The 57,159-nt window shown below is 65.0% G+C and carries 49 protein-coding genes and 3 pseudogenes (2 of these 52 running past the window's edge); 25 read left to right on the plus strand and 27 right to left on the minus strand.

Features of this window, described 5'->3' with window-relative positions:
• From fliO to OU994_RS26500, 5 genes are all read left to right on the plus strand, one after another.
• Window positions 1-418: the 3' portion of a flagellar biosynthetic protein FliO gene (gene fliO, locus OU994_RS26480; protein WP_281608349.1), read on the plus strand. 233 nt of this gene lie to the left of the window's left edge; only the last 418 of its 651 coding nucleotides appear in the window; the start codon falls outside the window, past its left edge; it ends in the stop codon at window positions 416-418.
• The gene (gene fliP, locus OU994_RS26485; RefSeq protein ID WP_131144335.1) at window positions 408-1,175 is read left to right on the plus strand and encodes a flagellar type III secretion system pore protein FliP; all 768 of its coding nucleotides are present in this window, start codon (window positions 408-410) and stop codon (window positions 1,173-1,175) included. Before fliO ends, fliP begins: the two co-directional genes overlap by 11 nt.
• 22 nt (window positions 1,176-1,197) lie before the next feature.
• Window positions 1,198-1,467 (plus strand): flagellar biosynthesis protein FliQ, encoded by a 270-nt coding sequence (gene fliQ / locus OU994_RS26490; RefSeq protein ID WP_131144334.1) that lies wholly within the window; start codon window positions 1,198-1,200, stop codon window positions 1,465-1,467.
• A 28-nt stretch (window positions 1,468-1,495) separates the two neighbouring features.
• Complete coding sequence (gene fliR, locus OU994_RS26495) at window positions 1,496-2,320, plus strand: flagellar biosynthetic protein FliR (RefSeq protein ID WP_281608350.1); 825 nt, start codon at window positions 1,496-1,498, stop codon at window positions 2,318-2,320.
• 297 nt (window positions 2,321-2,617) lie between these two features.
• Complete coding sequence (locus tag OU994_RS26500; protein ID WP_281608351.1) at window positions 2,618-3,286, plus strand: transposase; 669 nt, start codon at window positions 2,618-2,620, stop codon at window positions 3,284-3,286.
• A gap of 117 nt (window positions 3,287-3,403) precedes the next feature.
• On the opposite strand, the gene flgL is transcribed toward OU994_RS26500, so the two are convergent.
• From flgL to flgB, 11 genes are all read right to left on the minus strand, one after another.
• The gene (gene flgL, locus OU994_RS26505) at window positions 3,404-4,642 is read right to left on the minus strand and encodes a flagellar hook-associated protein FlgL (protein ID WP_281608352.1); all 1,239 of its coding nucleotides are present in this window, start codon (window positions 4,640-4,642) and stop codon (window positions 3,404-3,406) included.
• A 14-nt stretch (window positions 4,643-4,656) separates the two neighbouring features.
• Window positions 4,657-6,537 (minus strand): flagellar hook-associated protein FlgK, encoded by a 1,881-nt coding sequence (gene flgK / locus OU994_RS26510; protein ID WP_281608353.1) that lies wholly within the window; start codon window positions 6,535-6,537, stop codon window positions 4,657-4,659.
• 125 nt (window positions 6,538-6,662) lie between these two features.
• Window positions 6,663-7,610 (minus strand): flagellar assembly peptidoglycan hydrolase FlgJ, encoded by a 948-nt coding sequence (gene flgJ / locus OU994_RS26515; RefSeq protein ID WP_281608354.1) that lies wholly within the window; start codon window positions 7,608-7,610, stop codon window positions 6,663-6,665.
• An 11-nt stretch (window positions 7,611-7,621) separates the two neighbouring features.
• A complete protein-coding gene (locus OU994_RS26520) occupies window positions 7,622-8,728 on the minus strand; it encodes a flagellar basal body P-ring protein FlgI (RefSeq protein ID WP_281608355.1) in 1,107 nt (368 codons plus the stop codon).
• A gap of 14 nt (window positions 8,729-8,742) precedes the next feature.
• Window positions 8,743-9,405, minus strand: a complete 663-nt coding sequence (locus tag OU994_RS26525) for a flagellar basal body L-ring protein FlgH (RefSeq protein WP_281608356.1) — start codon at window positions 9,403-9,405, stop codon at window positions 8,743-8,745.
• Between the two features lie 107 nt (window positions 9,406-9,512).
• Entirely contained in the window at window positions 9,513-10,295 is a 783-nt protein-coding gene (gene flgG / locus OU994_RS26530) for a flagellar basal-body rod protein FlgG (protein WP_131144327.1), read from the minus strand.
• 59 nt (window positions 10,296-10,354) lie between these two features.
• Window positions 10,355-11,101, minus strand: a complete 747-nt coding sequence (flgF, locus tag OU994_RS26535; protein ID WP_281608357.1) for a flagellar basal-body rod protein FlgF — start codon at window positions 11,099-11,101, stop codon at window positions 10,355-10,357.
• Between the two features lie 347 nt (window positions 11,102-11,448).
• On the minus strand, window positions 11,449-12,981 hold the full coding sequence (locus OU994_RS26540; RefSeq protein WP_281608358.1) for a flagellar hook protein FlgE: 1,533 nt from the start codon (window positions 12,979-12,981) through the stop codon (window positions 11,449-11,451).
• Between the two features lie 75 nt (window positions 12,982-13,056).
• Complete coding sequence (locus OU994_RS26545; RefSeq protein ID WP_281608359.1) at window positions 13,057-13,740, minus strand: flagellar hook assembly protein FlgD; 684 nt, start codon at window positions 13,738-13,740, stop codon at window positions 13,057-13,059.
• 14 nt (window positions 13,741-13,754) lie between these two features.
• Window positions 13,755-14,159 (minus strand): flagellar basal body rod protein FlgC, encoded by a 405-nt coding sequence (flgC, locus tag OU994_RS26550; RefSeq protein WP_281608360.1) that lies wholly within the window; start codon window positions 14,157-14,159, stop codon window positions 13,755-13,757.
• Window positions 14,160-14,183: 24 nt separating this feature from the next.
• Entirely contained in the window at window positions 14,184-14,600 is a 417-nt protein-coding gene (gene flgB / locus OU994_RS26555) for a flagellar basal body rod protein FlgB (RefSeq protein ID WP_281608361.1), read from the minus strand.
• A 149-nt stretch (window positions 14,601-14,749) separates the two neighbouring features.
• On the opposite strand from flgB, the gene flgA reads away from it, so the two are divergent.
• The 3 genes from flgA to OU994_RS26570 all read left to right on the plus strand — a co-directional run bounded on the left by flgA (window position 14,750) and on the right by OU994_RS26570 (window position 16,339).
• Complete coding sequence (gene flgA, locus OU994_RS26560) at window positions 14,750-15,439, plus strand: flagellar basal body P-ring formation chaperone FlgA (protein WP_281608362.1); 690 nt, start codon at window positions 14,750-14,752, stop codon at window positions 15,437-15,439.
• A 107-nt stretch (window positions 15,440-15,546) separates the two neighbouring features.
• Window positions 15,547-15,852 carry a flagellar biosynthesis anti-sigma factor FlgM gene (gene flgM / locus OU994_RS26565; RefSeq protein ID WP_281608363.1) on the plus strand — a complete coding sequence of 102 codons (306 nt, stop codon included), beginning with the start codon at window positions 15,547-15,549 and terminating at the stop codon, window positions 15,850-15,852.
• A gap of 19 nt (window positions 15,853-15,871) precedes the next feature.
• A complete protein-coding gene (locus OU994_RS26570) occupies window positions 15,872-16,339 on the plus strand; it encodes a flagella synthesis protein FlgN (protein ID WP_281608364.1) in 468 nt (155 codons plus the stop codon).
• Window positions 16,340-16,435: 96 nt separating this feature from the next.
• On the opposite strand, the gene motD is transcribed toward OU994_RS26570, so the two are convergent.
• The 7 genes and pseudogenes from motD to flhB form a co-directional block, all read right to left on the minus strand.
• On the minus strand, window positions 16,436-17,230 hold the full coding sequence (gene motD, locus OU994_RS26575) for a flagellar motor protein MotD (protein WP_281608365.1): 795 nt from the start codon (window positions 17,228-17,230) through the stop codon (window positions 16,436-16,438).
• A gap of 13 nt (window positions 17,231-17,243) precedes the next feature.
• Window positions 17,244-17,990, minus strand: coding sequence for a flagellar motor protein (locus tag OU994_RS26580; protein WP_131144317.1), 747 nt, complete (start codon window positions 17,988-17,990; stop codon window positions 17,244-17,246).
• Entirely contained in the window at window positions 17,972-18,703 is a 732-nt protein-coding gene (locus OU994_RS26585) for an RNA polymerase sigma factor FliA (RefSeq protein WP_131144316.1), read from the minus strand. Before OU994_RS26585 ends, OU994_RS26580 begins: the two co-directional genes overlap by 19 nt.
• Window positions 18,704-18,719: 16 nt before the next feature.
• Window positions 18,720-19,598, minus strand: coding sequence for an antiactivator of flagellar biosynthesis FleN protein (locus tag OU994_RS26590; protein WP_281608366.1), 879 nt, complete (start codon window positions 19,596-19,598; stop codon window positions 18,720-18,722).
• Between the two features lie 77 nt (window positions 19,599-19,675).
• Window positions 19,676-21,139 carry a flagellar biosynthesis protein FlhF gene (gene flhF, locus OU994_RS26595; RefSeq protein WP_281608367.1) on the minus strand — a complete coding sequence of 488 codons (1,464 nt, stop codon included), beginning with the start codon at window positions 21,137-21,139 and terminating at the stop codon, window positions 19,676-19,678.
• A 419-nt stretch (window positions 21,140-21,558) separates the two neighbouring features.
• A pseudogene (gene flhA / locus OU994_RS26600) lies at window positions 21,559-23,717 on the minus strand (flagellar biosynthesis protein FlhA).
• A 33-nt stretch (window positions 23,718-23,750) separates the two neighbouring features.
• Window positions 23,751-24,896 carry a flagellar biosynthesis protein FlhB gene (gene flhB / locus OU994_RS26605; protein WP_281608368.1) on the minus strand — a complete coding sequence of 382 codons (1,146 nt, stop codon included), beginning with the start codon at window positions 24,894-24,896 and terminating at the stop codon, window positions 23,751-23,753.
• A gap of 632 nt (window positions 24,897-25,528) precedes the next feature.
• On the opposite strand from flhB, the gene OU994_RS26610 reads away from it, so the two are divergent.
• Genes OU994_RS26610 through OU994_RS26645 form a run of 8 tightly spaced genes read left to right on the plus strand, consistent with a single transcriptional unit; the run spans window position 25,529 to window position 36,568 of the window.
• On the plus strand, window positions 25,529-26,149 hold the full coding sequence (locus OU994_RS26610) for a hypothetical protein (protein ID WP_281608369.1): 621 nt from the start codon (window positions 25,529-25,531) through the stop codon (window positions 26,147-26,149).
• The gene (locus OU994_RS26615; RefSeq protein ID WP_281608370.1) at window positions 26,086-27,546 is read left to right on the plus strand and encodes a glycosyltransferase family 2 protein; all 1,461 of its coding nucleotides are present in this window, start codon (window positions 26,086-26,088) and stop codon (window positions 27,544-27,546) included. The genes OU994_RS26610 and OU994_RS26615 overlap by 64 nt, the downstream gene beginning before the upstream one ends.
• A gap of 21 nt (window positions 27,547-27,567) precedes the next feature.
• A complete protein-coding gene (locus OU994_RS26620; RefSeq protein ID WP_281608371.1) occupies window positions 27,568-29,916 on the plus strand; it encodes a glycosyltransferase family 2 protein in 2,349 nt (782 codons plus the stop codon).
• A gap of 24 nt (window positions 29,917-29,940) precedes the next feature.
• Complete coding sequence (locus OU994_RS26625; RefSeq protein ID WP_281608372.1) at window positions 29,941-31,782, plus strand: glycosyltransferase family 4 protein; 1,842 nt, start codon at window positions 29,941-29,943, stop codon at window positions 31,780-31,782.
• Window positions 31,769-32,710, plus strand: coding sequence for a hypothetical protein (locus OU994_RS26630; protein WP_281608373.1), 942 nt, complete (start codon window positions 31,769-31,771; stop codon window positions 32,708-32,710). Before OU994_RS26625 ends, OU994_RS26630 begins: the two co-directional genes overlap by 14 nt.
• Window positions 32,707-34,731: a glycosyltransferase gene (locus OU994_RS26635; RefSeq protein ID WP_281608374.1), complete on the plus strand. Its 2,025-nt coding sequence runs from the start codon at window positions 32,707-32,709 to the stop codon at window positions 34,729-34,731. The genes OU994_RS26630 and OU994_RS26635 overlap by 4 nt, the downstream gene beginning before the upstream one ends.
• Window positions 34,728-35,765: a polysaccharide pyruvyl transferase family protein gene (locus OU994_RS26640; protein WP_281608375.1), complete on the plus strand. Its 1,038-nt coding sequence runs from the start codon at window positions 34,728-34,730 to the stop codon at window positions 35,763-35,765. The genes OU994_RS26635 and OU994_RS26640 overlap by 4 nt, the downstream gene beginning before the upstream one ends.
• An 8-nt stretch (window positions 35,766-35,773) precedes the next feature.
• On the plus strand, window positions 35,774-36,568 hold the full coding sequence (locus tag OU994_RS26645; protein ID WP_281608376.1) for a methyltransferase domain-containing protein: 795 nt from the start codon (window positions 35,774-35,776) through the stop codon (window positions 36,566-36,568).
• A gap of 21 nt (window positions 36,569-36,589) precedes the next feature.
• Here OU994_RS26645 and OU994_RS26650 read toward each other — a convergent pair whose 3' ends face one another.
• On the minus strand, window positions 36,590-37,303 hold the full coding sequence (locus OU994_RS26650; RefSeq protein WP_281608377.1) for a pseudouridine synthase: 714 nt from the start codon (window positions 37,301-37,303) through the stop codon (window positions 36,590-36,592).
• 183 nt (window positions 37,304-37,486) lie between these two features.
• Between OU994_RS26650 and OU994_RS26655 the strand changes: the two genes are divergently transcribed.
• Window positions 37,487-37,732, plus strand: a complete 246-nt coding sequence (locus OU994_RS26655; RefSeq protein ID WP_281608378.1) for a hypothetical protein — start codon at window positions 37,487-37,489, stop codon at window positions 37,730-37,732.
• A 388-nt stretch (window positions 37,733-38,120) separates the two neighbouring features.
• Here OU994_RS26655 and OU994_RS26660 read toward each other — a convergent pair whose 3' ends face one another.
• Genes OU994_RS26660 through rluC form a run of 4 tightly spaced genes read right to left on the minus strand, consistent with a single transcriptional unit; the run spans window position 38,121 to window position 41,248 of the window.
• Window positions 38,121-39,125 (minus strand): S49 family peptidase, encoded by a 1,005-nt coding sequence (locus tag OU994_RS26660; protein WP_131144303.1) that lies wholly within the window; start codon window positions 39,123-39,125, stop codon window positions 38,121-38,123.
• Window positions 39,122-39,502: a Rieske 2Fe-2S domain-containing protein gene (locus tag OU994_RS26665; protein WP_131144302.1), complete on the minus strand. Its 381-nt coding sequence runs from the start codon at window positions 39,500-39,502 to the stop codon at window positions 39,122-39,124. The genes OU994_RS26660 and OU994_RS26665 overlap by 4 nt, the downstream gene beginning before the upstream one ends.
• Window positions 39,503-39,524: 22 nt before the next feature.
• Window positions 39,525-40,187, minus strand: coding sequence for an HAD-IIIA family hydrolase (locus OU994_RS26670; RefSeq protein WP_281608379.1), 663 nt, complete (start codon window positions 40,185-40,187; stop codon window positions 39,525-39,527).
• A gap of 38 nt (window positions 40,188-40,225) precedes the next feature.
• Window positions 40,226-41,248, minus strand: coding sequence for a 23S rRNA pseudouridine(955/2504/2580) synthase RluC (gene rluC / locus OU994_RS26675; RefSeq protein ID WP_281611727.1), 1,023 nt, complete (start codon window positions 41,246-41,248; stop codon window positions 40,226-40,228).
• A gap of 591 nt (window positions 41,249-41,839) precedes the next feature.
• On the opposite strand from rluC, the gene OU994_RS26680 reads away from it, so the two are divergent.
• From OU994_RS26680 to OU994_RS26705, 6 genes and pseudogenes are all read left to right on the plus strand, one after another.
• Window positions 41,840-45,238, plus strand: a complete 3,399-nt coding sequence (locus tag OU994_RS26680; protein ID WP_281608380.1) for an Rne/Rng family ribonuclease — start codon at window positions 41,840-41,842, stop codon at window positions 45,236-45,238.
• Between the two features lie 47 nt (window positions 45,239-45,285).
• Window positions 45,286-46,621, plus strand: a pseudogene (gene chrA / locus OU994_RS26685) (chromate efflux transporter).
• Between the two features lie 56 nt (window positions 46,622-46,677).
• Window positions 46,678-47,790 carry a GTP 3',8-cyclase MoaA gene (gene moaA, locus OU994_RS26690; RefSeq protein WP_131144298.1) on the plus strand — a complete coding sequence of 371 codons (1,113 nt, stop codon included), beginning with the start codon at window positions 46,678-46,680 and terminating at the stop codon, window positions 47,788-47,790.
• Window positions 47,791-47,881: 91 nt separating this feature from the next.
• The gene (gene glp, locus OU994_RS26695; RefSeq protein ID WP_307731751.1) at window positions 47,882-49,756 is read left to right on the plus strand and encodes a gephyrin-like molybdotransferase Glp; all 1,875 of its coding nucleotides are present in this window, start codon (window positions 47,882-47,884) and stop codon (window positions 49,754-49,756) included.
• A 91-nt stretch (window positions 49,757-49,847) separates the two neighbouring features.
• Window positions 49,848-50,102, plus strand: a complete 255-nt coding sequence (locus OU994_RS26700; RefSeq protein ID WP_281608381.1) for a hypothetical protein — start codon at window positions 49,848-49,850, stop codon at window positions 50,100-50,102.
• An 11-nt stretch (window positions 50,103-50,113) separates the two neighbouring features.
• Window positions 50,114-50,674, plus strand: a complete 561-nt coding sequence (locus tag OU994_RS26705) for a hypothetical protein (protein ID WP_281608382.1) — start codon at window positions 50,114-50,116, stop codon at window positions 50,672-50,674.
• 51 nt (window positions 50,675-50,725) lie between these two features.
• Here OU994_RS26705 and OU994_RS26710 read toward each other — a convergent pair.
• The 3 genes and pseudogenes from OU994_RS26710 to OU994_RS26720 all read right to left on the minus strand — a co-directional run.
• A pseudogene (locus OU994_RS26710) lies at window positions 50,726-52,264 on the minus strand (acyl CoA:acetate/3-ketoacid CoA transferase); the annotation flags it as partial.
• Window positions 52,265-52,690: 426 nt separating this feature from the next.
• Entirely contained in the window at window positions 52,691-53,950 is a 1,260-nt protein-coding gene (locus OU994_RS26715; protein ID WP_281608383.1) for a DNA recombination protein RmuC, read from the minus strand.
• A 46-nt stretch (window positions 53,951-53,996) separates the two neighbouring features.
• Complete coding sequence (locus OU994_RS26720) at window positions 53,997-54,443, minus strand: group II truncated hemoglobin (RefSeq protein ID WP_281608384.1); 447 nt, start codon at window positions 54,441-54,443, stop codon at window positions 53,997-53,999.
• A 122-nt stretch (window positions 54,444-54,565) separates the two neighbouring features.
• Between OU994_RS26720 and OU994_RS26725 the strand changes: the two genes are divergently transcribed.
• Window positions 54,566-55,840: a sensor histidine kinase KdpD gene (locus tag OU994_RS26725; protein WP_281608385.1), complete on the plus strand. Its 1,275-nt coding sequence runs from the start codon at window positions 54,566-54,568 to the stop codon at window positions 55,838-55,840.
• Window positions 55,837-56,841, plus strand: coding sequence for a response regulator (locus OU994_RS26730; protein ID WP_281608386.1), 1,005 nt, complete (start codon window positions 55,837-55,839; stop codon window positions 56,839-56,841). Before OU994_RS26725 ends, OU994_RS26730 begins: the two co-directional genes overlap by 4 nt.
• A 106-nt stretch (window positions 56,842-56,947) precedes the next feature.
• Here OU994_RS26730 and OU994_RS26735 read toward each other — a convergent pair whose 3' ends face one another.
• Window positions 56,948-57,159: the final stretch of an ABC transporter permease gene (locus OU994_RS26735; RefSeq protein ID WP_281608387.1), read on the minus strand. The gene runs 2,320 nt beyond the window's last position; 212 of the gene's 2,532 nt are visible here — the last part of the coding sequence; the start codon falls outside the window, past its right edge; the stop codon is at window positions 56,948-56,950.

The following is a 57,159-nucleotide window of genomic DNA, read 5'->3' on the forward strand; positions in this document are numbered from 1 at the left end:
ACAGCAGGCCGCGCTGGCCGGTGCCCGCACCGCGCCGCCGGAACCCCTGCCCACGCCGCCGTCCGCGGCGGGCAGCCTGCTGCAGACGGTCGTCGCGCTGGCGTTCGTGCTGGCCATCCTGGTCGGGCTGGCCTGGGCGCTGAAGCGCTTCGGGCCGCGCAATGTCACGGGCGGCAGCACGGTGAAACTGGTCGGCGCGCTGTCGGTCGGCGCACGCGAGCGGATTCTCGTCGTCGAGGTCGGCGACCAGTGGATCGTCGTCGGCGCTTCGCCGGGGCGCATGAATGCGCTGGCCACGATGCCGCGGCAGGAAGGCAATGCCGGCGGCCAGGCCGACCTGGCGCGCCAGCAGGCGCTGCCGGCGACCAATTTCTCGGAATGGTTCAAGCAAACGATTGAAAAGCGCAATGGCAAGTAAGCCGCTCCATCGGCGCGTTCGCGCGCTGCGCCAGGCGGCCCTGGCGCTGCCACTCTTCCTTCCTTTGCTGGCGGTCGCCGAACCCACGATCCCCGCCTTCACCAGCACGCCGGCGGCCGGCGGCGGCACCCAGTACGGGCTGACGCTGCAGACGCTGATCCTGATGACGGCGCTGACGTTCCTGCCGGCCGTGCTGCTGATGATGACGGGCTTTACGCGGATCGTGATCGTGCTGTCGCTGCTGCGCCAGGCGATGGGCACGCAAACGGCGCCGCCGAACCAGGTGATGGTCGGGCTGGCGCTGTTCCTGACGTTCTTCGTGATGGGCCCCACGTTCGACCGCATCTATACCGAGGCATACCAGCCGCTGCAGGCCAACCAGATCACCATGCAGCAGGCCATCGAGCGCGGCGCGGCGCCCTTGAAAACCTTCATGCTCAAGCAGACCCGCCAGGCCGACCTGGCGCTGTTCGTGAAGATCTCGCGCAGCCCGGCGCTGCAGGGGCCGGAGGACGTGCCGATGCGCATCCTCGTGCCGGCCTTCATCACCAGCGAGCTGAAGACGGCCTTCCAGATCGGCTTCGCGATCTTCATTCCCTTCCTCATCATCGACATGGTGGTGGCTTCGGTGCTGATGTCGATGGGGATGATGATGATGTCGCCGGCGGTGATCTCGCTGCCGTTCAAGCTGATGCTGTTCGTGCTGGTCGATGGCTGGCAGTTGCTGCTGGGTTCACTGTCCCAGAGTTTTTATTAGCGCTTTTACAGGATAGCCAATCATGACCCCGGAAACCGTGATGACGATGGGCCGCCACGCGATGGAGATCACGCTGATGGTCGCCGCGCCGCTGCTGCTGGTCGCCCTCGGCATCGGCCTGATCGTGTCGATCTTCCAGGCCGCCACGCAGATCAACGAATCGACGCTGTCGTTCATCCCGAAACTGGTCGGCGTGTTCGTCGCGCTGGTGGTGGCCGGGCCGTGGATGATCAGCGTGATGACCGACTACATGCGCGAGATCCTGGGCGGCATTCCCGGCATGGTCAGCTGACGCGTTTTCCGCTCTTGCATCCATCCTCATGCTGGCCCTGACGCTTGCCGAGATCAACACCTGGATCGCCGGCTTCATCTGGCCGCTGACGCGGGTGCTCGGCCTGATCGCCGCGTCCCCCGTGTTCGGCAACGCGCGCGTGCCGCGCAGCACCCGGCTCGGCTTCGGTGTCGTGGTGGCGATCGCCATTGCACCGCTGGTGCCGGCCGTGCCGGCCACCGACCCCGCGTCGTGGGAAGGCATGCTGATCCTTGCGAAGGAATTGATTACCGGCGTCATGATGGGCTTTGCGATGCGGCTCGTGTTTGCCGCCGTGGAGATGGCCGGCGAGATCAGCAGCCTGACGATGGGCCTGGGCTTCGCCAGCTTCTTCGACCCCATGTCGCAGGGCCGGTCGTCGGCCATTTCCCAGTTCCTCACATGGATCGCCACGCTGACGCTCCTGGTCGCGAACGTGCACCTGTGGCTGCTCGAAGCGCTGGCCGAGAGCTTCTTCACCCTGCCCATCTCCGGCCGCATGTTCCACGGCGGCGGTTTCTGGGACCTGGCGCTGTGGGGCGCGAAGATCTTCTCCGCCGGCGTACAGCTGTCGCTGCCCATCGTCGCCGCGCTGCTGATCGCCAACGTCGCCCTCGGCGTGCTGACCCGCGCGGCGCCCCAGCTGAACCTGTTCGGCATCGGCTTCCCGATCACCTTGGGCGTCGGCTTCATCGTGCTGATGATCGCCCTGCCCTACCTCGCCAGCCCGCTGGTCAACCTGCTGGGCCAGGGCGCCGAAAAAGCCCAGATGATCCCGCGCGCACTGCAGGGCCAGGGCCAGTTCCCCGCCCGCCCGCCGCCGCAAAACCGGTGACCGCCACAAACCGGTGACAGGCTCCGATTTCGACAGGCTCCGATTTCGATTGCTTTCGATTTCAAAACCGGTGACAGGCTCCAATTTCGATCGAAACCGGTGACAGGCTCGGGTTTCGATCCGGTTTCGATTCCAAAACCCGTGACAGGCTCCGATTTCTCAGGCTCCGCTTCTTGAACGATTTCGGGTGCGATTTTCGTTGCCGCTGCCCCCTCGAAACGGCCGCGTTTGCGATGGCACAGGGGCACCGCCGCTCCTGGCCATCACCATTGGCGATCCCATCCATTGGAGGTGACCATGCCCCGTCGCGCCCGACTCGTTTTGCCCGGAGTTCCGCTTCATATCGTTCAACGCGGCCATAACCGGCAGCCATGCTTCCACAGCTTCTCCGACTATCTGGTGTACCTGGACAAAATGCGCGTGCACGCAACTACCGCCGGCTGTGCAATCCATGCCTATGTATTGATGACCAATCACGTGCACATCCTGACTTCGTTCGACGACGTGTCCGGACCGTCGAGGCTGATGTGCAAGCTGAGCCAGCAGTACAGCTCGTATCTCAACAAACGCCTGGGGAAAAGCGGCTCCACATGGGAGGGCCGCTACTGGTCGTGCCTGGTGCCGACGGAACGGTATCTGTTCATATGCCAGCGGTACATCGAACTCAATCCAGTCCGTGCCGGCCTGGTGGTCCGGCAAGACCAGTATCGATGGTCGAGTTATCGGGAAAATGCCGGGCTCGGCGACACCCACTCACTCCTGAGCCCGCATGAGCTGTATGGACGACTGGGCACCAGCGAAGGGCAACGCAAGGAAAGCTATCGAAAGCTGTTCGCAACAGATCTCACGGAAGCAGAACTCACGCAAATTCGTAGCGGCTTGCAGGACGAACTGCCTCTTGAGCACACGGCCGGACGGCCGGGCCGCCCGAAGAAAGAAAAAAAACCGGTGACAGGCTCCGATTAAGGAAACCTTTCAAACATAATCGGAGCCTGTCACCGGTTTCGTCACCGGTTTCGGAAAATAATCGGAGCCTGTCCCCGGTTTCGAAAACAATCGGAGCCTGTCCCCGGTTTTTGGCGGTCAGATGTAGTTGAACAACGACAGCTGCGTGGCGGCGCGGAAGGTTTGCTGGGCGGCGGTCAGGCTGGTGGTTTGCTGCTGGAACAGCGAGACGGCTTCGATCTGGCCGCGTGCGGTCAGGCCGACCAGGTTGGTGATCTGGTCGATGTACTGGATGTCCATGGCCGAGCCGGAGTTGTCCAGCGAGTCCAGTTCGTTCTGGCGGGCGCCGACCGATGCGAGCACGGACAGCACATTGTCCTGCGCGTTCTGCAGGTTCTGGTTGGCCGTGCTCAGCGCGTTCGTCAGCTGGGCTCCGGCGGTCGGGCCCGTGCCGGCATTGCGCAGGGCCGTGATCACGTCGCGGATCGTTGTGAAGACGGACTGGTTCTCGCTGGGCTCGACGGTGAAGATGTCGCCATCGGCCGGCGCGCCGGCGATATCGAAGGTGATGCCGTCGAACGTGATCGGCTCGCCCGCCTTGAAGTCGGTGGCCGGCACGGCTTCGGTGCCGTCCGTGGTATTGGTGACGGAGTACTGCACCAGCCCGGTCGTGGCATCCTTGGTGAAATTGATCGAGTAGTTGGCACCGGTCAGCGCGCTGGCGTCAATCACGCTGCCCGGCGAGATGATGCCGGTGCCGCCGCGCGCCGCGTTACCCGGGTCGGCCTGGGTCAGGAAGGTGCCGTTGCCCGTGATGTTCTGCTCGAAGATCTGGCTGCCGGAGGCGCTGATCGCCATTTGCCGGCCCGAGCCTACTTGCAGCTCGCGCTGGCCCTGGTCGCCGAAATACGTGGCGCCGGTGGACGTCAATGCGAAGGGCTGCGTATTCGTCTTGAAGCCGGAGAACAGGTAGCCGCCGGTGCCGTCCGCCGTGTTGGCCTGGCCCAGCAGGTCGTTCAGCTGCCCTTCCAGTGCCGTGGCGATCGCGTCGCGGTCCGACTGGCCCTGACCAGGATTACCGGCGCGCACGACTTCAGCCAGTGCCCCTTCCAGGATATCGCTCACCGTCTGCATCGCCGTGTCGACCTGCGTCAGCGAAGCGTTGGCGTTCTGCCGGTTCAGTTCATATTGGTCGTTGAGCTGCTGCGCCTGGGTCACTTCCAGCGCGCGCGCCGATGCCACCGGATCGTCCGCCGGCGTCAGCACGCGGCGGTCGGTGGACAGCTGCATCTGCGTGCGCAGCATATTGCCCTGCAAGTTCGCCAATTGCGATACGTTGCGGTCATACATCGTCTGGGTACTGATACGGATAGCCATGATCAACCTCGAAATTACTGTCCGATCGACAGCAGGGTGTCGAACAACGTGCCGGCCACCTGCATGACCTTGCCGGCGGCCTGGTAAGCCTGCTGGTAGCGCAGCAGGTTGGCCGCTTCCTCGTCCAGGTTGACCCCGGATACGCTCTGCTGCGCCGCGATCGCCTGGTCGACGGTGGTGTCGGCGGCGGCGCTGCCCACCTGCAGTTCACGCGTCTTGTTGCCGACGAAATTGACGGTGGCGGCATACGCCCCCTGGAACGTCGACGTGCCATTGTTCAGGATGTTCGACGTCTGCAGGCCGGCCAGCAGCACGCCGTTGCGGGCATCGCCGACACCGCTCGTGTTCGGCCCGACGATGAAGGTGTCGCCCTCGGCCGGCGTGCCGGAAATGGAAAACGAGATGCCGCCGAAGCTGAGGGTGGTGCCCTCTTCATAGGGCACCGTGCTGCCATCCGGGAAGCCGGTGATCTCGCCGCCCGTGAACGTCAGCGTTACCGGTGCCGCCAGCTGGTTGCCGATATAGTCTTCGTTGACCACGCCGGGGCTGATGGTGCCGTTGCCGGAGTTGGTGGTCGGCACGGACGTGGTCACCGGTGCCGCCAGCGCGATCTTGCGGTAGTCGGTGATCGCCACGTCGAAGTTGGCGGCGGCCGTGTACGTGGGGCGCACCTGCACCCGGTCGCCCGCCTGCGGGTCGCCCGTCAGCGTGTACGTCACGCCATCGATGGGCACGGACAGGTCGGTGAACACCTGGCCATCGGAGCGCGTGATCGAGTAGGCGGGCGGATCGCCGTCGAAGTTGAGCTCGTAGTCGAGGCCGGTCAGCGCCCTGGCATCGGTGATCGTCGCATCCACTTCCAGCGTGCTCAGCGGCGAGTTGCCCGCATCGTAGCCGACATAGCCCTTCAGGGGCGTGAAGAAGTCGCCGCCCAGGTCGCCGTTCAGGTCCTGGCCCAGCCGGTGCTGTTCATTGAACGCCTGCGTCAGGCCGGCGGCCACCTGGCCGATCTGGTTCTGCACGCGGTCCAGCGACTCGCGGCGGAAGTCCATCAAGCCGCCCAGCGCCCCGCCGGCAAAAGTGTCGTCGCCGATGATCGTGCTGCGGCCGGTCGACGGGTAGGACACCACGAGCCGGCCGGGATCGGTCGGCGACAGCACGGCACGCATTTCCAGGTGGCTGGTGCCCACCACCAGCGGCTGGCCGGAGCCGAACGTGATGTTCAGCATGTTGTTGTCCGATGGCAGCACGGTGACCTTGACCTGCTGGTTCAGTTCGCGCACCAGCTGGTCGCGCTGGTCCAGCAAGTCGTTCGGCGGGTTCAGCGGATCGGTCGTCAGCGTGGCGATCTGGTTGTTCAGGTTGGCGATCTGCGCGGCGTACGAATTGATGCCGTTGACCGTGTTCGTGATGTCGGTATTGACGCCCTCCTGCAACTCCTGCAGCCGGCCGGACACTTCATGGAAGCGCGCCGCCAGTGTCTCAGCCGAAGACAGCATCGACGTGCGCGACGATTGCAGGGAAGGATTGGAATTGGCCGTCTGGACGCCGCGGAAAAAATCCTGCAACGCCGGCGACAGCCCGATCGACGCGTCGGACAGCATGTTGTCGATCTGGGTCATCTGGGTCAGGTACGCGTCGACCGAGCCCTGTGTCGCCTGCGCGTTCATTACCTGCTTGTTCAGGAAATCGTCGTAGTAACGCTTGATCTGCGCAACCTGCGTACCCTGGCCAACATACCCCACACCCTGGTTCAGCGGCGGCAGCGTCGACTGCACGATGCCCTGGCGCGAATAGCCCGGGACGCTCGAGTTGGTGATGTTGTGGCCGGTGGTGGCGATGCCGGTCTGCGCCGCCAGCAAGCCGGTCCTGCCGATGCTGAGTAGATTGCTCATGCTGTGACTCTTTCCAGTTATGCCCAGTTTACGACAAAAGCCGGCGGAACTTGAGTTGCCGCAAAGCTAACGTGCAGGATTCGTACATCAAGCCCATGCATTACGCCCATGCATTACGCGGGCGCTCACACCAGGGTCTTGTTGATGACGGCGGCCAGTTTCGTCGCGTAATTGGGGTCGGTCGCATAACCGGCCTTTTGCAGGTTGCGGGCGAACGCGGCCGCATCGCCGGCGCTGGCCAGCACTTTTTCATAGCGCGGGTTGTCCGTGATGAGCCTTGCATAATCCTTGAAGCTGTCGGCATAGCTGTCGTAGGCGCGGAAGCGCTCGATCTTGCGCTGCGCCCGGCCGTTGACGTACTCGGTGGTGGCCACGTCCACCGTCTTGCCCTTCCAGTCGCTGCCGGCCTTGATGCCGAACAGGTTGTGGCTGCTGGCACCGTTGGCTCCCTTGATCTCCCGCTTGCCCCAGCCGCTCTCCAGGGCGGCCTGGCCCAGCATGAACTTGGCCGGGATGCCGGTGGCGCGGCTGGCTTCCTCGGCATGGCCGGCCAGCTTGTCGGCAAAGGCGCGTACATGCGCATGACGGGACTTGCTGGGCGCCACGGAAGTGGTCGCCGTATCCAGTTTATTCCCGCCGGCCGCATCGATCGAGCGCTGCAGTTTCGCCGCGTCCAGCATCGATTTCGTGAAGCCCCCTTCGGGAATGGCGGAATCGCCAGCATTTTCCATGCCGCTCAAGCCGGCGGTCTTCGACAATTGCCGCATCAGCACGTCGGCCAGCCCGACACCCTTCTTGGCGATATTCTGGCTGGTCTGCTGGTCCAGCATGGTGGTGAACATCTTGGACTGCGAGTTGTCCAGCAAGCCTTCCTGCGGCGTGGCGTCGCGCATGCTCTTCAACATCATGTTGACGAACATGGCTTCGAACTGCGTGGCCGCCCCTTTCAATGCCTCGGGCGAGCCCGCTTTCGCGCCCTGGCGCAGTTCCGACAGGCCCTTTGAGTCGAGCGCAAATTTGGACGAAAGGTCGGTAGCGGACAGGTCGGCCGGCGTGCTGGTCTGGCGAATCATGGGGCCTCCGGTCAGATGATCTCAAGTTCGGCGCGCAGCGCGCCGGATGCCTTCATGGCCTGCAGGATCGCCAGCAGGTCCTGGGGCGAAGCGCCGATCGCGTTCAGCGCCTTCACCACGTCGGCCAGCTGGGCGCCGGCCTGCAGCTGCAGCACCTTGCCCGGCGCCTGCTGGATGTCGACGGCACCCGGCTGCGTGACGGCGGTCTGCCCGCCGGACAGCGGCCCCGGCTGGCTCACCTGCGTATCGGGCGATACCGACACCTGCAGGTTGCCGTGCGAGATGGCGCAAGCCTGCAGCGTGACCGCCTGGTTCATCACCACCGAACCGGTGCGGGCATTCATGATCACCTTGGCCGCCAGCGTGGCCGGCTGTACATCCAGCTCTTCCAGCTGGCCGATGAAGGCCACGCGCTGGTCGGAGGCGGCCGGCGACGTCACGCGGATCACCCGGCCATCCAGCGCATATGCCACGCCGGCGCCGAAGCGGTTGTTGATGGCGGTGACGACGCGGCTGGTGGTGGCGAAATCGGCATTCTTCAGTTCCAGGCGGATCTGCCCGCCTTCGCCCAGCGCCGTCGGCACGGCACGCTCGACGGTGGCGCCATTGCTGATGCGCCCCACCGACAGGTGGTTGACGACGGTCGCGGCACCGCCGCCCGGCGCCTGGGCGCCCACGCCGCCCACCACCAGGTTGCCCTGTGCCATGCCGTACACCTGGCCATCGGCGCCTTTCAGCGGCGTCATCAGCAAGGTGCCGCCGCGCAGGCTGCGCGCATTGCCCAGCGACGAAACGGTCACGTCGAGCTGCTGGCCCGGCTGCGCGAAGGCCGGCAGCGAGGTCGTCACCATCACGGCGGCCACGTTGCGCAGCTGCAGCTGCGAGCCGGACGGCAGCGTCACGCCCAGTTGCTGCAGCATCGATGCCACGCTCTGCACCGTGAACGGGGTTTGCGTGGTCTGGTCGCCGCTGCCATCGAGGCCGACGACGAGGCCGTAGCCCATCAGCTGGTTTTCCCGGACGCCGGCCACGCTGGCCAGGTCTTTCAGGCGCTCGGCCTGGACGCCCGGGGCCAGAAGGGACAAGCCAAGCACCAGCGATGTGATCAGGTTTTTCATATCAGTCGGTCATGTCAGAACGGCAGCAGGCTCAAGAAGAACCGCGACGCCATCGATGTCAGCTCGGCGCGGTCCAGGTGGGTGTTGGTGCGGTACTCGACACGCGCATCGGCGATCGCCGTGGACGACACCGAATTGCCGGCGCCGATGGTGTCCGGGTTCACGGTGCCGGAAATGCGGATGAACTCGGTACCCTTGTCCATCGCGACCTGCTTCTCGCCGGCCACCACCAGGTTCCCGTTCGGCAGCACCTCGACCACCGTCACGCCCAGCGTGCCGGTAAACGCATTGCTGGCCGATTGCGCGGCCGAGTCGGCGTAGTTGTTGTCCGTCTCGGTGGCGACGCGCGCGCCGAGCCGGCCCTGCAGCGGGCCCGGAATGCCGATGCCCACGCCGCCGGTGCGGGTCGCCGAGCTGGTGCCGTTCTTGTTGGCGGTGGTGCGCTCGGTGATGATGACGTTGATGATGTCGCCCACCATGCGGCCGCGGCGGTCTTCGAACACGGGCCGGAAGGTCTGCGCCTGGTAGATCGCGCCATTGGCCGGCAGGGTCACCGGCGGGGTCGGGATCGGCCGCGCGGAGGTGGGACCGGCCACGATCGAGGTCGGTTCGCTGGCGCAGCCCGCCAGCAGGGTGGCAACGGCGGCAATGACGATGGCGGAGACGGAGCACTTCATGATGGATCCCTCGAGCTGCACTGGAACTGAACCAGGGCTGAACTTGCGCTGAACGGCGCTGAACAAAAACTGCACTAAAGCTGGACCGAAGCCGGCCCGGGGCCGGCTTAGAGTTGCGACAGGCGCTGCAGCATCTGGTCGGAGGTGGTGATGGCCTTCGAGTTGATCTCGTACGCGCGCTGCGTCTGGATCATGTTGACCATTTCCTCGACCACGTTGACGTTCGACACTTCCACGTAGCCCTGCAGGATCTGTCCGATGCCGTTGGTGCCCGGCGCGTTGGCTTGCGGCGCGCCGGAGGCGCCGGTTTCCAGGTACAGGTTCTCGCCGATCGATTCCAGCCCCGTGGGGTTGATGAACGATGCCAGCTGCAGGTTGCCGATCTGCTGGGCGGCGGCCTGGCCGGGCAGCTGCACGGTCACCGTGCCATCCTTGGCCACGTTGATTTCATCGGCGTCGATGGGGATCGTGATGGGCGGCTGCAGCGCGTAGCCACTGGAAGTGACCATCTGGCCGTTGGAATCGCGCTGGAACGAACCGTCGCGCGTGTAGCCGGTGGTCCCGTCGGGCAGCAGCACGGTGAAGAAGCCGTTCCCGTTGATCATCAGGTCCTTGTCGTTGCCGGTGGCCTGGGGATTGCCCTGCGTATGGATGCGCTCGATCGCCACGGGGCGCACACCGGTACCCTGTTGCAGGCCGGAGGGCAGCTGGGTTTGCTGCGACGAACTGGCGCCGGGCTGGCGCACGTTCTGGTACAGCAAGTCTTCAAAGACCGCGCGCGATTTCTTGAAGCCGTTGGTGCTGACGTTGGCGAGGTTGTTCGCCACCGTATCCATCTGCGTCTGTTGCGCTTCCATGCCGGTCTTGGCAATCCAGAGCGAACGTATCATGTGCTTTCTCCCTGCCCCGCGGGGCTTTCATCCACGAAAGCATTATGCGACGGCGGGGATCAGTTCAAAGCCAGGATCTGGGCGGCTTTCGCGGCGTTATTCTCGGCGTTCTTCAGGAGGCTCATTTGCGTCTCGAACGACCGGGCCAGCGTGATCATGTTGACCATCGCATCGACCGGGTTCACGTTGCTCAGCTCCAGGCAGCCATCGGCCACGCGCACCGCCGGGTCGGCGGCGGCAGGTTCGCCGGACTGCTGGCGGAACAGGCCATCGTCGCCGCGCACCAGGCCGGCCACGTCGGGATTGACCAGCTTCAGCCGGCCGATGATGTTGGTGGGCCCGGCCTGCACCTGGCTGGCATCGATGCCGCTGACGGTGCCATCGGCGGAGATCGAGATTTCCGTGTTCGGCGGCACCGCGATCGGACCGCCGCCCTCGCTCTGCAGCGTCAGGCCGCCGGAAGTTTGCAGCAGGCCGTTTTCACTGACCTTGAAGCTGCCATTGCGGGTGTACGCTTCGGAGCCGTCGGGCGACTGCACCGCGAACCAGCCTTCGCCGCGGATCGCCACGTCCATCGGCCGGCCGGTGGTTTCCAGCGGCCCCGGGCGGAAGTCCGCGCCCACCGTGTTGTCGACCACGAAGGCCCGGGTCGGCATGCCTTCGGACACCACGGGCACGGCGCGGAAGGCGTCGATCTGGGCGCGAAAGCCCACCGTGGTGGCGTTGGCCAGGTTGTTCGACGTGGTGGCCTGCTGGTCCAGGATGTGCCTGGCGCCGGTCATTGCGGTGTAGATCAGGCGGTCCATGATGGTTCCTCTTGCTTGAACTGCGAAAAATGAAGGACGGGCCCTGATGTCGTGAAGTTAAGGACTAGCCGACACATTGAAAGCGCATGCATTCACCCCAACAGCGAAGGGCTGGGGTCAGGAAGGAGTCCTGGCATGCATGCCAGGACCGTTACGCAGGCGCGAAGCATGCTTCGCGAAACCCCTGCTTCACCCCGGCGGGGCGTAGTCGGGGTTTCAAGGAGCATCGCTCCTTGCCGACGTAGCGATACTGGCCTGCAAGCCAGTATTCCTCTCTGACCCCGGAATTTGCATTTGGGGTTTGCTAATCTAGACGGCATTAGTGACGGCCCAGCCCTGTCTCCCTATCAGCGCAGGTTGATCAGCGTCTGCAACACCGAATCCTCGGTCTTGATGGTCTGCGCATTGGCCTGGTACACGCGCTGGGCAGTGATCATGTCCACCAGCTGCTCGGTCAGGTCCACGTTCGACGATTCCACCGACGAGGCGCGCAGCTGCCCCATGCCGCCGGCATTCGGCACGCCGAGCTGCGGCACGCCGGAGCCGGCGCTCTCGGACCAGGCGTTGTTACCCAGCGGGACGAGGTTGTCGACGCTGGCGAAATCGGCCAGCACCACCTGCCCCAGCGCGCGCGACTTGCCGTTGCTGTACTGGCCCATGATGATGCCGTTCTCGTCGGCCGCGAAGCGCTGCAGGCTGCCCGACGAATAGCCATCCTGGGTGGAGTTCTTTTCGCTGGTCGCGGTGCCGTATTGCGTGCTGCCGTCGAAGGTGACGGCGATGGGGATTTCCAGGAACGAGCCGTTGTCCGGGAACACCGGCAGCACGATGTTGAACGGCAGCGTGGAACCGGCGGCCTGCATCGCGGCCGAGTCGATCAGGCCGTTCTTCGTGAAGATCAGCGTGCCTGCCCTGGTGGCCGGCACGTTGACGGCGGCGCCGAACGCGGCATCGATGGTGTCCGGCGTGTTGCTGGCCACGTTGCCGACACTGGTGGCCGGCGCGTACAGCGCGGCGATCTGGGCCAGCACGGCCTCGTTGGCGCCCGCCGCGGTGGCAAGGGCCGTGACGGTGGTACCGACGGCGTCGGCGTAGGCTACCCGCGCCGCGGTGATGGCGGCGGGGTCGCCACCGGTCACTGCCGTCGCATAGGCGGCCCGGGCATCGACGACGGCCTGGGTGGTCACGGCGGCGCGCATCACTTCCTGCGAATTGATCTGAACGCCATCGTTGGCCACGTAGACGTCCCAGGTGCTGCCGCCGGTGCGCACGTAGTACATGCCCATCGTGTGCTCGTTGCCCAGCGAATCGTAGACGGGGATCACGGTCTGCTTGTTGTACGTGCGCGGATCGCTGGCGTCGAACGGCTGCACGGTCGGCGTGGTGGAGTTCGACGACAGGTTGATCTGGAAGTTGGCCTCGGTGGTCTGCACCGGGGCCAGGTCGGCCGCGTCGATCTGCAGCGGTACCGGCGCGCCCTGCAGGATGATGCCATCCACGTTGGCCAGGTAGCCGGTCAGCGCGGCGCCCTGCGCATTCACGATGGTGCCCGTGTTATCGAGCAGGAACTGGCCGTTGCGGGTGTACTGGATCGCGCCATCCTGCACGGTGCGGAAGAAGCCGGCGCCGTTGATCGACATGTCCATCGGGTTGTTGGTGGTCTCGATATTACCTTGCGAGAATTGCTGCGCGAGGCGGGCAACCGTCACGCCGATGCCGGGATTGCGGCCGGAAATGCCGTTCAGCGAATTCGCGTACATGTCCGCGAACTGCGCTTCGGTGCTTTTGAAGCCGACCGTGCTGGCATTGGCGACGTTGTTGCCGATGACGTCGAGCTGCGTGGAGGCGGCGTTCAGGCCGCTGAGACCTTGCTGGAACATGGTGTCCTCTGAATGGAAATCTGTGTATCGGTGTTATCGGTACTGCGCTCGGGTGTTGCCAGGTTCGGGTGTTGCTCAGAGCACCTGCTTGATGTCGTCCATGGTCAGCTGCCCCATGCCCGGAACGTTCAGCTTGGCGCCGCCTGGTCCCGTCGACACACTGGCCACGGTGCCGAATGCAAGCGCCTGCGCATCGGTCAGCGCCTTGTCGCTGGTGGTCGCGGTCAGCGCCAGCGTGTAGGTGCCATCGGGTGCCGTGGTGCCGTCTTCCAGCTTGCCGTCCCATGCCAGCGGCAGCACGCCGGCCTCGACGTTGTTCATCTTCAGCGAATGCACCACCTTGCCGCTGCTGTTCTTGATGTCGAGCTGCACCGTGTCGGCATACGAGCCCAGCTCGATACCGAAGATGCCCTTGCCTTCCGCCACCTGCATGGACTTGCCGGGGGCAAGCACGCCGTGGTTGATCATGTTGACCGCCTGCGCCGACTGCGAGGCGGCCAGGTCGGTCTTCAGCGTTTCCAGCGTGTCGTTCAGCTTGTTGATGCCGGTGACCGTGTTCAGCTGGGCCAGCTGGCTGGTGACCTGGGCGTTGTCGAGCGGGTTGAGCGGATCCTGGTTCTTCAGCTGCGTGATCAGCAGCGTCATGAACTTGTCCTGCTCGGCCGAGATCTCGTTGCCGGTGCTGGCCTTCGTGTTCATCGAGTCCATCAGGGACTGCGACACGGCACTGGTGGAAGTGGGGGTGGCAATGACGGCCATGGTGATCTTTCCGGTTATTGACCGATGGTCAGGGTTTTCAGCAGCATGCTTTTCGCCGCGTTCATCGTTTCGACGTTGTTCTGGTACGAGCGCGATGCCGACAGCATGTTGACCATCTCGTCGACCACGTTCACGTTCGGCATCGTCACGTAGCCGTTGTCGTCGGCCAGCGGGCTTTTCGGGTCGTACACCTGCTTCATCGGCGACGGGTCTTCGATCACCTGCTGCACCTTGACGCCGGTGGAGGCGTTGTTGGCCGACGGGGTGGCTTCGAACACCACCTGCTTGGCGCGGTAGGCCTCGCCGGTCGCGCTGGTGGCGCTGTCGGCGTTGGCCAGGTTGCTGGCGACCACGTTCAGGCGCTGCGACTGCGCGCTCATGGCCGAACCGGAAACATTGAATATGCTGAACAGTGACATGGCGTTTCTCCTCGTTGGCCCGCTTTACTGGCCCTGGATGGCCGTCATCAGGCCCTTGATCTGGCTGTTGATGAAGGTAACCCCCGCTTCATAGCGCAGCGCGTTGTCGGCGAACTGGTTGCGTTCGACGTCCATGTCGACCGTATTTCCGTCGACGGCGCCCTGCACCACGCCCCGGTACAGCAGCGGCATGCCGTCGGCCAGCGTGCTGCCGTCCGGCGCAGGGGTGGGGAAATGGCGCGGTTTGGTGGTGTTCAGCGTGCCCGTCTGCGCAGTATTGGCCAGCGCATTCTGCAGCGCGCTGGTGAAGTCGATGTCGCGCGCCTTGTAGTTCGGCGTATCGGCATTGGCGATGTTCGATGCCAGCACGCTCTGGCGCGTCGAGCGCAGGCTCAGGGCCAGTTCGTTGAAGCGCAGGTGATTGTCGAGTTTTCCCAGCATGACGGCATCCTTCCATCGGTGACAGGTGCCATCTTACGGATGCTCCACGGCAAATGATCGGGCGATAAGCACGGACTTTGCCGCGCTGTTCGCCGCTTTCGCCGCGGCGCGCGCGCGTAAGATGGCGGCATTCACAGTACATGCCCATCATGAAACCGCCCATCTACGCCCTTGCCGCACTTCTCCTGGCCGCCGCCTCCGCGCAGGCGGCCACGGCGATGGACCCGGCCGCGCTGCGCCGCACCGTCGACGCCTTCCTGCAGGTGCAGAGCGCCGGCCTGCCGGGCAAGGTCACGGTCACGGTCGGCAATATCGATACGCGCATGACGCTGGCCGACTGCCCCGCTCCGGAAGCCTTCCTGATGCCCGGCAGTAAGGCATGGGGCAAGACCACGGTGGGCGTCCGCTGTGCGGCTCCGTCCCGGTGGACGGTGTATATTCAGGCGAACGTGTCTGTGCTGGGCAACTACATCGCCGCGGCCACGCCGCTGCCGCAGGGCCAGGCCATCACGGAAACGCAACTGGTGACGATGCAGGGCGACCTGACCACGCTGCCGGCCAGCATCGCGACCGACAAGGCGCAGGTGGTGGGCCGCAGCAGCAATGTTTCTATTTCGGCAGGCACGCCGCTGCGCCTGGATACGCTGCGCAGCCAGCCGGTCGTACTGAATGGACAGATGGTCAGGCTGGTCACCGCGGGCAGCGGCTTCCGCATCACGGCCGAGGGCAAGGCCATCGCCAATGCGGCGGAAGGCCAGGTGGTGCAGGTGCGCACGCAGGGTGGCCGCAGCGTCAGCGGCATCGCCCGGGCGGGCGGCCAGGTCGAGGTTGCGTTCTGAAAAGATATTCGGTTCATGCCGCTAAAGTTTGCAGTGGCGTGGCCGTTAAGGAACTCGTACATGGAGTAAAAATCGCGAAGTAAGCTCCCAACAACGAGGAAGATGCTGTGAAAATCAACGATTCAGTGAAAAATGCGGGTTTGCCGGCGACCAATGCGTCGACCACGAGCAATGCCCGCAACGCCGAGAAAACGGCAGCCGCCACTTCCACGCAAACGAATTCGGAAAACGTCAAGCTGTCGGCCCAGGGCCAGGCCATGGCGACCAGCAGCAACAGCGCCGTGTTCGACACGAAGAAAGTGGAACGTATCAAGCTGGCCATCGCCGATGGCCAGTTCCAGGTCAATTCTGAAAAAGTGGCGGACGGGCTGCTGGACACGGTCAAGGACCTCCTGCATTCCCGCCAACGCTGACACCTATTGAGGTCATCCCATGCATGACGGCGCCCCGATATCGATGCTGCGCGAAGAGCAGCAGCTGATCACCGAACTGCTGCAGATCCTGAAGGACGAGCAGCAATCGCTGGTGGCCGCCGATATCGACAGGCTCGCCGCGCTGACGCCCCGCAAGTCCGAGGTGTTGATGCGCATGGGTGCCCTGGCCGCCGCGCGCCATGCCGCGCTGGGCGAAGCCGGCTTCGAAGCGCGCGAGGCGGGAATGGAAATGTGGCTGTGCACCCACGGTACGCCGGACGACAAGGCGCTGTGGAACGACGTGCTGGCGCATACCCGCGAAGCCAAGGAATTGAACCGCCTGAACGGCATGCTGATCAACAAGCAACTGTCGCACACCCAGGGTGCCCTGCAAGCCCTGCGCCCGCAGAACCCTGCCGGCAACGTCTACGGCCCGACCGGGCTCACCGCCACCACCACCACTTCGCGCGGCTTCCTGGCCGGCTGAAGTTGCGCCAAAAATGGGGACGTACCCCATTTTCCGGGCAATATTTCTTCAAAAATAGGGTCCGTCCCTATTTTTTCGTCTCGTTTTTTCGTCTTGTCATTGCGCCGGCGGTACTGCCTGCGGCGCCGGATCGGTGGGGATTTCGGTTTCCGGGTCCGGCACGGCCGACAGGATCGTCACCGCCACGCGCCGGTTCCGGGCGCGGCCGACCGGGTCGTCGTTCGCGGCCACCGGGTGGTTCGATGCGTGCCCGACCGCCGTCAGCCGCTCGGGAGCGACGCCCGATTCGATGAACAGCCGCACCACGGTGGCGGCGCGCATCGACGACAGTTCCCAGTTCGATGGATAGATGTTGCGCACCGGCTGGTCGTCGGTGTGGCCTTCGACCTGGATCGCATGGCGGTCGGTGACCAGCAGCGCGGCCACGGCGGTCAGCGCCTCGCGCGATTCGGCCGTGAGGTTCACGTCGGCCGGATCGAACAGCACGCTGGCGTTGATTTCCACCGACACGCCGCGGCTGTTCTGCGTGACCCGCACCTTGCCTTCCTTGACCAGCGGCGCCATCGTCGATTGCAGGTCCTGCGCCAGCTTGGTCATCGATGCGCGCTCCTGCCGCATCATTTCCTGGCGCTTCTTCAGGTTCGGATTCGGGATCGGCTGGTTCAGCACTTCGGTATTGGGCTTGACGTTGGCGCCCTGCCCGCCCAGCGCGTCGCCGAGCGCATCGGAAAATATCCGGTACTTGCCGATGTTGACCGACGAGATCGCATACATCACCACGAAGAATGCGAACAGCAGCGTGATGAAGTCGGAATACGAGATCAGCCAGCGCTCGTGGTTTTCCGGTTCCTCGTCGAATGGCCGGCGCGCGCGGCGGTACTGGAAGCTCATCGTGGTTTCCTGGCTAGTAGTCCTGCATCAGCGTGGCGATGCGCTCGTCCATGATGCGCGAGAAGTCGCCGCTGGCGATGTCGTGGAACACGGCGGCGGCGATTTCCTGCTGGTGCACCTGGGCGATGACGATGTTCTTGAGCTTGTTGGCGATCGGGTAGAAGAACAGGTTCGCCATCCCCACGCCGTAGATCGTGGACACGAACGCCACCGCGATGCCGGGCCCCAGGCGGGAAGGATCGGTGAGGTTTTCCATCACGTGGATCAGGCCCAGCACGGCGCCCAGGATACCGATGGTGGGCGCATAGCCGGCGGCCGATTCCCAGATGCGCACCGCCTGCCGCTCCGCCGTCTCGAACGCGGTGATCTCGGTATCGAGCAGCTGGCGCAGTTTATCGGGCTGGATGCCGTCGATCACCATGCGCAAGCCCTTGGCGAGGAACACGTTGCGCGCGCCGTTCATGTGGCGCTCCAGCGCCAGCGGGCCTTCCCGGCGGATGGTCTGGTTCCACGCCTGGATATCGCGCGCCAGCAGGATGCGGCTGTCGGCCGGCGGCCGGAACACCCACTGCAGCATGAGGATGCCGCGCCGCAGCGTGGCGGGCCGGGTCTGCAGCAGCACGGCGCCGAAGGTGCCGACCACCACGATGGCGAACGCGGCGGGCTGCACCAGCGACGACGGATCGCCGCCTTCCAGTGCCATGCCCACGATCAGGCCGGCCAGCGCCAGCAGCAGCCCCGCTACGCTGGACCAGTCCATGCCTGCTCCCGCAACGTGGCGCGCAGCCGCGACACCGCCTGGGTATGCAGCTGCGACACGCGTGATTCGGAGACGCCCATCACGGCGCCGATTTCCTTCAGGTTCAACTCTTCTTCGTAGTACAGGCCCATCAGCAGTTTTTCACGGGGCGGCAAGGCGTCGATCGCATCGATCACGGCCTGGCGGAAACCGGTGTCCATCAGCGAACGCAGCGGATCGGCTTCGTCGTCCTGGGCATAGCGGTCGAGGAAGCTGTCGCTGCCGTCCTCGTTCTTGAAGTCTTCGTAATACAGCAGCTGGTGGCCGCCGCCTTCGCCCAGCATTTCCTGGTAGGCCTCGAGCGACAGCTTCAGCGACGCGGCCACCTCGGATTCGGCCGGCGGGCGGCCCAGCTTTTGCTGCAGCACCGACATGGCGTTCTCGATCTTGCGCATGTCTTGCCGCAAGGTGCGCGGCATCCAGTCGCTGCTGCGCAATTCATCGAGCATGGCGCCGCGGATGCGCATCACCGCATAGGTTTCAAACTGGGCACCGTGCGTTTCTTCGTAGCGGTTGATCGCGTCGAGCAGGCCGATCATGCCCGCCTGTACCAGGTCATCCACTTCCACGCTGGGCGGCAATTTTGCCTTCATATGGTGGGCAAGGCGCTTCACCAGGGGCATGTGCTCCGTCAGCAGCGAATCCTTGTTCACCTTCCCTTTGACCGTGTACATAAATCTCTATTCTTGTTCAGTGCTGCATATGGTGGCCGCTCCCTGCATGATGCGACGCCAGCGTCGATAACGCCGATGGCGCTGCCAGCGACATTGACGACGATGGCGACGGCGCGGCCAGCGCAAACCGCCCCGCCAGCTGACGAAACGCGACCGAGGCACCGGCCAGCGGGAACGCATCCACCACGGCACGGCCCAGGCGCGCCGCGCGGTGCAGGTATTCATCGGCCGGCACCGAACCCATCGAGATCAGATTCACTGCCAGGTAACGGCTTGCCGCCTGTGCCATATTATCGTAAACGACCCTGGCCTCCCGCTCGGACGCACCGGTGACGACGATGCCGAACGGCCGCCGGCCCAGCTCGTGGTTGAGCCGCTTGATCATCATGTAGGCATTCGTGATCGAGGTGGCGCTGTTCGAGACCTGCACCACGATTTCCGAGCTGGCCATCACCGGCACGGGAAATGCTTCGCCGTCGAACTCGCCATCGACGAGCACGATGCCGGCCTGCGCGGCCAGCACATCGAACGCCTTGGCCCGCCGGCGCGCTTCCGGCGGGCAGTTGCGCGCGTCGGCGCGCGTCATCGACACCACGTTGAAGCCTTGCGGCACTTCATGGATGACCTGGTTCAGCGCGCATTCCTGGCGCGCCACGCTGAGCAGGCTGGCGCCATTGTCGACGCCCAGCCGCGAGGCCACCCCATGCGCGCTGGCGCAGGCGTCCACCAGCACCACGTCGTTGCCGGCACGGGCCAGCGAGGCGCCCAGGTTGACCAGCATGGCCCCTTTGTCATCCTGCGGCGTGGCCGACAGGAACGTGACGATGCGGGGCCGCGGCGGCCCGGCCAGCATGCGCCGCAGTCCTTCCGCCTGATCGAAATTGAAGTTAGCCAAGATGCACCTCGCGCATGTCGATGTGGTTCGATGCTGCATGTCCGGCGCAGTCATTCCTGGACAATTCGAAATTGAAGTCAGCCAAGGTGCACCTCGCGCATCCCATCGTTGCCGGTGGCCGCCATCAGCATCGGCAGTTCGCCATCCGTAAATTCGGAAACATCCTTCTTCAGGCGGAACGCGCGCTCGACGAGCTCGGCCGGCTGGGCCAGGTGCAGGTCTTCCGGCACGCGCTGGCCATTCGATACGTAGAACAGTTGCAGCTTCTGGCGGATCACCACATCGAGCACGTTGCCCAGCGAGGCGGCCTCGTCCAGCTTGGTGACGATGCAGCCGGCCAGGCCGCTGCCCTGGTAGGCGCGCACGACCTCGGTCAGCGTTTCCTGGGTGGACGTGGCGTTCAGGCACAGCAGCCGCTTCACGTCGACATCGGTACCCTGCAGCATGGCCACCTGCTCGGTGACCATCTGGTCGCGCTGGCTGACACCGACCGTATCGATCAGCACCGTGTGCTTGTTGCGCAGCTCTTTCAGGGCGATCCGCAAGTCGGCCTCATCCTTCACGGAATGTACCATCACGCCGAGGATCTTGCCGTAAATGCGCAACTGTTCGTGCGCGCCGATGCGGTAGGCATCGGTGGTGATCAGCGCCAGCTTTTCAGGACCATGGCGCATCACGCAGCGGGCCGCCAGCTTGGCCGTGCTGGTGGTCTTGCCGACACCGGTCGGCCCGACCAGCGCGAACACGCCGCCGCGCTCGATCAGCGCATCCTCGTTGGCGATCGCGGCGATGTTCCGCGCCAGCACGGTACGGATCCAGCGCAGCGCTTCATCGGCGCCGCGGCCCGCCGGCAGCTTCTCGAGCAGGCGGCGGGCCAGCGTGGTGGAAAAGCCGGCGGCCAGCAATTCGCGCAGCACGGCCGCCTTGTGCGGCTCGCGCTGCTGCGTGCTGCCCCACGACAGTTCGGCCAGTTGCGTCTCCATCATGCCGCGCATGGCGCGCAGCTCGCTCATCATGCCGTGCATCTCGGCGGCCGCGTTGGCCTTGGCCGAGTTGACCGCCTCGGCCACCAGTGCGGTGATGCCGGCCATGTCCAGCGCGGGCTGCGGCATCGCTTGCTGCATCGGCTGGTGCATCGGCTGCTGCATGGGTTGGTGCGCCGGTGGCGGCATCGACGGCGCGAACGGCGCGCGCGGCATCGGTGCCGGTGCCGTCGCCATGGCGGGGCGCGCGGCCATCATGGGCTCCGGCGCGGCCGGGCGGCTCATCGGCTGCATTGGCTGCATCGGCGGGCGCTGGGCCTGCGGGCGTGGCGCCGGCGCGGCGGCATAGCCGTCGTCCAGGTCCAGGTGCGGCGCGCCGGGTGGCGCGTCGTCGACCGGGCTGGCCAGCGAAGCGGCATCGTCGTTGGCCAGCGCCAGGATCTCGACCACGCCATCCATCGGGCGATTCGACAGGATCACCGCATCCGGCCCCAGCGCCTCGCGCACCTTCCGCAGCGCCTCACGCGACGTGGGCGCGGTAAATTTCTTGACGTTCATTGCTGCTCCTGTTCGCCGTGCACAGAGTTTTTCTCGATGGTGAAATTATTGACGATGCCGTGGAGTAAGCATCGGGCGAACAGGTGGGGAAAAGGGGGGTATTTCGGTGCGCGGGGCAGTGGGGGGCATAGCGGGTGGGTGTCGAACACTAATGCCGGCACGTCAAGTCCACCCCGAATGCAAACCCCGGAGTCAGAGAGGAATACTGGCTTGCAGGCCAGTATCGCTACGTCGGCAAGGAGCGATGCTCCTTGAAACCCCGACTACGCCCCGGCGGGGTGAAGCAGGGGTTTCGCGAAGCATGCTTCGCGCCTGCGTAACGGTCCTGGCATGCATGCCAGGACTCCTTCCTGACCCCAGCCTCTGCCGTTGGGGTAAGTAAGCGATATCAGACCAGTCCTTCTAAGCCATCAGCGGCTTCAGGTATTCCCCACCAGCGCCGTCACCCGGATCGTCTTCGATTCCGGGATTTCGGCATGCGACAGCACCTTCAGCTGGGGCAGCGCGCGCCGCAGGAAGCGCGACAGCAGCGGCCGCAGCGGGCCGGGCACGAGCAGCACGGGATTGACGCCCAGCGCTTCCTGCTGCGCGGCGGCCTGCGCGGCCTGGTGGGCGATCGTGTCCGCCAGGCCGGGCTCGATGCCGGCGCCATCGGCGCCGCCCTGGGCCAGCGCCTGCATCAGCAAGCGTTCCAGGCGGTTATCGAGCGTCATCACGGACAGTTCGCCATTGCCCGGGAACAGCTGCTGCACGATGGCACGGCCCAGCGCGATCCGCACCAGGGCGGTCAGTTCGTTCGGGTCCTGCGTATGCGCGGTGTGTTCGGCCAGCGCTTCGATGATGGAACGCATGTCGCGGATGTGCACGCCCTCGGACAGCAGGTTCTGCAGCACCTTCTGGAGAGCCGACAGCGAAATCGTCTTCGGCACCAGGTCTTCGGTCAGCTTCGGCGCTTCCTTGCCCAGGTGATCGAGCAGGGCCTGCACTTCGCCGCGGCCCAGCAGTTCGGAAGCGTGCGACGTGATCAGGTGGTTCAGGTGCGTGGCGACCACGGTGCCGGCATCGACCACCGTGTAACCCATGCCCTGCGCCTGGTCGCGCAGGCTGGCGTCGATCCACACGGCGGGCAGGCCGAAGGCGGGATCGGTGGTCGCCAGGCCCGGCAGCGCGCCGCTCGCCATGCCCGGGTTGATCGCCAGGTACTGGCCGTTGAAGGCTTCGCCGGTGCCCACTTCCACGCCCTTGAGCGTGATGCGGTAGGCGGACGGCTTCAGTTCCAGGTTGTCGCGGATGTGCACCGGCGGCGCCAGGAAGCCCACTTCCTGGGCGAACTTCTTGCGGATACCCTTGATACGCTTGAGCAGCTCGCCGCTCTGCGCCTTGTCCACCAGCGGAATCAGGCGGTAGCCCACCTCCAGCCCGAGGGTATCGACGGCCATCACGTCGCTCCAGGTGGCCTCCTCGTTCTCGGCCGCCGCGCCGCCCTGCCCGCCTGCGGCCGCGCCCCCGCCGCCGCACCGGTACCTGCCGCTGCACCACCGCCACCACCGGCCGAGCCGGCCGCTACGCCACCCGGGCCGGCTTCCTTGTCCCGCTTGGCCAGCAGGTAGCCGCCACCGGCCAGCGCGCCGCCCAGCAGCAGGAACACCAGGTTCGGCATGCCGGGAATCAGGCCCAGGCCGCCGATGATGGCGGCGGTAATGTACATGACCTGGGGCTTGGCGAACAGCTGGCCGACCAGCTGCGAGCCGATATCCTTTTCCGATGCCACGCGCGACACGACGGCACCGGCCGCCAGCGAGATGATCAGCGACGGGATCTGCGCCACCAGGCCATCGCCGATGGCCAGCAGCGTGTAGGTGCGCACCGCGTCGCCGAATGCCATGTCGTGCATGATCAGGCCCACCAGCAGCCCGCCGACGATGTTGATGACGGTGACCAGGATGCCGGCGACCGCATCGCCCCGCACATACTTCGACGCACCGTCCATCGCGCCGTAGAATTCCGCTTCCATCGACACTTCGGCGCGGCGCTGCTTGGCATCCGCCTCGCCGATCAGGCCGGCGTTCAGGTCGGCGTCGATCGCCATCTGCTTGCCGGGCATGGCATCGAGGGCGAAGCGGGCGCCCACCTCGGCGATCCGGCCGGCACCCTTGGTGACCACGACGAAGTTGATGATGGTCAGGATGATGAACACCACGATACCGACGGTGTAGTTCCCGCCGATCAGGAAGTGGCCGAACGCCTCGACCACCTTGCCGGCGGCGTCCGGCCCGGTATGGCCTTCGGTCAGCACGATACGGGTCGACGCCACGTTCAGCGCCAGGCGCAGCATGGTGGTCAGCAGCAGCACGATCGGGAAGGCCATGAAGTCGAGCGGCTTGACCGTGTACAGCGCGGTCAGCAGCACGATCACGGAAATGGCGATGTTGAAGCTGAAGAACAGGTCGAGGATGAACGCCGGCAGCGGCAGGATCATCATGGCCAGCAGCATGATGATCAGGACCGGCGCGGCCAGCGTCTGCGGCTTGCCACCAGTGATGGTGTTGGTCCAGGCGGGCATCTTGAGCGCTTGCATCGGGTTCTTCCTCGATTGTTGCAGTTTGGAGAATTACGGTTTCGGTGGCGCGGTATTCGGATCCATGTCCGCCGGCACGTCGAGCTTGGTAGGGCGGTCCGGATAGCGGCCGCCCGGCCGGTAGGCGCGCAGCTGGTACACGTAAGCCAGCACTTCGGCCACGGCGGCATACAGCCGCTGGGGAATCTCGTCGCCGATCTCGGTGTGCTTGTGCAGCGCACGGGCCAGCGCCGGCGCTTCCAGGATCGCCACCTTGTGTTCCCTGGCCAGTTCGCGGATCTTCGCGGCCACCGCGTCGGCGCCCTTCGCCACCACCTTCGGTGCGCCCTTCGAGCCGTCGGCGTATTTCAGCGCCACCGCGTAGTGGGTCGGGTTGGTGACCACCACGTCGGCGGTCGGCACATCCTGCATCATGCGGCGCCGCGCCATCTCGCGCTGCATCTGGCGGATCTTGCCCTTGATCTGCGGGTTGCCGTCCGATTCCTTCGATTCCTGGATCATTTCCTGCCGCGTCATCTTCATCTTGTTCGCGTAATGCCACATCTGGTACGGCGCGTCGATCATGGCGATGAAGCCCAGCGAGCCGACCAGGATCAGGAAGCTCATCGCCAGCATGTCGAGCATGTGGGCATAGCCCTCGTTGGCCGGCTCGGCCGGCAGGCCAAAGATGGCATCCTTGTAGCGCATCACGACCATGTAGGCCACGGCCCCGACGATGATGGTCTTGATGATGGCCTTGACCAGTTCCACCAGCGCGTTCTTCGACACCATGTTGGTGATGCCGTTGATGGGATTGAGCTTGCTGAACTTGGGCATGAAGCCCTTGGCGGTGAACAGCCAGCCGCCCACCAGCACCGGCGAGGCGATCGCCACCAGCATCACGGCCAGGCCCAGCGGCAGGAACGTGATCAGCACCTGCACCACGTCGGCCAGGATGCGGTGGCCCAGCACGTCCATGTCGAACGCCTGTTCGCGCGTCAGCCGCAGGCCCGAGGCCAGCGTGGCCGACAGCTGGCGCGCCATCGTCGAACCGAAGATGTACAGGCCGGCACCGCCCGCCATCAGCACGGTAAACGTCGCCACTTCGCGCGAGCGGGGTACGTCGCCTTCTTCACGCGCCTTCTGGAGGCGCCTCTCTGACGCGGGTTCTGTCTTCTCGGCGTCGCTGTCTTCTGCCATGTCTTCTGCCTAAACTTTGCTTAATCTTTGCCTGAGCTTGCGCCTGGTCCTGCTGCCTGATCGTGTGCCGCGGCCCCTGCTCGACTGTGCCGGGTTTCCGAGCTTGCATTGTCGGGCATGGCGCCGCCGGTCGAAGGGGCGAACAGCGGGGGTTTTGAAGGGCAATTCGCCGCCGCCGGCCAGCTGGTTGACTGCTCGACAATGGCCAGCGGGGGGCTGGTTCGGCTTGAATCTTGGCAATTAGTAGCGAATTTGCAACATCCTGCTCATCAGGCGAGGCAATCGTCCCTACCCGACAGTTGAAACTATGGCACGCTGGAGGTTCGCGGCTGGTGGCGAGACCGGACGCGAGCGCAGTTGGACACCGGTGTGCGAACACCGAATCGACCCGCATCGTGCCGGCTGCGCGAGCGGGTCGTTCCTGCCGCTGATTTTCAGGAAATCAGCGGCGACATCAGCCGCATAATGTCATCGCGACGTCAGCCAGGGAAATGAGCCTTGATGGTGCAGTGTTCGGATGTACACTCGAATGACGATTTTCAGATGATCGTTCCCGTGAATGCTTGCACCACGAGGTCGACAAAGCGCCGCGCGCCGGCCCTGGCCCTGGCCCGCCCGGATACTGCTCAGCCATGCCGCCCATGACGAGCGGCGTCGACGGCCCGGCCCTGGCCCATTCGGCTTTGGCCCATTGCCTGCCCCGCCTGCGGTCCGATGCCCTGCTGGGCCGCGCCCTGGAGGCGTTCGCCAAGGGCAACCATGCCGACGCCCTGGTGGCCGCGGAGTATGTCTGCCGGCGCATGCCTGGCAAGAGCATTCCCGCCATCCTGCGCGCGAAAGTCCTGCAGACCGCCTATCCCTTCATGGCCGCGCGCGCCTGGCACGCGGCCTGGAAGGCGGACGCCTGCAATCCCATGCTCCAGGATGCGATGCTGCAGAGCTGGCTGCAGGATGGCGGCCAGGCCGACATCGCCAGCCTGGGGCCGGCCTTCCTGCCCGCGCGCTGCCGCACTGGCCGGCATGCCAGCCTGCTGGCGCTGCTGCGCAAGGCCGGCGTTGCTCACACGGGAGCCTGCTGGCGCGAGGGCGATGCGATCGAAGGCATGGTGTTCTTCAGCGTGCCGGCGGGCGCCCCGCGCCGCGTGCCACCCTGCTGCTGTCGGATGAAACCCGGCAGTTCCAGTTCGACGTGCCCGCCGATGGCAGCCGCTTCCGGCTGGCCTGCCCCGCGCCCGGCGCTGTCTGGTCCGTGACGCTCGTGCAGCCCGACGGCAAACGGCAACTGCTGCCGGGCTCGCCGTTGGCGTTCTACGCGGCGCCGGCCATCCAGGCCCGTGCTCCGGCCGATGCCACCAAACAGCCCCGCCCCGTATCGATCGTGATTCCCGTGTACCGCGAACTGGCGCTGGTGCAGGCCTGCCTGAACAGCGTGCTGGCCAGCCTGAAGGAGAACGCCACCCCTGCCCGCGTGGTGGTGGTGGACGACGCCAGCCCCGAGCCGGCAGTGTCGGCATGGCTCGACAAGCAGGCCGCCGCCGGCCGCATCACGCTGCTGCGCAATGCCTGCAACCTGGGGTTCATCGAAACGACCAACCGTGGCATGCGCGAATTCCCCGATCACGACGTGCTGCTGCTGAATGCGGACACGCAGGTGCATGGCGACTGGATCGACCGCCTGTCGCGCGCCCTGTACGCCCAGCCCGGCATCGCCGCGGTGACGCCCTGGACCAACAACGGCGAGATCAGCAGCTTCCCCGCGATGAGCCAGGCCGCACCGGCGCCGGACCAGCGCGAACTGGCTGCGCTGGACGATGCCGCCGCCGCCACCGTCGCGGCCGATGTCGAACTGCCATCCTGCTGCGGCTTCACGATGCTGATCCGGCGCACCGTGCTGGACACCGTCGGCATGCTCGATGGCACGGCGCTGGTGCGCGGCTATGGCGAAGAAGTGGACTGGTGCATGCGCGCCCGCGCGGCCGGCTGGCGCCACCTGCACGTGCCCCGCGTGTTCGTGGCGCATGCGGGGACGGTATCGTTCCGTGCCGAGAAAACCTTGCGGGTGGCGCAGAACCGCAGCGTGGTGGAAGCGCGCTACCCCACCTACTATGCGGAGCACACGGCGTTCCGGCGCGACGATCCGCTGGCCGCGGCACGCGCGGCGCTGCGCGCGGCGCTGGCCACATCGCGTGCGGCCGGATGGCTGCGCAAGGCGGAAGGGGCGGAACCGGGTGCCGCGCTGCCGGACATCGTCGCCAGGCGGCCCTTGCCAGCGGTGCTGCCGGCGCTTCGCGCCTCCTGCCGCCGGGTCGCGGTGTGGCGGCACGACATGACCGGCAAGGGCGCGCATCGCGTGCTGGCGCTGGCCCGCGCCATCGCCAGCCGGCCACGAAACTCGCTGCGCCTGCTCGTCATCGGCGATGGCAGCGAGGCGCTGTGGCGCACCGGGGTAGTGGATCACGTGCCCTCGGGCGAAGGCGATGCGCTGCGGCTGCTCGACGACCTGCGCGTGATCCAGATCGCCGGTTGCCGCGCCGTGCTGACCGACGACCCGGCCGGGTTGCCACCGAAGATGCGTGCCGTGCTGCTCGATGAGCATTTCGATCCCGTTGCCTGGCTGGCGGCGCTGGACGCCGCACCGCAAGCCGCCTGACTGAGCAGATACGGAACATTGATGAACGCCGACTTCCTTTCCCCCGAGCAGATTCCCGCCGTCTCCGGCAATGAGCGCTGGCATGGCGCGATCGAAGGCCTGCATGAACGCTTGCTGTTCGGCTGGGCGTTCGACCGGGAGCGCCCGGATTCCCGGGTGGTCGTCGAGATTTGCCTGGATGGCATGCCTTGCGCGTTCGCCGCGGCCGATGCCGCCCGCCCCGACCTGGCGGACATGCTGGGCGTTCCGGACGGGCACGTCGACGTCTGCCATGGCTTCGTCGCCGACCTGGGCGAACTGCCATCCGGCGCGCGTGGCGTACTCACTGCGCGAATCGCGAATACCGATGCCGTGCTGGCCGGTGCCCTGCCACTGGATAACACGCGGTCGGCGCCGGTCACCGCGCTGAGTTCCGTTGTCTATGATGGCGGGCTGCGCCTGTCCGGCTGGGCAATCGATCCCGCCGATCCGCGCCGCGCCGTCACCGTGCGTGCCCTGGACGGGCACAACGTGGTCGCGCAAGCCGTCGCCGACATCGTGCTCCCATCGATGCGTGGACATGTCGAGGGGCCGCATGGCTTCGAGCTCGCACTGCCCCTGTCGCTGGCCGACGGCAAGACGCGTGAAATCCGTGTGGTGAATGACAGCGGGCAAGCGCTGAACGGCAGCCCGGCATTCGTCTGCTGCGTGCCCGGCGGCATGGCGGCCCTGCTGCCGGCCGGCAGCGACAAGCTGATGCTGGAAGTGGCCACCATGTATGAACGGCTGGTGCCACGCAGCGTGCCGCTGCGGGCGTGGCCGGAATGGTCGACCCACTTCGATGGTGCAACGGCCGGGCTCGATCCACGCCCTCCTGTCTCGCTCAAGGCCGCCATCCTGATCACTGGAACGGCGGATGAAGGTGTCATCGCCCGCACCGCGGCCAGCCTGCAAGGCCAGGGCGTGATCGTCCAGGCCTTCTCGTCCCAACCTTTTTCCGCCTTGCTCGCCAGCGCCATGGCTGCCGGCTGCGACGTCATCGGCTGCGTGCGCGCCGGCGATACGCTGCCTGCCCAGGCAATCGTCCATGCGCTGGAAGGCTTCGCGCTCGGGGATGCTCAACTGGTCTATACGGACAGCGAACAGGACAGCCGCCCATGGTTCAAGCCGGCGTGGAATGCCGACTATGCACTGGCGACCGATTACCCGCTGGAGTTGCTGCTGGTCCGCGGCGCGCTCCTGTCACACCTGGAACCACCAAACGATCCAGCCGAATTCGCCTGGTCGGCGCTGGCCGCCGCCGGGGCCCTGGGTGAACTGGCAATCGTGCATGTGCCACGCGTGCTGTACCGCATGAACAGCCCGTTGACGGACGAGGAACGTGGCCAGCGGGCGCGGGCCGCCGAACGGGCGGCGCGGATGCTCGAACCGGGCTTGCAGCTCAAGCCGCTCGACCGCGTGCCGGCGGGCCTGGCCCATGCCGCCCGCCGCGTGCAGGCAAGCTTGCCGGCCGGATGGCACGACCTGACGGTCAGCCTGGTGATTCCAACGCGCGACCGCGCCGATTTGCTGAAGCGCTGCATCGACAGCATCCGGCGCTTCACCGCATGGCCGAAACTGGACATCGTCGTCATCGACAATGGCTCCGCGGAAGCCGCGACGCTTGCCCTGTTTGCCGAGCTGGCAGCGGAAGGGGTACGGATCCTGCCGATGCCGGGACCGTTCAATTACGCGGACCTGAACAACCGGGCGGTCGCGCTGGCGCGTGGCGATATCGTCGGCCTGATCAACAACGATATCGAGGCGCTGCATGATGGATGGCTGGACGAGATCGTTGCGCAATTGTGCCGCCCGGGCATCGGCGCGGTGGGCGCCAAGCTGCTGTGGCCCAACGGCATGGTCCAGCACGGCGGCGTGCTGCTGGGCATCGGCAACGTGGCGGGGCACTTCGGCAACCTGCTGGCCGATGGCGACTGGGGCGACCACGGCCGCAACCAGTTGCCGCTGCGGGTGAGCGCGTGCACCGCTGCCTGCCTGTTCCTGCGCCGGCAGGACTACCTCGACGTGGGCGGCATGGATGCGCAGGCTTTCCCGGTAGCGTTCAACGATGTGGACCTGTGCCTCAAGCTGCGGGCGAAGGGCAAGGCCATCGTCTGGACACCGTTCGCGAAGTTGCTGCATGCCGAATCGGCTAGCCGCGGCCATGAGGACACGCCGCAGAAGAAGGCGCGCGCGCAGCGCGAGGTCAACGAGTTCCGGCGCAGGTGGGGCCATGTCATCGTGCGGGATCCGGCCTACCACCCTGCCCTCAACCTCGACGCCAACAGCCATGCTTTCGGGGGACTGGCAATCCCGCCGAGACAGCGGCTGCCACGTACCGGATCGCTCTGACCTGGATTCCACCGACCGACATCCATGACAGCCAACAGCAGGCTTGCGCGCGAGCGGGAAATCATCCGGCACCTGAACAGGGTGGTCCTGGAACGCGTTGCGGGAAACGCGGGGCGGTCGTCGCTGGCCGCGTATTTCCAGCCGATCGATGCCTTGTCCCATGGGTTGCCGGTGCCGATCTTTGGCGCGATGCTGCTGGTCTGGCAGATCCGCGATCGCGACCTGCAGGCGCTGTATCCGCTCGATACACTGGCGAACCGGATCGATTTCCTGTCCTGGTGCGCCTGCCATGGCCTGAAGGAATACGCGCTGCTGAAGGAATGCGCCCCGTTCCGCGATGCGCTCGACAAGCCGGCATTCCCTCCGGGGAAATTGCCCGGGCTCGATGCCGGCAACGCGCTCTCCTGGCTGATGGTGCTCACGGCATTGCGCCGTACCGACCTCAAGGTCGACATCGCCCGGCCGGCGGACCGGGCAAGGCTGCTGGTCTGGTACCTGGAGCACGGGTTCTCGTCCGCGGCGATCGAACCCCGCGTGGCCGCCTGGCAAACAGATTTCCTGCTGCGCGTGCTCCCCTCCGGCATGACGGCGCACCAGGCCATCCTGCATCAGGCGCGGCAGGACCTGCAGCAGGAGTTTCCCCTTCCATCGAAGGCGGCCGGCTACAGTGAATGGTATGCCCGCTCGGCGGAGTATCGCCGCCTGGCTCCGGCAAGCGCCGTGCCGCCGGAAGAAAACCCCAAGGCAGGTGAACCGTTCGGCGTGAATGTCATCGGCCACCTGTCGGGGGTTTCCGGCATTGCCGAGGATTCGCGCATGGCGCTGGCGTCCCTGGGCAGGACAACCATTCCCGCCGCGCCTGTCGATTATGTCGATGGCGCTCAGGCGGCGGGCGGCCCGGAGCACCGTTACGCCGTCAACCTCTTCTGCTTCCCGGCGCTGGAACATGCGCGCTACGTTGCCGAGCGCGGTGGCAACGGTATCGCGGGCCGCTACAACATCGCCTGCTGGCCATGGGAGATCTCCCATTGGCCGGAACAATGGCACCACCTGTTCGCGCTGGCCGATGAAATCTGGGCACCGAGCCGTTACATCCAGGAGGCCATCGAACCAGCTTCGCCGGTGCCGGTGCTGCATATGCCGATGGCTGTCGAGACGCCCCCGGCCAGCCGGCTGGGCCGGCGCGACTTTGCCCTGCCGGAAAACGCCTTCCTGTTCTACTTTTCGTACGACCTCAGGTCGGCATCGCTGCGCAAGAATCCGGAAGCGTGTATCGAAGCCTTCCTGGCCGCCTTCCCTGGCGGCGAGAAGGTTGGCCTAGTGATCAAGGCCTTGCGGCCGGAAAGCGACGGTACCGCGTGGCAGCGCCTCCAGGACACCGCCCGCCGTGACGGAAGAATCCACCTGATCGACAGGACACTCGACCGGGGCGACCTGGCCGCCTTGTATTCGGCCTGCGACTGCTTCATTTCGCTGCACCGTGCCGAAGGCTTCGGCAGGAATATCGCGGAGGCCATGAGCCTGGGAAAACCGGTCATCACCACCGGCTATTCGGGCAATCGGGATTTCACCAATGCGGCCAACAGCGTATTGATCGCCTGCACACCCAGGGAAATTCAGGAAGGAGATTATCCCTATGTCACGGGCGGAACCTGGGTCGATCCGGATATCCAGGACGCCGCAGCAGCCATGCGGCGCGTGGCTGGCGATGCCGCACTTGCGACCGGCCTGCAAGCCGCCGGCCGCAGGACGATGCTGCGCCACTCCACGTTCCAGGTCGCGCGCACCTACATGGACCGCTTGAAGCACATCAGAAAAAACCTGCCGAAACCAGACCGAAGAGACGACGACAATGAACTGGTATAAGAAAGATACACGGCCCAGCCTGCTCATAGCGCATGCCGATGAAGAGGGCCTGGCATTTGCCCAACTGCTGCATCATGCATTGCCGAGCAATGACTATGCGATCAGCCTGATGCCCGCGAGCGGTGCCGGCGCATTTCAGCCGACACATGAGCAGCGGGTCATTTGCAGCGATGTCAGGTCGACGATCGATTTCGCGCACCTCCGCGGCAATGTGCATGTTTTCGCGCAGTCGCCTTACGCCGCCATCGAGCAAGGCGGCATGTCCCAGGTCGAGAAGCAACAGCTTTACCTGGCGGTGCACAACAGCTTGAGCAAGGGACGGCGCGTACTGGCGCTGAGCGAACATTGCCGGATGGATGTGCAACAATTCCATTCGATGCATGTCTTCCTGGCCCACCTGCCCTCCACCTACAGCGATGTGGTGTCGTCGCTGGACATGGATGGCGTGGCGATCATCGTCAACGACGACGAGCTGGCCATGTGGACCGGCGTGCTGGAAAAGCTCGACCAGTTTTCACCGACCGTGTACCTCAACAGCCGCTCCGAACAGACTCCGGTCAGCACCATCGGGATGAGGATGCCGCATTCCGGCTTCATTCCAACCCGCCCCGCCGTCCAGATTTACCTGGGCAAGGACAGGTCCTATTGCACGCCGCTGCGCATCATCGACGCGTCGGCCACGGGCTCGGCCGTGGTGCAGGTCACCTACGACGGACTCCTGCGAGGGAATGGCAGGCTGATGCCGGCCGACTGTATCGGCTATTTCAGCCTGGACCGGCAAGTAGCGGACCCGTCCGAGCTCATGGCGTTCGTCGCGCATCTGCTGAGCAACCGGATGTTCCATGATTCCATCCTCACGGCACAGCGGCGCTACCTGCCGAATTTCCAGTCCAACCGCGTCGACTTTTTCGAATTGCTGACCAAATGAAAAGAATAGCCTGGTGCACGCCATTCTCCGCGGCCTCGTCGATCAGCGAGTTTTCCCACACGCTCATCGAGAGCTACAACAGCGATCCGGAACTCAAGGCTCGCGCGCAAATCGATGTGCTGGTCAATGAAAACGGCCGCCGCTACCGATCGACCAGCAAGTGCCTGAGCATCCGGCAGATCCTGGGTTCGCAGGACTCCATCAGCCTGTTCACTGACCATTACGACGATATCTTCTACAACCTGGGCAACAACAAGGAAAACCACCAGGACATCTTCGATCTGGCGGCCACGGCGCCCGGCATCGCGATCCTGCATGATTATGTCTACCAGCATTATCTTGCTGCGCGCATCTTCACCGACAGCAATGCGCCGAAGGTCTATGCCTACCTGATGGGCCGTCACTATGGTGCATCCGGCCTGGCCAGCGTCCATGCGTCGCAGATCCTCAGGCCGCGCGAATCGCGGATCGGACTCTGGGATACCGACCTCACCAGCAGGTACCCGCTGATCGAAGCAATCGTCGCCAACCCGCGCTACAAAGGCATCGTGGTGCATTCGGACATGGTGCGGCGGGCCGTGGCGGAAACCTTCAGTGGACCGATTCTCCAGTTGCGCCTGCCGGGCGATGAAAAGGAATCGCCATCGGCGGAGACGATCGCGCGCTGGCGCGAGGATACGGGAAAGCGCAGCAGGGTCACCGTGGCTGTTATCGGCCACATCCAGCGCGGCAAGCAGATCCACCGGCTGCTCGACGCGATATTCTCCGCGCCGGGTATCGCCGATCTCCTGCAAACGGTGATCATCGCCGGCAAGCCGGCCGACAGCGAGTATGTCGAGCACCTCAGGAAAATGATACTCGACCATCCGCTTGGCGCACTGGTGCGCCTCGAACTCAATGTCAGCCATGAACGGTTGCAGGAGATCAAGGAGGCGGCGGACTTCTTCGTGAATGTGCGCCACCCCAACACCGAGGGGGGATCCGGCTCGCTGATCGAGCAGCTGGCGTGCAACAAGCCCGTCATTGTATTGAACAGCGGAATTTTCGCCGAGGTGAAGGGCGGCGTCATTAAGATCGAAAACCTCCATGACCATGCGGAAATGCAGCGCGCCATCCACAAGCTGGCTTCATCGGCGGAATACCGCGTGCAACTGGGCGACGAGGCGAGACAATACGCGATGTCATTCCTGTCCAGGGATTACATGCGCGAAGCACTGGATTTCAGCGAGTCCCTGAAGAAGGAAAACCGGCTGCCTACCCAGCTCGATTTCAACGAAATCCTGCTCCACGACTCGGAAACGCGGGGGCCGGAACCCTTGTTCCAGTGGGGTGATGCGGCATTCGCCGAGTTCGCGAAAATCATTTTCCAGCCATATTTTTCGCAGGAATTCCTCGATTATCTGGCCAGCACCGCGCAGCAGGACAAAATCAACGCCTACAAGCGATACTCCTTTGCCAGGGTATTGCTGTCATTTTTCGATCATGCGGCAAAGGGCGAGGAATGCAAATACTGGCTGTTGCCGGCCCACCTGAATTTCGCCGACTGCTATGTGCTGGCCTGCCTGAAGGAGCAGCATTACCACACCTTCGCCAGCCTTCTGTCGGGAGTAGGGGTTGTGCAGATCAAGCAGTGGTCGATTGTCGCACAACGTTTTTCAACAGCCACTATCGTTGAGAGATTTGCACTCTTGCTGGCCCTTTGGAAAGACCAGAATGCCCCCGTATCCCAGGCAGAGTTCGGCGATTTCTGTGATATCATAAAAGCCACTGTTTCTGCAAAATTCATCGAAGTCATCCGATTGGTAGCAACATTGCCGGAGGAAGATTTCAGCCGTCTCATGCTGGGTGAATGGCGCAATTTCATCGACACCAGGCAATACCGCAGTTCCTATCTCGATTTGCATGAAGGAATCCATGGGGACCATGAGACGCTCGTCAAGCATTACGAAGCACATGGCAAGAACGAAGGCCGGGTCGCAAGGGTGTCGCTGCAACGATTGCTTTCAGCCACAAAAAAATGACTAATGCCAATTTCAATACGGCGGTGTTGGGATATTTTGGATACCAGAATGCCGGCGATGACGCGTTCCATGATTTCTGGTCGCGCACCATGGGTGTTCCGGATGCCTCGCTGCTGAAGAATTTGCGGAGCCTGAATGTCAAGTCGCCAGTCCTGGGCGGCGGCGCGATCGTCAACGAATATTTCATTTCACGGCTGCCGGAAAGCTTCGATCGGCTCAGCCTGTACGGTTGCTCGTTTCCCTATGGCCCGGATGATATCCAGCTGCTCGCACCATTCGCTGGCCGCATCGGCGACATTCATTTGCGGAGCAGGCGCGATGCCGAGGCGGCAAGGGAACTGTTCCCATCGACCCGGTATGTACCGGATCTGGTCTTCGGCCATGACTTCGCCGACCGGACCATCGCCATCGAAGAAATCGTTGGCCAGTGCGAAGTCCCGCCGATCGAGTTCGATTTCCAGCGCAAGAACCTGTTCCTCCTGCTGTCCGACCATTATCGCCCGGGAGAGCTGAGCAGGCATTTTCTCGTTGAATCGTTCAAGTACAGGATCGCCGAATCGCTCGATTATCTTTCGGAGTTCTACAACATCATCTGCCTGCCAATGAGCATGTGGCATGACAGCCGGGATAACATTTTCGCGGCCGACGTCGTCAGCAGGATGAGAATGCGCGAGAAGGTCGCGGCGATCGACAGGTATCTCGGACCGGACTATATATTCCAGGCCATCAAATCCCAGGCGTCGCTGGTCGTTTCGATGAAATACCACGGCATTGTTTTTGCAATGTGCGCGGGAGTGCCATTCATCAATGTCGGCGACACGCGGAAGAACCAGGACCTGCTGGTGGATTCCGGACTGGGCGCGCTCGAAAGCAGCATGGGCGATTTTGACAGGGACCGTTTTCTCGCGGCGGTGAAAGTCGCCGAATCCGCCGATACGCGCGAGATCATTCTCGACACGGCAGCGAGGAACCGCGAGGAAGTTCAGGCGGCAATGAAAGCCATCGGCAAGAATCTAGATTTTTCACCAGTATAGGGCCAGTCATGCGCGATATCGACCCCGACGACATGCATCCGGATTTCCTGAAGGCGATCGAGAGATTATGCGGTAACAGCGATTATGTGCGCGGGCATCTGCCGCGTTATATGCATACGCTGAGGCATATGCCGACGCCCAGCCAGTTCAAGGATGAGCAAACACGCGTGCTGGAGATCGGCACGTCTTTCATCTTCCCGCCGATTCTGCTGGACTTGTTCAAATACAGCAAGGTCGACGTAACGCATTTCCTGCCTGGAGATAAACGGGTGGAATTGCAGATCCCCGTGCCGAACGATGGAAGGCTGCTGACCGCCTACAATATCAATCTCGAGGAAGAGGCCCTGCCTGTCCCGGACGGGCAATATGACATGGTCCTGTTCATGGAAGTGATCGAACACATGGAACGCGATCCCATGCATATCATGTGCGAAATCAACCGGGTCTTGAAGGACGACGGATTCATCTACATCACCACTCCCAACAGCACGTCGGGAAGAAATGTCGTGAAAATCCTCAATGGCTTCGCCCCGCATTTCTTCATGCAGTATTCCAAGACCAAGAGCTTGTACCGCCACAATATCGAATACGATCCCCGGCAGGTCAAGGCCATGCTGGAAGCGGCGGGATTCCGCATGCTCAGGTTCTGGACTGCCGATAATTTCGAGCCCAAGGTGCCTGAAATCCTCGAGAAACTGGAGAGCTGGGGGTATTCAACGGCGAACCGTGGCGACAATATCCTGGGGATTGCCCAGAAAGTAGGTCCGCCCAAGGAGCGCTTCCCGCGCGAGATCTACTTCTGACGGCGTTGGGGAGCTGGCCGCTCAGCCCGCCAGCAACCCCAGCTGCTCCGCCTCCAGGTAACACCACTCCCCTTCTTTCAAGCCCAGGTCGGCCAGCCGCAAGCCACCGATGGCCGACCGGTGCAGCGCGCTGCAATGGTTGCCCGCGGCGGCCAGCATGCGCTTGACCTGGTGGTACTTGCCCTGCTCCAGCACGATTTCCAGCTGGTGCTCGCCTTTCGGTTCGCACACCAGGGCGGCCAGCGGCGCCGGTTCGTCATGCAGCTGCACGCCGGACAGCATCTGCGCGACCAGCGCATCCGTCACCGGCTCGGCGGTCGTGGCCTGGTACACCTTCGGCACATGGCGTTTTGGCGAAGACTGGGCGTGGATGAACGGGCCGTCGTCGGAGATCAGCAGCAGCCCCGTGGTGTCATGGTCGAGGCGGCCCACCGGCTGCACTTCGCGCCAGGTGAATTGTTCGGGCAGCAAGGTCAGCACGCCGGGATGGTGGCTGGGCTTGCGCGAGCATTCGTAGCCGGACGGCTTGTACAGCGCGATATACACATGCTCGCGGTAACGCCACTCTTCCTCGAAGACGGTCAGCACGAGCCCGTCCGTTTCAATGGCGGTCTTGTAGTTGTCGACGATGGCGCCGTTGACGGCCACTTCGCCGTCTTCGATCAGCGCGCGGCAGTATTTACGGGTGCCGAAACCCTGGGATTGGAGGATGCGATCCAGCGATAATTTGCTCATGGGAAGCATTCTACCGGATTGCAAGGAACAATCGCTTTGCCGTTGAGGAATGTCAAGTTGTACACCGTCGCCGTTGATACACTGAAACGCATGTAGGAATTTGCTGAACAGCAGCCTTTCTTCCTACCCTATTGTTAAGAAAGTATCCGAGATCCCGATACGATCGATTTCCAGGAGGCCGTAATGATCACTGTTGAATGCCGCTCCGACCTCGCCCGCGACGCCGCCGGACGGTTCGCCACCGAACTGTTGATCACGCGTTGCCGCACGGGCGCCGAACAGGCATTGATGCCGCAGCATCGCTGGTTCGCGGCCACCACGCAAGGCTTGCACGACTGGCTGCGCGAAGGCGGCTTCCAGAGCGAGATCGCGGCGGTGCGGCGGCCAGCGTCGGTTGGCGGTCAAGGGAACGAGCACAGCCGGCGCTGAGTATCTGGCGCAGGCATTGGCGCACGCAAAGTCCCTGGCAGGGGCGATGAGGCTGGCGCTGAGGCCTGCGACGATGTGGCAACGATGTTGCAACGATGTTGCCCGCGATGTTGCCCACGATGTTGCCTGCATACGAAAACAGCGGCACGAGGCCGCTGTTTTCCAGCCCCCGGAAAGGGACCAGTGAGGAATTTAATTCTCTCAATTCGCTGATGCGATCGATAGTTCACTACGCGACGCGATACGGATGACAACCGCGCGATCGAATGTTGAGTGCTTTTAAGATTGCGCCCTCCGTTCAATAACTACAGGACTACTATAACCTATCTGCAGTCGTTTTCAAGCCCGCGATCGCCATCATGTGAAAAGTCATTTCATCGGCGCCGTTTTACTTGATGACCGGCACGCCGGCGGCGACCGCGGCCTTCACCGCGCCACTGCCCACCGCCGCACCGAATTTCTTCAGCACCCGCTCCGGCAAGCCTTCGTGTTGCGTGTAGTCGATGATGTCCTCGGCCTTGACGACGTCGCGCGCCACGCTGTCCACGCTGCCCAGCTCGTCCACCAGGCCCATGTCGATGGCACGCGCGCCGGTCCAGAACGAACCGGAGAAGGTCTCGGGTGTTTCCTGCAGGCGCTTGCCGCGGCCGGCGCGCACGGTTTCGATGAATTGCTGGTGGATTTCGTTCAGCATCGCCTGGGCGTGCTGTTTCTGCTTGTCCGACTGCGGGCTGAACGGATCCATGAACCCCTTGTTGGCGCCGGCCGTGAGCAGGCGCCGCTCGATGCCCAGCTTTTCCATGGTACCGGTGAAGCCGAAGCCATCCATCAACACGCCGATCGAGCCGATGATGCTGGCCTTGTTCACGTAGATCCTGTCGGCGGCGGACGCGATGTAATAGCCGCCCGAGGCGCAGATTTCATCGACCACCACGTACAGCGGCTTTTCCGGATAGCCCTCGCGCAGGCGGCGGATTTCGTCGACGATCATGCCGGCCTGCACGGGGCTGCCGCCGGGGCTGTTGATGTGCAGGACCACAGCAACCGAGCCGTCGTCCGAAAACGCCTTGTTGAGCGCGGGGATCACGACCGCTGCCGCGCCGCTGCCCTGCGCTTCGATATCGCCCTCGATCTCGATCAGCGCCGTGTGCCGCCCGACATCGCCTTCGCCGCCGAACACGTTGACTTCGAAGTAGCTGGCGATCGCAAAGAAGACGAGCAGCAGCAGCGCCACCTTGTAGAAGATGCTCCAGCGGCGATTGGCGCGCTGTTCCTTGATGGTGGCGAACACGAGTTTTTCCAGCACCTCGCGTTCCCACTTGATGGGCGGTGTGTCCGAACGGGCAGGATCTGGCGGCAGGGCACCAGGCGTATCTGGGGTGTCGTTGCTCATGTCGGGGTCGTCGGGGGACGGATGTAATCGTCCGGTTGCCAATACAGGTTGCCATCGCGTTCGGCCAGCGCCACCGGCCGCAGGCGGCCGCCGCGGCACGGACCGCCGGCGCACTGGCCGCTGCTGGGAATATACACGGCGCCGTGCGTGGAGCACATCAGGTACAAGCCGCTGGATTCAAAGAAATCGCCTTCGTTCCAGTCCAGCTCGATCGGCACGTGGGCGCACCGGTTCAGGTAGGCATAAGCCTTGCCGCCATGCCGGATCACGAAGCCCGTGGCCGGCTGGCCGCCGGCCAGTACGGGAAAGCGCACGCCCTTGCCGTTGTCGAGCACGGCGTCGGCGGCGCAGATTAGGATGTCGGTGTTCACGGCCAGGCTGCGTTCCGGTGAATGCCCATCAGGCGTTGGCGTTCAGCCACTGGTGCAATTCCGGCACGTTCTTTGCCGAAAAGACCGGGCGGCAGGCGGTCAGCTGATCAACCGGGTGGGCGCCATACTCGACGGCGATGCCGGCCGCCCCGGCGTTCTGCGCCATCATCAGGTCGTGCGAGGTGTCGCCGATCATCACGGTGCGGCGCATGTCCTGGCCCAGTTCACGGGTCAGTTCCTGCAGCATGGCCGGGTGCGGCTTGGAAAACGTTTCATCGGCACAGCGCGTGGCGTGGAACGTGGTCAGCAGCTTTGCCGCGTTCAGCGCGCGGTTCAGGCCCACGCGGCTCTTGCCGGTGGCCACGGCCAGGAAATAGCCCTGCTGCGACAGTTCGGTGAGCAATTCCGGCACGCCGTCGAACAGCGTCAGTTCATGGTCCTTGGTCAGGTAGTGGTAACGGTAGCGTTCGACCATGCGCGGGTAATACTTCGGGTCTACTTCCGGACCCAGCACTTTCTGCATGGCTTCCGAAAGGCCCAGGCCGATCACGTGGGATGCCGCCTCCCGCGAAGGAATCGGCAGGCCCAGGTCCCTGGCCGCGGACTGGATGCTTTTCACGATGGTGGCCGTGCTGTCCATCAGCGTGCCATCCCAGTCGAAGACGATCAGGTCAAATTGCTTTCTTGCCATGTGCTCCGGCGAGGCCGGCTCCATTCTTGTTGCCCACTTTATTGCAGAGCAGAGTTATCAGGTTGGCCCAAGCTTACCAAGAATTTTTCGCATTCGGGGGCGAGCGGCGCGTTCAAGGTCATGATTTTCCCGCTCTCGGGATGGCGGAACGTGATCTGGTGCGCATGCAGGAACATGCGCTTGAGCGGCACCGTGCGTTTTTGCAGCGCCTTGTTCAAGGCAAAGTCGCCGTACTTGTCGTCGCCAGCGATCGGGAAACCGGTTGACTGCAGGTGCACGCGGATCTGGTGCGTGCGCCCGGTTTTCAGTTCCGCCTCGAGCAGCGCGAATTCGCGGTACTTCCTCAGCAGCGAAAACACCGTGTGCGACGGCATGCCCGTTTCCATCACGGCCACGCGGCGCTCGCCATCGCCGGTGGTGTACTTGTGCAGCGGCGCCTTGACGTGCTGGCGCTTGTTTTTCCAGTCGCCGGTGGCCAGCGCCAGGTAACGCTTGTCCGTCTCGCCGTCGCGCATCTGCTCGTGCAGGCTGGTCAGCGCCGAACGCTTTTTCGCCAGCAGCAGCAGGCCGGACGTTTCACGGTCCAGCCGGTGCACCAGTTCCAGGAATTTCGCATCCGGCCGGGAGGCGCGCAGCTGCTCGATCACGCCGAACGAGACGCCGGAGCCGCCGTGCACGGCCACGCCGGCCGGCTTGTCGATGACGAGCAGGTGCGCGTCTTCATAAATGACGGGAAATTCCGCGGCGGGCGCGGCATTGTCCGGCTTCTCCGCGATACGCACGGGTGGAATGCGCACCACGTCGCCCGCCACCAGGCGGTACAACTGGTCGATCCTGCCCTTGTTCACACGCACTTCACCGGAGCGCAGGATGCGGTAGACGTGGCTCTTCGGTACGCCTTTGCAAATACGCAACAAGTAGTTATCGATACGCTGTCCGGCCTCTTCTTCGCCGATCGTCACGAATTGTGCTTGTGGCAGGACTGTCTGGGGGGAAGACTGGGCCTCGCTTTGGCGGGGCTTTTGGGTTGTCTTCCCAGAAAATCTCTCTAAGTCCTTCATTTTGAATATATAATCAATTCGCCGTGGCAATGCAGCACTTAACTAAGTGTTTGCCCTGCTGTTGCTGTGTGTAAGAAGAAAACCACGATTTTACACAGGGGCGCATCCGCTGGCCTCGCTTAATTGCGCATTCAGCGGAAATAAACGTATACGCACATACGGGCACGGATCAGGGTGGCAACCAATGTTGTCATCGGGTTGGGTGAACGGATGTTGGAATTAGATTGGCTGGATCGTTTGGATAACTCCGGCAAGCAAGCCCAGAGTCGTTGCTTGCCGGTTGATGAAGCTGATAACGCTTGCCGTTTTCGCCCGGCACCACACAAGATGCCAGGCTCGACCAATTGCGCACGCCCGCATTCTCCGCGGCCCACCTCATGGGGCTGGACAGGATGAGTTGCAGGTGGTGCGAACTCGGCATGACGATCAGCTTCATGCGCCCACTGTGGCAGCTGCGCCTGCGCGCTGCCGCACGACGAGGCATTTCCCCGCAGCCTCCTTAATTCCGCGTATATCCTCGTACGATTGCCGCTCGCGTTCCTGGAACCTGGGCGGCGCATTTGGCCGAAGGGTCGCGGAGTCAAATAAAAAATGAAACGCATGTTGTTCAACGCTACGCAGCAGGAAGAGCTGCGCGTAGCCATTGTCGATGGTCAGAAACTGATCGACATCGACATCGAAACCGCCGGACGCGAGCAGCGCAAGTCCAATATCTACAAAGGCGTGATCACCCGCATCGAGCCGTCGCTGGAAGCCTGCTTCGTCAGCTATGGTGAAGACCGCCACGGTTTCCTCCCGTTCAAGGAAGTGGCACGCAGCTATTTCCGCGAAGGTATCGACGTGCGCAACGCCACCATCAAGGATGCGCTGCGCGAAGGCCAGGAAATCGTTGTCCAGGTGGAGAAGGAAGAGCGCGGCAACAAGGGCGCCGCCCTGACGTCGTTCATCTCCCTGGCCGGCCGCTACCTGGTGCTGATGCCGAACAACCCGCGCGGCGGCGGCGTGTCGCGCCGTGTCGAGGGCGAGGAGCGCCAGGAACTGCGCGAAACGATGGACAAGCTGGACTTGCCACAAGGCATGTCCGTGATTGCCCGCACCGCCGGCATCGGCCGCAACGTCGATGAACTGCAATGGGACTTGAATTACCTGATGCAGCTGTGGCGCGCGATCGAAGGCGCCTCGAAATCGGCTTCCGGCGCCTTCCTGATCTACCAGGAATCGTCGCTCGTGATCCGCGCCATCCGCGATTACTACCAGCCCGACATCGGCGAGATCCTGATCGATACGGACGAGATCTACGAACAGGCCCACCAGTTCATGAGCCACGTGATGCCCGACATGGTGCATCGCGTCAAGCGCTACAGCGACGACGTGCCGCTGTTCTCGCGCTTCCAGATCGAACACCAGATCGAAACGGCCTACAGCCGCACGGTACCGCTGCCATCCGGCGGCGCCATCGTGATCGACCACACTGAAGCCCTGGTGTCCGTGGACGTCAACTCCGCCCGCGCCACGCGCGGTTCCGACATCGAGACCACGGCCTTCCATACCAATTGCGAAGCGGCCGAGGAAGTGGCCCGCCAGTTGCGCCTGCGCGACCTGGGCGGCCTGATCGTGATCGACTTCATCGACATGGAAGTGGCCAAGAACCAGCGCGAAGTGGAACAGCGCCTGAAGGATGCGCTGCACCACGACCGTGCGCGCGTTCAGATGGGCAAGATTTCCCGCTTCGGCCTGATGGAACTGTCGCGCCAGCGCCTGCGCCCTTCGCTGTCCGAAGGTTCGCACGTGACGTGCCCGCGCTGCTCCGGCACCGGCCACATCCGCGATACCGAATCCTCCGCCCTGCAGGTGCTGCGCATCATCCAGGAAGAGGCGATGAAGGAAAACAGCGCCGCCATCCATGTGCAGGTGCCGGTCGACGTGGCCGCCTTCCTGCTCAATGAAAAGCGCGGCGAAGTGCTGAAGATCGAGAACCGCCACCGCATCACCGTGATCCTGGTGCCGAACAAGCACCTCGATACGCCGCACTACAAGCTCGAGCGCATCAAGCACGACGATCCGCGCCTGGAAGAATCGGCCGCCAGCTACACCATGGCCGAGCAGGCGGAGACCGACATGGGCTTCGCCAAGCGCCAGAAGGAAGAGCAGAAGCCGCGCCAGGAAGCCGTGGTGAAGACCATCACGCCAAGCCAGCCGGCCCCGATCGTCGACCGTACGCCAGCCCCGGTCCCGGTGCAGCCGGTCGCTCCGCCGCCGGTGGCAGTACCGGCCCCGGCCGAAAAAGGCTTCTTTGCCAAGCTGGTCTCCTTCTTCACCGGCAAGACCGAGGAACCGGCACCGCCGGCCGCCCCGGCCATCGTGACGAAGCCCGTCGCCGTGCCGGCCGAGCGTGCCGACAAGAATGGCCGCGGCCAGCGTCCCCGTGGCCCGCGTGGCCCGAAAGACCGCGAACCGGGTGCCCGCGACGAAGCCGGCAAGCCGGCGACGGAAGCGCGCCCGGCCCGTCCGCCGCGCCCGCCACGCGAACCGCGTGAAAAGCTGGACAAGTTTGCCGACAAGGGTGTCGACAAGGTGGAAACCGAAGGCGCCGTGGCAGCTGCCGTGACGCCGCGCGCCGAGCGTGGCGAACGCCCGGACCGTGCCGAACGCCCGCAGCGCGAGCCGCGTGAACCGCGCGAAGCCCGCCCGCCGCGCGAACCGCGCGAATTGCGTGAAGCGCGCGAAACGAAAGCCCAGCCAGCCGAAGCCAAGGCCGATGAACTGGCGCTGGCCGCAACGGGCGTGGGCCCGGTCGGTACCGGCACGGGCGCCAGTGTCGGCGTGCCGGCCACCGCGCCGGCATCCGCGCCGTCCGCCGATACGCCGGGCCTGGTGAAATCCACCGGCAACACGGGACCGGAAGGCGAGGAACTGGACGGCGAAGGCGGCGACGAGCCGCGCCGCCGCCGCCGCCGAGGCGGTCGCAACCGTAACCGCCGCGAACGTGAAGGCGCCGAAGGCGAAGGTATCGAGTCCGCCGACGAGTTTGCCGGCGCCGCGGCGGAAGGCGACACCATCAAGGCTGCCACCGAATCCGTGGTGACCGAGCAGGTGCAGGTCGCTACCCGCGAAGCAGCGCTGGCACCGGCCGAAACGCCGGCGGCAGTTGCCCAGGTCGAGCCGGTGGCTGCCGCCGCCGCCGCGATCGAGGCGGTCGAGCACACGCCAGCCGCCGTGGAACCGGTGCAGCAGGCGGCTCCGGCTGCCGAGGCGCCCGCCAGCGCGGAAGTGACGGAAACGAAGCCGGCCGACACCGCGCCGATGGCCATCGAGCCGGCCGAAGCGGAAATCGTGCAGGCACCGGTCGCCGAGCCGCTGCCCGTGGCTGCTGTGCAAGCGCCTGCCGCGCCGGTGGCCATCGAGCCGGCCGAAGCGGAAGTCGTGCAGGCACCCGCCGCCGAACCACTGCCGGTGGCTGCGCAAGCCGCCGCAGTAGCGGCAGAAGCAGCTGAACCCGTAGCCGAACCCGCAGCCGCCCCGGTAGCAGCCGAGCCGGCCGAAGCGGAAGTCGTCGACGCCCCGGCGGCCGAGCCGCTGCCGCCAGCCACGACCGCGCCTGCCGCCGTCGATGTGACGCCGGTGGTGGAAGCCGCCGTGGTGATCCCGGCTGCCGCCGAGATCGGTACTGCCGAGGCGGTCGCCGCCGAGGACGTGGCAACGCAACCGGTGCCGGTCACCACGGCAGCCGAGCTGCTGGCCGCGCAAGCGCCTGCTGCTCCTGCTGCTGCTGCTCCTGCTGCTGCTGCTCCTGCTGCTGCTGCGCCGGCGGACCTGCAAACGATCCTGGCAGCCGCCGGCCTGCAAATGGCCGCGACGGACCCGGCCAAGCTGCGTGCCGCCCAGGAAGCGGCGGCGCACGAAACGGCGCCGGTGCGGGTGGGCCGCACGCGCAAGCCGGCGCCGGTGGTGGTGGAAGAGCCGCTGGTGCAGGTGGATACCCGACGCTGATCGCCAACGACTGAAAAGGGAAGCTTCGGCTTCCCTTTTTTTTGCCCATGACGCCACCATCGCCCTCCCTGTCCACCGCGCTGCGCTACTGGCTGAAGCTGGGCTTCATCAGCTTTGGCGGCCCGGCCGGGCAGATCGCCCTGATGCATGCCGAGCTCGTCGAGCGGCGCCGCTGGATATCCGAGCAGCGCTTCCTGCATGCGCTGAATTACTGCATGCTGCTGCCGGGGCCGGAGGCAACCCAGCTGGCCGTCTACATCGGCTGGCTGCTGCACCGGGCGCGCGGCGGCATCCTGGCCGGCACGCTGTTCGTGCTGCCATCGCTGCTGATCCTGATCGGACTGGCCTGGATCTACCTGGCCTTCGGCGACGTGCCGGCGATTGCCGCGGTGCTGTACGGTATCAAGCCGGCCGTCGTGGCACTGGTGCTGGCCGCCACCTGGCGCATCGGCCGGCGTACGCTGAAGAACGGCCTGCTGGGCCGCCCTCGCCTGCGCGGCCTTCGCCGCCATCATGCTGGGCGTGCCCTTCCCCGCCGTGGTACTGGCCGCCGCCGTGCTTGGCTGGCTGGGCGGGCGGCTGCGGCCGGCGGCATTCGCTCCCGGCATGCCCGGCCATGGCAAGGCGGCGGCCAGCCATGGCCCCGCGGTGATCGACGACGACACGCCGACACCGCCCCATGCCCGCTTCGGCTGGCGCAAGCTGCTGGCCACGTCCGCAGCCGGCGTCGCCCTCATGGCCGGCAGCTGGCTCGCGGTGGCGTCCGCCACCGGCCTGTACAATCCGCTCGCGCAGATGGGCTGGTTCTTCACCAAGGCGGCGCTGCTGACCTTCGGCGGCGCCTACGCGGTGCTGCCCTATGTCTACCAGGGTGGCGTGGAGACTTATGGCTGGCTGACGCCGGCCCAGATGATCGACGGGCTGGCGCTGGGCGAAACCACGCCCGGCCCGCTGATCATGGTGAATGCCTTCGTGGGCTTCGTGGGCGGCTGGACCCACCAGGTGCTGGGCGGTCCGACAGCCTCCGGCGTGGCCGGCGCGGTGGTGGCCGCGTGGTTCACGTTCGTGCCGTCGTTCATCTTCATCCTGGCCGGCGGCCCGCTGGTGGAGGCCACGCGCGGCAATATCCGCATGACGGCGCCGCTGACGGCGATCTCGGCGGCCGTGGTCGGCGTGATCGCCAGCCTGGCCGTGTTCTTCGGCGAGCAAGTCTTCCTGGCCGGCGCCCGACCGGACTGGGCGGCGATCGCGATCGCCACAGTCGCCGCGTGGGCGTTGCTGCGCTGGCAAACCGGTCCCGTAAAGCTGCTCGCAGCCTGTGCGATGGCTGGCCTCGTGCTACATTACGCCAATGGAATCAATGGTTTATTGAATCCTGGTTAATGTTGCCCAACCTGGTTATTCAATAAAGTTGCCCGATTGCTCACTGTAGTTTGTCAATGACCGAAAAAATCATCATCCTCGCCGACGGCCGCAGCCGGCCGCCGGCGATTCCCTCCGCCATCGAGGCGCCCACCGGCGAAGTGCGCGACCGCCTGGCGCGGCCGCTGCGCGACCTGCGCATCTCGATCACGGACCGCTGCAACTTCCGCTGCGTGTATTGCATGCCGAAGGAAGTGTTCGACAAGGATTACCAGTACCTGCCCCATTCCTCGCTGCTGACCTTCGAGGAAATCACGCGCGTGGCGCGCCAGTTCGTGGCCCATGGCGTGGAGAAAATCCGGCTGACGGGCGGCGAGCCGCTGCTGCGCAAGAACATCGAACGCCTGATCGAGATGCTGGCCGCGCTGCGCACCGTCGACGGCAAGCCGCTCGACCTGACGCTGACCACCAACGGCTCGCTGCTGGCCCGCAAGGCGAAAGCGTTGAAGGAAGCGGGCCTGCAACGGGTGACCGTGTCGCTGGATGCGATGGACGATGCCACGTTCCGCGCGATGAACGACGTGGATTTCGCCGTGTCCGACGTGCTGGAAGGCATCGAGGCGGCCCATGAGGCGGGGCTCGGCCCGATCAAGGTCAACATGGTCGTCAAGGCCGGGACCAACGAGCAGGAAATCCTGCCGATGGCGCGGCATTTCCATGGCACGCCGCACATCCTGCGGTTCATCGAATTCATGGACGTGGGCGCCTCCAACGGCTGGAACATGAACGATGTGATTCCCTCCGCCGAGATCGTGCGCCGCGTCGGCGCCGAATTGCCGCTGGTGCAGGTCGACCCGAACTACACCGGCGAAACGGCGGCGCGCTGGCGCTATGCCGATGGCGGCGGCGAGATCGGCGTGATTTCCAGCGTCACGCAGGCATTTTGCCGCGACTGCACGCGGGCGCGCCTGTCCACCGAGGGCAAGCTGTACACCTGCCTGTTCGCCACCCAGGGCCACGACCTGCGCGCGCTGCTGCGCGGCGGCCACAGCGACGAGGAACTGGCGGCCGCCGTCGGCGCGCTGTGGCAGGCGCGCGGCGACCGCTATTCGGAGCTGCGCACCATCAATACGGACGGGCTGTCGGGCAGCGGTGCGCGCAAGGTCGAGATGTCCTACATCGGCGGATAAACTTGGGGTGAAGGCATGCATGGCGGACGAACGCCGCGGCGATCGGACGCGCCGTGCATGAGTGTGCGTTGACTATTCACAGGGGAAACAATTGAGCGACAACGACGTCAGCGGCCTGATCTTCGCGGGTGGCCGCGGCAGCCGCATGGGCAACGTGGACAAGGGCCTGCAGCCGTTCCGGGGAGCGACGCTGGTGGCGCACGTGCTGCAGCGCTTCGCGCCGCAAGTGACGGCGCTGACGATCAGCGCCAACCGCAGCCACGAGGCGTATGCATCGCTGGGTGCGCCGGTGCTGGCCGACGAGCTGGGCGGCTTCGCTGGCCCGCTGGCCGGCTTGCAGGCGGGCCTGCGCCGCTGCGCCACGCCATTGCTGGCCACGGTGCCCTGCGATTCGCCGTTCTTGCCGGACAACCTGGTGCAACGGCTGCGGGATGCCTTGCTGGCCCAGGATGCCGACCTGGCGCTCGCCGTGACCATGGAAGCGGACGACAGCGGCGCGGCCCGCAAGCAGGCGCACCCGGTATTTTCCCTGATGAAGACGCACGTGCTGCCCCGGCTCGACGCCTACCTGGCGCGCGGCGGCCGCAAGATGGATGGCTGGCATGAGGGCCTGAAGGTGGCCGAAGTGCTGTTCACGGACGCCGCCGCGTTCCGCAACATCAACACGCGCGAGGAACTGCTGGCCGAAGACCGCGTGCATCGGCTGGCCGACCTCACCGGCGATCTCGATCCCGGCGCGATGCCGGTACGGCAGGCGCGGCACGTCATCGAACGGTTCGTGCGCCCCGTGCGCGGGGTGGAAAAGGTGGCGCTGCGCGCCGCGCTGGGCCGTGTGCTGGCCGAGGACGTGATTTCGCCGATCAGCGTGCCCGCGCACGACAATTCCGCGATGGACGGCTTTGCCTTCGACGGTGCCCAGCTGTCGGCGGACCATCCGACCCGGCTGAAGGTGATCGGTACGGACTTCGCGGGCCGCCCTTCCGGGCTGCAGCCGGGCCCCGGCCAGTGCCTGCGCATCATGACGGGCGCGGTGATGCCGGCCGGATGCGACACGGTATTGCCGCAGGAGCATGCCGCGGGCGTCGAGGACGACTGCCTGACGATCGCGCCGCGCAGCGTGCGCCCCGGCGACAACCGCCGCCTGCGCGGCGAGGACCTGATGGCGGGCCGCCCGGCGCTGGCGGCCGGCAAGATCGTGCGCCCGGCGGACCTGGGCCTGATCGCCTCGCTCGGCATTGCCGAGGTGCCCGTGCGGCGCCGGCTGCGCGTGGCATTCTTCTCCACCGGCGACGAACTGCGCTCGGTGGGCGAACCGCTGGCGCAGGGCTGCGTGTACGACAGCAACCGCTACACGCTGTTCGGCATGCTCACGCGCCTGGGCTGCGAGCTGGTCGACATGGGGATCGTGAAGGACGACCCGGCCGCGCTGGAGGCGGCGCTGCGCGATGCCTGCCAGAGCGCGGACGCGATCGTCACCTCCGGCGGCGTCTCGGCCGGTGCCGCCGACTACACGCGCGACATCATGGCGCGCCTGGGCGAAGTGGCGTTCTGGACCATCGGCATGCGCCCCGGCCGCCCGATGGCGTTCGGCCGCATCGGTGCCGAGGGCCACGAAGCGTTCCTGTTCGGCCTGCCCGGCAACCCGGTGGCCGTGATGGTGTCGTTCTACTTCTTCGCCCGCCCCGCCCTGCTGCGGATGATGGGCGCCGACGCGCCGGCCGACCTGCTGGTGCAGGCGCGCTGCGCCGAACCGATCCGCAAGCGCCAGGGGCGCACCGAATTCCAACGCGGCGTGCTGTCCATCGCTCCCGACGGTAGCCGCGAAGTGCGGATCACCGGCGCCCAGGGCTCCGGCATCCTGCGCTCGATGACGGAAGCCAACTGCATTGTCGTGCTGCCGGATGAATGCGGCAACGTGGCGGCCGGTGACCTGGTGGAAGTGCTGATGTTCGAGGGGCTGGTATAGCCACTTGCCGCTGGCATTGTGACAATATGAGGATTTTTCCTTGCTGGCATTCTGATAAGCTGCGCACGGGCCAGTCAACGATTCTTGCCGGATGAAAGAAAACCTCTCTACCGTCACCACGTCAGCCGGGGTGCTGTTCGTGATGTGGCTGTTCTTGTACTTCCCCACGTTCCGTGGCGAGGATATCGGCCTGCGCCTCGCCTGCGCCAGCATGGGCATTCTCTTCGCCAGGCAAGCGTTCCTGAGCGGCAAGCTGGTATCGCGACTGGAGCGCTGCTCGCTGATCGTCTCCGTCCCGGTCGGGTTGGCGGTCGTGGCGGCGGGCCTGATTGCACACTGCCTGTGAGGACGACGCCAATGCATTCCCTTGCCATGATCATGGCGTTGCTGCTCCTGTGCGGACATGCCCGCGCCGCCGATGCGAAGCCGGGTGCCAGCGATTGCGCCATCGACTGGGCCAGGTACATGGCCCAGGACCTGAATACCTTCGACCAGGGCGCGGACGGTTTCCGCGGCGTCATATCCGCGGGAGACCTTTGCGTGGCCGACCTGATCGCCAGCTACCGCAAGGCCAATCCCGCCGTGCTGGACAACCCGGATGCGTACCTGCTGTACTGGCATGAAGGACAATACCGCGCTTTTGCCGGCCAGAGCGAGCGCGCCCAGGAATTGTTCGGGCAATCGCGCATGCGCGACGGCCCGGCCGCCGACATGTGGAACCTGTACGTGGATGGATCGGTGGCATTCCTGCGCCAGGACCGCCCGGCCCTGCTGGAAGCCCGTGCGGCGCTGGCCGCACTGCCTCCCGAAACGTACCGCCCCATCCCGCGGCCGATGAACCTCGATGTGCTCGATGGCCTGATCGGCTGCTTCGGCAAGCCTTATGCCGAAGCATATGGAGCCGCTTGCCGGCAATAAGCCACCCGGCGCTCACCGAGCGCTGGTCCCGGTGCCTGCCCGTCCCGCTGTCATCGCCCCTTCGCCGAACAGCCGCGCATCCATCGGCTTCACGTTCGCCGCGATGCGCGGCACGAAGTCCATCCGCGCCAGGATATCGCGCTCGATATCGATTCCCGGCGCAACCTCGATGAGTTCCAGTCCCTGCCCGGTGAGCCGGAACACGCACCGCTCGGTGACGAACAGCGCTTCCTGCCCCCGCTCCAGGGCCACCGCGCCGCTGTAGGTGCGGTGCTCGACCTCGTGCACGAACTTGCGGGAGGCGCCTTCGCGCACGATGCGCAGGCCGCCGTCGCCGATCGCCACTTCCAGCGCGCCGGCGGTGAACGTGCCGATAAAAACCACCTTGCGGGCACTCTGGCTGATGTTGATGAAGCCGCCGGCGCCGGCCAGCTTGCGGCCGAACTTGCTGACGTTCAGGTTGCCCTGCCGGTCGGCCTGGGCCAGGCCGAGGACCGCCACGTCGAGGCCGCCGCCATCGTAGAAGTCGAACTGGTAGGGCTGGTCGATGACGGCGTCGGCATTGACGGTGGCGCCGAAGTCGAGGCCACCGGCAGGCATGCCGCCGATCACGCCCGGTTCGGCGGTCAGCGTAAAGCGCTCCAGCATGCCTTCCTCGGCCGCCACCGCCGCCACGCCTTCCGGCATGCCGATGCCCAGGTTGACGATGTCGCCGTCGGCCAGCTCCAGCAGCGCGCGCCGGGCGATCACCTTGCGCGCCGTCAGCGGCATCGGCGCGTAGCTGTCGAGCGGCACACGCAATTCGCCGGCAAAGGCGGCATCGTACGCGGTGCCGAACGTCTGCATGTGATATTCCGGTTTCTCGGCAACGACCACGCAATCGACGAGGATGCCGGGAATGCGCACCTGCCGCGGTGGCAGCGTGCCGGTGGCGGCCAGCCGCTCCACCTGCACGATGACGATGCCGCCGCTGTTGTGCGCGGCCATGGCGATCGCCAGCGCTTCCAGCGTGAGCGCTTCGCGTTCCATCGTCACGTTGCCCGCGGCATCGGCCGTGGTCCCGCGGATGATCGCCACGTCCACCGGGATCGCCTTGTAGAACAGCCACTCGCGGCCGCCGATGGTGGTCAGCTCGACCAGGTCGTCGACCGTGCGGCCGTTGATCTTGCCGCCGCCGTGGCGCGGATCGACGAAGGTGCCCAGCCCCACGTGCGTCAGCAGGCCCGGCTTGCCGGCCGCCGTGTCGCGGAACAGCTGGCTGATCACGCCCTGCGGCAGGTTGTACGCTTCGATGCGGTTGTCGATGGCGAGGTGCTGCAGCTTCGGCACCAGGGCCCAGTGGCCGCCGATCACGCGCCTGACCAGGCCTTCGTGGCCGAAGTGGTTCAGGCCGCGCTCGCCGCCATCGCCCTGGCCCGCCGCATACAGCAGCGTCAGGTCGCGGGGACTGCCCTGGGAAGTGAAGCGCCGTTCCAGGGCGACGGCGACATTTTCCGCGAAGCCCACGCCGACGAAACCGCCGGTGGCCACGGTGGCGCCATCGCGGATCCTGCCAACCGCTTCCTGGGCACTGACGATCTTGCTGCGCATGCGCTGCTCCCTCCTGCTTGATTGTCGCGAAACAGTTGCCGGAATCCACGTCGGCCTGTAATGCTGCTTGGTTAAGCGTTACCAACGCATTGAAAGCGCACGCATTCACCCCAGCGGCGAAGGGCTGGGGTCAGACCCGCCGGGTCTGACCCCGGCATTTGCGCTTGGGGTGGCTTATCCAAGCGGGCGTTAAAGTCGGACCGGTGATTGCAAGCCGTTGATGAAATCTTCAAACCAGTTGCGCAGGCAATCCCCGTGACGCCGCGCCCGCCGGGCTTTTACGAAGTATGCAATGAAACGCCACAGATGCAGCAAGGTTTTCCCGGCATGCCTGTTAGCCGGCATCAAGATGCCCCCTGCTGCGATCGGTTATATCGTCGCTCCCTAGCGGGGGACCGGTGGCAACCGCAGCCTAGTGGCGCGCGGTCAGTCCGGCAGTTCGCCGCCCGCGGCCAGGTCCTGTTGCCCGCCCAGCAGCAGTTCCGCCGCCTCGGCCGGCAGTGCCTCGACGGATTTCAGCTTCCTGGCCATCTGCCGGCTGCGCACTTCGGCCGATTCGATATTCTTCGCGGCCCGCTCCAGCGTGGTCTTGGTCGCGGCCAGCACGTCGCCGAACTTGCCGAATTCCGTCTTCACCGCGCCCAGCACCTGCCACACTTCGGAGGAGCGTTCTTCCAGCGCCAGCGTGCGGAAGCCCATCTGCAGGCTGTTCAGCAGCGCGGTGAGCGTGGACGGTCCGGCGATGCTGACGCGGTTCACGCGCTGCAGCTCGTCCGCCAGGCCGGGGCGCCGCATCACTTCGGCGTACAGGCCCTCGGTGGGCAGGAACAGGATGGCGAAATCGGTGGTCTGCGGCGGGCACACGTACTTGTCGGCGATGGTTTTCGCTTCGGTGCGCACCGCCCGTTCCAGTTCGCGGCCGGCCAGCGCCACGCCATCCGCATCGGCCCGCTCGGCCGCTTCCAGCAGGCGTTCGTACTGCTCCTTCGGGAACTTGGCGTCGATCGGCATCCACACGGGCGCGCCGCCATCCTTCTGGCCCGGCAGCTTCAGCGCGAATTCCACGCGCGCATTGGTACCGGCCACGGTTTCGACATTCTTGGCATACTGGTCCGGCGTCAGCACCTGTTCGAGCAGCATTTCCAGCTGCACCTCGCCCCATGTGCCGCGTGTCTTCACATTGGTGAGCACGCGCTTCAGGTCGCCCACGCCCAGCGCCAGCTGCTGCATTTCGCCCAGGCCCTGGTGCACCCGCTCGAGCCGGTCGGAGACTTGCCTGAACGATTCGGTGAGCCGCGATTCCAGCGTGGCGTGCAGCTTTTCATCGACGGTCTGGCGCATTTCCTCCAGCCGCGCGCCGTTGTCGGCCTGCAGGTCGCGGATGCGCGTTTCCAGCGTGGCGCGTACTTCCGCCATGCGGCGCGCATTCGATTCGGTCAGTACCTCGATCTGGCGGCGCATGCCGTCCAGCTGCTGGACGGTGGCCGCATGGGCCTGGGCCAGCGTGTGGCTCATTTCCTGCCGTTGCGCCTGGGCGGTGGCCTGCAGCTGCATGCGCACCTCGCGCTCGACCCGTTCCAGCCGTTCGCCGAGGTCGCCGCCCTGGTGGCGATTGCCTCGCAGCAGGAGCACGACCTGCAACGCGAGGATGGCGATGGCGAGCGCCAGCAATGCGTAGATTTCCATGGATTCCGTTCGCGGAAGTGATGTGGCCGAAGCCAGCCCGGCGGCTTCAGTCAGCCTTGTTGCGCATCCAGTCGGCCGTCTGGTAGAACGATTGCATCAGCCGCAGGCGCAGGTCCTCGGCAATGCCGACGTCTTCCATCGCCCACGCCATGGCGCGCAGCCACTGGTCGCGCTCGCTGCTGCCGACCGCAAACGGCAGGTGCCGGGCGCGCAGCCGCGGGTGGCCGAACTGTTCCTGGTACAGGTCCGGGCCGCCCATCCACCCGGTGAGGAACCAGTACAGCTTGTCCCGCGAGCCATCGGTGGCGGGCGGATGCATGGCCCGGATACCGGCGAATTCCGGCTCCAGCTCCATCAGGTCGTAGAAGCGGTCGACCATCTCGCGGAGCTTTTCGGCGCCGCCGATGACCTCGTACAAGGTACGCGACTCGGCAGGCGGGTCGGCAGGTGAGCCAGTACGTGCGTCGGTAGATTCGTTGCGTGATTCAGTCATGGTGGCAATGATAGCGCACTGCGCGTGAGCTGATTGATCCAAATCAATTCGGCATGCGATACCGCTCAACATGGCTGGGTTTGGTAGGAAGATGGTTGCTTGTCCTGAGCCATCACACAGCCATGCATCACGATGCAATCGAACGCGCGGCCGGCGGTTTCATCGGCCGGCTGGCGCGGCGCCACCGCGGCGGCGAACGCGCGGCCATCCAGGCGTTTGTGCTGGGCTGGCTCAGCGTCATCCTCCACCCCCTCTACTTCGTGGTGTTCACGTGGGTCTTCCCGCAGCCGTACGAAAGCCCCGCGCTCCGGCTGCTGGGCACCCTGGTGGGCGCCGCCGGCATCGCGGCCGCGCGCTACCGTACCCGCTGGTGCGAACTGTATGTACCGGTAGCGCTCACCTTCGTGCTGCCGTTCTTCGGTTCCTACATGTTCTTGATGAACAGCGCTTCCAGCGCCTGGACGCAGTGCCTGACGGTGATGATCGTCGGACTGTTCCACTTTCCCACCGCGCTGGCGCTGCGCTGCTACGCGGGCGGCATCGCACTGGCATGCCTGGGCGTGGCATGGCAGGGCAAGGGCGAGGTGCTGCTGTCGCACGGCGTGCTGGAACAGTTGCCGGTGCACGCCATGATCGTTTTGCTGCTGAGCCTGGCCCGCTTTTCGCGGGTGGCGCTGGAGCAGGAAAAAATGGCCGGCCTGGGCGAGGGGCTGGGTGCCGTGGCGCACGAGATGCGCACCCCGCTGGCCGCCATGGAAGCCAATGTGCGGGGATTGACGCGCATGCTGCAGGCGCTGCCGGCCGGCCAGCCGGACGACCTGCGCCATGCGCTGGGCCGCGTGCAGTACGAAGTGCGCCACATGAACCACCTGATCGACCTGTTCCTGCTGTCGGCCAACGCGGTGCGGCGCCGCCACGAACCGTTCGAAACGGTGTCGATGGCCGACGCGGTGCAGGCCGTGCTGCGCCGCTATCCGTTTACCAGCCCCGAACAGAGCGAGGCGGTCACGGTGGAAGTGCGCGGCAATTTCCGCTTTGCCGGCCAGCACGAGCTGACGGTGGTCATCCTTCTCAACCTGCTGCGCAACGCCCTCAAGGCAATCCACCGGGCCGGCAAGGGCCGCGTGCGCATCGTCGTCGACGGCAACCGCAGATCCCCCAGGCTGCTGTTCATCGATACCGCCTGCGGCATCGCGGCGCGCCGCCTGCCGCTGATCTTCCAGCGTTTCTATGCGTACCCCGCGCACAACGGCACCGGCATCGGCCTGGCCCTGTGCCGGCAGATCATGCGCGCGTGGAATGCCGAAATCCGCTGCGTATCGCGCGAACATGCCTACTCGATCTTTGTGCTGGAGTTTCCGGTTCAGCGCAGCACCCCGCCATCAGGTGACTCATGAGACTTCCGATCCTTTCCCATCCGACCACGGTGGTGCTGGTGGACGACAGCGATTCGTTCCTGAAAAGCCTGTCGTTCCAGCTCGACCCGCTATTGCCCAGCAAGACCTTCCACGATACGGCGGTGGCGCTGGACTGGTTCGCGCGCAGCACGCGCCGCGAAGACTTGCCGCTGCATGTGGATTTCGACAGCCTGAACCAGTCGCCCGACCAGCCTAACGTGGCGGTCGACATGCGCCGCATCCACCGCGTGTGCGAACAGCCGCTGCGCTTCACGATTCCTTCCGTGCTGGTGGTCGACTACTCGATGCCGCAGATGAACGGCGTGGAATTCTGCGACGCGCTGCGGCACCTGCCGACCAAGAAAATCCTGTTTACCGGCGCGGCGGACGAGAAGATCGCGGTGGATGCGTTCAACCGCGGCCTGATCGACCGCTACATCAAGAAAAGCGACGACGACGCGCTCGACCGGCTGGAAGCGGAAATCGGCGCCATGCAGCGCGCCTTCTTCATCGACTACGCGCAAACGCTGGCGGACATGCTGGCCCTGCACGACTACAGCTTCCTGCGCTGCCAGGCGATGGCCGCGGTGGTGCAGGAACAATACCGCCGCAATGGCTTCGTCGAACACTACCTGTATCCGGGCCCGGCCGGCATCCTGTTCTTCGACCGCTACGGCCGCGCCAAGCTGATGGTGATCGAAACGGAACAGGGCATGTGCGCGCAGTACGAAGTGGCGCGCGACAACGATGCGCCCCATTCACTGCTGCTGGCGCTGTCCGAACGGCGCGTGCTGCCGTTCTTTCCGCCGGGCGACGGCATGTATTCCACCGAGGCGGGCGATGAATGGCACCGCCACTGCCGCACGCCGCAAGTGTGCATGGGCCGTGAAAAGTACTACTGGGCGCTGTTCGACTTTCCCGAGCATTACCTGGCCGCGCCGCCGGCGCCGTTCGAGCAGTTCCTGAATGCGCGGCAGGCCGACGCTTATCTGGTGGCGTGACGGATCAAGGCATCGGTGACTGGTGTCGGACAGCATTTTCCGGCCTTTTCGGAAAATGGTGTGCGACACCGGTCCCGGGGTATCCGGCACCCAGCCTCCTGTCCGTTCAGGCTTCCCGCAGGGTCTGCAACGGCGGCTGCCGCAGCACGTTGCGCAGCCCCAGCCAGCCGCCCACCGCGGCGCAGACGGCCCCCACGGCCACGCCGGCCATCCACGCGGCGGGGCTGAAGACCCAGTCGAACTTGAACTGGTAGGTCGCCAGTCCCCAGCCCATCGCCGCGGCGCCGGTCGCGGCCAGCAGCCCGGCCAGCGAGCCCA

The organism is Pseudoduganella sp. SL102 (genome assembly GCF_027856995.1).
Taxonomy (GTDB): domain Bacteria; phylum Pseudomonadota; class Gammaproteobacteria; order Burkholderiales; family Burkholderiaceae_D; genus Rugamonas; species Rugamonas albidiflava.

What these genes read in the sequence shown, in the direction of transcription:
- fliP (WP_131144335.1), top strand. Translation starts at nt 408, where the DNA reads ATGGCAAGTAAGCCGCTCCATCGGCGCGTTCGCGCGCTGCGCCAGGCG.
- fliQ (WP_131144334.1), top strand. Translation starts at nt 1,198, where the DNA reads ATGACCCCGGAAACCGTGATGACGATGGGCCGCCACGCGATGGAGATC.
- fliR (WP_281608350.1), top strand. Translation starts at nt 1,496, where the DNA reads ATGCTGGCCCTGACGCTTGCCGAGATCAACACCTGGATCGCCGGCTTC.
- OU994_RS26500 (WP_281608351.1), top strand. Translation starts at nt 2,618, where the DNA reads ATGCCCCGTCGCGCCCGACTCGTTTTGCCCGGAGTTCCGCTTCATATC.
- flgL (WP_281608352.1), bottom strand. Translation starts at nt 4,642, where the DNA reads ATGGCTATCCGTATCAGTACCCAGACGATGTATGACCGCAACGTATCG.
- flgK (WP_281608353.1), bottom strand. Translation starts at nt 6,537, where the DNA reads ATGAGCAATCTACTCAGCATCGGCAGGACCGGCTTGCTGGCGGCGCAG.
- flgJ (WP_281608354.1), bottom strand. Translation starts at nt 7,610, where the DNA reads ATGATTCGCCAGACCAGCACGCCGGCCGACCTGTCCGCTACCGACCTT.
- OU994_RS26520 (WP_281608355.1), bottom strand. Translation starts at nt 8,728, where the DNA reads ATGAAAAACCTGATCACATCGCTGGTGCTTGGCTTGTCCCTTCTGGCC.
- OU994_RS26525 (WP_281608356.1), bottom strand. Translation starts at nt 9,405, where the DNA reads ATGAAGTGCTCCGTCTCCGCCATCGTCATTGCCGCCGTTGCCACCCTG.
- flgG (WP_131144327.1), bottom strand. Translation starts at nt 10,295, where the DNA reads ATGATACGTTCGCTCTGGATTGCCAAGACCGGCATGGAAGCGCAACAG.
- flgF (WP_281608357.1), bottom strand. Translation starts at nt 11,101, where the DNA reads ATGGACCGCCTGATCTACACCGCAATGACCGGCGCCAGGCACATCCTG.
- OU994_RS26540 (WP_281608358.1), bottom strand. Translation starts at nt 12,981, where the DNA reads ATGTTCCAGCAAGGTCTCAGCGGCCTGAACGCCGCCTCCACGCAGCTC.
- OU994_RS26545 (WP_281608359.1), bottom strand. Translation starts at nt 13,740, where the DNA reads ATGGCCGTCATTGCCACCCCCACTTCCACCAGTGCCGTGTCGCAGTCC.
- flgC (WP_281608360.1), bottom strand. Translation starts at nt 14,159, where the DNA reads ATGTCACTGTTCAGCATATTCAATGTTTCCGGTTCGGCCATGAGCGCG.
- flgB (WP_281608361.1), bottom strand. Translation starts at nt 14,600, where the DNA reads ATGCTGGGAAAACTCGACAATCACCTGCGCTTCAACGAACTGGCCCTG.
- flgA (WP_281608362.1), top strand. Translation starts at nt 14,750, where the DNA reads ATGAAACCGCCCATCTACGCCCTTGCCGCACTTCTCCTGGCCGCCGCC.
- OU994_RS26570 (WP_281608364.1), top strand. Translation starts at nt 15,872, where the DNA reads ATGCATGACGGCGCCCCGATATCGATGCTGCGCGAAGAGCAGCAGCTG.
- motD (WP_281608365.1), bottom strand. Translation starts at nt 17,230, where the DNA reads ATGAGCTTCCAGTACCGCCGCGCGCGCCGGCCATTCGACGAGGAACCG.
- OU994_RS26580 (WP_131144317.1), bottom strand. Translation starts at nt 17,990, where the DNA reads ATGGACTGGTCCAGCGTAGCGGGGCTGCTGCTGGCGCTGGCCGGCCTG.
- OU994_RS26585 (WP_131144316.1), bottom strand. Translation starts at nt 18,703, where the DNA reads ATGTACACGGTCAAAGGGAAGGTGAACAAGGATTCGCTGCTGACGGAG.
- flhF (WP_281608367.1), bottom strand. Translation starts at nt 21,139, where the DNA reads ATGAACGTCAAGAAATTTACCGCGCCCACGTCGCGTGAGGCGCTGCGG.
- flhB (WP_281608368.1), bottom strand. Translation starts at nt 24,896, where the DNA reads ATGGCAGAAGACAGCGACGCCGAGAAGACAGAACCCGCGTCAGAGAGG.
- OU994_RS26610 (WP_281608369.1), top strand. Translation starts at nt 25,529, where the DNA reads ATGCCGCCCATGACGAGCGGCGTCGACGGCCCGGCCCTGGCCCATTCG.
- OU994_RS26620 (WP_281608371.1), top strand. Translation starts at nt 27,568, where the DNA reads ATGAACGCCGACTTCCTTTCCCCCGAGCAGATTCCCGCCGTCTCCGGC.
- OU994_RS26625 (WP_281608372.1), top strand. Translation starts at nt 29,941, where the DNA reads ATGACAGCCAACAGCAGGCTTGCGCGCGAGCGGGAAATCATCCGGCAC.
- OU994_RS26630 (WP_281608373.1), top strand. Translation starts at nt 31,769, where the DNA reads ATGAACTGGTATAAGAAAGATACACGGCCCAGCCTGCTCATAGCGCAT.
- OU994_RS26635 (WP_281608374.1), top strand. Translation starts at nt 32,707, where the DNA reads ATGAAAAGAATAGCCTGGTGCACGCCATTCTCCGCGGCCTCGTCGATC.
- OU994_RS26640 (WP_281608375.1), top strand. Translation starts at nt 34,728, where the DNA reads ATGACTAATGCCAATTTCAATACGGCGGTGTTGGGATATTTTGGATAC.
- OU994_RS26645 (WP_281608376.1), top strand. Translation starts at nt 35,774, where the DNA reads ATGCGCGATATCGACCCCGACGACATGCATCCGGATTTCCTGAAGGCG.
- OU994_RS26650 (WP_281608377.1), bottom strand. Translation starts at nt 37,303, where the DNA reads ATGAGCAAATTATCGCTGGATCGCATCCTCCAATCCCAGGGTTTCGGC.
- OU994_RS26655 (WP_281608378.1), top strand. Translation starts at nt 37,487, where the DNA reads ATGATCACTGTTGAATGCCGCTCCGACCTCGCCCGCGACGCCGCCGGA.
- OU994_RS26660 (WP_131144303.1), bottom strand. Translation starts at nt 39,125, where the DNA reads ATGAGCAACGACACCCCAGATACGCCTGGTGCCCTGCCGCCAGATCCT.
- OU994_RS26670 (WP_281608379.1), bottom strand. Translation starts at nt 40,187, where the DNA reads ATGGCAAGAAAGCAATTTGACCTGATCGTCTTCGACTGGGATGGCACG.
- rluC (WP_281611727.1), bottom strand. Translation starts at nt 41,248, where the DNA reads ATGAAGGACTTAGAGAGATTTTCTGGGAAGACAACCCAAAAGCCCCGC.
- OU994_RS26680 (WP_281608380.1), top strand. Translation starts at nt 41,840, where the DNA reads ATGAAACGCATGTTGTTCAACGCTACGCAGCAGGAAGAGCTGCGCGTA.
- moaA (WP_131144298.1), top strand. Translation starts at nt 46,678, where the DNA reads ATGACCGAAAAAATCATCATCCTCGCCGACGGCCGCAGCCGGCCGCCG.
- OU994_RS26700 (WP_281608381.1), top strand. Translation starts at nt 49,848, where the DNA reads ATGAAAGAAAACCTCTCTACCGTCACCACGTCAGCCGGGGTGCTGTTC.
- OU994_RS26705 (WP_281608382.1), top strand. Translation starts at nt 50,114, where the DNA reads ATGCATTCCCTTGCCATGATCATGGCGTTGCTGCTCCTGTGCGGACAT.
- OU994_RS26715 (WP_281608383.1), bottom strand. Translation starts at nt 53,950, where the DNA reads ATGGAAATCTACGCATTGCTGGCGCTCGCCATCGCCATCCTCGCGTTG.
- OU994_RS26720 (WP_281608384.1), bottom strand. Translation starts at nt 54,443, where the DNA reads ATGACTGAATCACGCAACGAATCTACCGACGCACGTACTGGCTCACCT.
- OU994_RS26725 (WP_281608385.1), top strand. Translation starts at nt 54,566, where the DNA reads ATGCATCACGATGCAATCGAACGCGCGGCCGGCGGTTTCATCGGCCGG.
- OU994_RS26730 (WP_281608386.1), top strand. Translation starts at nt 55,837, where the DNA reads ATGAGACTTCCGATCCTTTCCCATCCGACCACGGTGGTGCTGGTGGAC.